This window comes from Thalassospira sp. GB04J01 (assembly GCF_000751115.1).
Lineage (GTDB): Bacteria > Pseudomonadota > Alphaproteobacteria > Rhodospirillales > Thalassospiraceae > Thalassospira > Thalassospira lucentensis.
The window spans coordinates 1-57,671 of record NZ_CCDX020000010.1 but is presented as its reverse complement, the minus strand read 5'-3'; the positions used below and the strand labels follow the sequence as shown (position 1 = coordinate 57,671).

Sequence of the window (57,671 nt, the reverse complement as noted above, 5' to 3'; positions counted from 1 at the left end):
CCTTGGCATGGGCTGTATTGCCTTTTCGCCGTTAGCACAGGGACTGCTGACCAACAAGTATCTCAATGGTGTGCCCGAAGATTCCCGTGCCGCCCTTGAAGGATCGTTCCAGACCGGAATGCTGACGGAAGAAAACCTCAACCGCGTACGCGCGTTGAACGAGATTGCCAAACGTCGCGGTCAGACACTGGCTCAGATGGCGATTGCATGGGTGCTGCGTCGTCCTGAAATCACATCGGCCCTGATTGGTGCACGTCATGTGCAGCAGCTTGATAACAGCCTTGATGCGCTTGATAATCTTGAATTCAGTGCAGAAGAACTGATCGAGATCGACAAATACGCGACCGATGGCGGGTTGAACCTGTGGCAGAAATCATCTGACTCAGAAGCACCTGTCTGATCGAACGTTCAAACTTTTGGGCGACCCATCGAGAACCCCGGCAGGAACACCTGCCGGGTTTTTTATATTTGCGGCTTAAAGTTCGGCGGCCATTGGCATGGTCCCGGCAAGTTCGCGCAGGGTATCGATAACGGCCTTACCACCCGTACTAAGCGGACGGTCATGCAACCATGACAACATCACCTTGCGCGACAGTTCCGGGCTGACAATGCGCCTTGCCCGCAGGCGTCCGGTCGAAAGTTCCATCACAAGTGAACTTCGCGGCAAAACGGTATGGCCAAGATCGCGATGCACCAGATCGACCAGCACGCGCAGGGCATCTGCCTCGACCACCGGGGTTAAGGGCCGACCGGCACGAAAGGCAGCCTCCTGCATCTTGGCCCGCAGGCCATGTTTGTTGGTTGGCATGATGAGCGGTAAGGATAAAACATCTTCAAACGCGATGTCGGTTTCCTGTTCGCCGACCCGTGATGGATGGGAAATAAGATACAGGTCTTCGCGCCACAATGGTTCCGCATGCAGGCTGCGCGATATCATGCCGTCATGCAGAATGCCGATATCAAGACGCCCCGACAGCAAACCTTCCTGAACATCCCCGGTCAGGTCTTCGGCAATTGAAATGTTCAGATCGGGAAACCGATCACGCAATGCTTCGACCAGCGCACCGGTAATCACAATGCCCGCACTGGGCGGTACACCAACATGAACATGCCCGGTGACCTGGCTGCGCCGGGCTGAAAGGTCGGCTTCAAGCCGTGCGAGATCACCAAGGATGACGCGGGCGCGTTCCGCCAGCATCTGCCCGGCTTCGGTCAATTTGACCCCACGACCCGTGCGTTCAAGAAGCTTGGTATCAAGTGCCTCTTCAAGCAGGTTAAGCTGACGGCTTAAGGCAGGCTGCGACAGGTTAAGCCGTTCTGCCGCCCGCGAAAGACTGCCCAGTTCGGCAATATGAACAAAACTTCGAAGCTGTTTGATATCCATGCCGGTGATCCTTGGATTGCGATGCGTGCGACGATTAAATCCAATCTGCCTTAGATATAGCCAAAACTGATATCTGATAGCAATTAATTCGAATTGAATAATGACCAAATGCCAAGGATAGTGACGCTTGAGAGAGAACCGGAGACCACAATGACCTCAACACCCCAATCACAACCCGTTGTAAAACCAGTCGGTTCGGCCTTGACGCTTGTGCTGCTGTCCACTGCCGCCTTTGCCATGAAGGGCCTTCTGGCAAAATTTGTTTATGCGACGGGGATGACGGTCGATGGGCTGTTGTTGTTACGGTTCATGATCGCGATGCCGTTCTTTTGGGTCGGGGTGTATTTCTTTGGCAAGAACCGCCCGGGCGAACGGCTAATGAAACCGGTCGATCTGGCGTGGGGGGCATTATATGGCGGCTTGTTCTTTGCCGCCGCGCTGTTTGATTTTACCGCTGTCTCACTCATTGAAGTGACCGTATCGCGGATTGTTCTGTTTACCTTCCCGGCAATTGTCCTGATCCTTGAATGTCTGCACAAATGGCGGTTGCCGCCGTTGCGCCAGATATTCTGCTTTGCTGTGACCTATCTTGGCTTGGTGCTGGTTTTAGCCCCGGATGGGTTCGGGGCGGTGTCGGGTACATTGTGGGTTGGCGCGTTTTGGGCGTTTGCCTCGGCATTGACCTATGCGGGCTATCTTTATTTTGGGCAACGCATGATTCAGGTGATCGGCTCAATGCATTTTGCCGCCTTGGTCAACACCATGGCCGGTCTGTCGATGATTCTTTATGAACTGATCGTGCAAAACCCGCTGAACCTGAATGTTGATGGTGTTTTATGGACGGCGGCGATATCGATCTTTTGCACGGTAATCCCGTTCTTCCTGCTCTATGAAGGCATTCGTCGCATTGGGGCGACACAGGCAGCCTTGATTTCGCTGTCGGGACCCGCGATGACATTCTTTGCCGCGTGGCTGCTGTTGGGGGAAGTTTTGACCTTGCCGCAGGTTGCCGGCTTTGCCATCGTCATCATCGGTGTCGCATCAATCAAAAATGGTGTGACGTTGGCAGGTGTTGGACGATTGCTGGCCCGGCCGTTCTTTTCAGCAAACAAATAGTCAACCGGGCAAAACTCTGGTCCAGACTTGGACACTGCATTCTTCGGACAGACGCTACAGAGCCTTGTTCGTCACAATGAGGATGTTATCACTCGTCGCGTTGCCAGCGACGGATTTCGATTTCATGCTCAGGAAGCCGTTCTCCGCGGCGCCATTGCAGCGGATCAATGAATTCACCTGCCCATGCGCCAGCGCGTGATTGCTTGGCACTGTCTTCTGTCGCGCCGTATTCGGGCATTTCATCCCGGCGGGCGACGGCCATGCCGCGCGCGATCAGGCTTTGCCCGATATCGACACCATTGGCATTGCGACAAACTGCCATGTTGCGGTGATAGCGGTTTTTACCGCGCACCTCACAGGTGATCGGGGTTGCGACCAAAAGGTTGGTTGTAACTTGCCATGCTTCGGCACCGCAGGCCGTACTTTGCCCGTTCACCAAACATTTCTGAAACCGTTCAAGCGCGTCAGCCCCCCACAGATCAATGCGGCGAAAGCCAAACTCCAGCGTGTCGGGATCAACCGCACGGGAGGTTCCCGAAAGGGTGTCAAAATCGGGGTCTGCATGGGCAGGGCCGTTAGGCAGGGTGCAGCCAAGTGCCAACACCAATACCGCAGGCAGGAAAGCCAGATGGGGGTATATGTGGGGGCGTTGCTCCACCACGTGCCTCAATACAGATCGCTGTAACGAATTTCGTCAAGCTGGGCGAAAACGATCTGCCATTGATCTTCCTGCTTAAGCAGGGCAAAGGCATAGTCGCAATCAAAGATCAGATTGTTTTCCGAATTGCCAAAGCGGAAAGAGACAATCGCACGTGCCCCGCCGGGAAGGGCTGAGTGCTGCTCGACCAAAATCGATTTTGCCTTGGCCAAATCGGCGGTTTTCAATTCTTCAAAGAAAGACTGATGATAGGTGTGCAGGTCCTCAACCGATGAAATCGCATGCACCCCGGAAAGATCATTGATCAGGCTGGGGTAATGATAAAATTCATCAAGTGCGGTTTGTTCAAGCTTCAGATGCGCGTCGACATAACGGCGAAAAAAACTCCCCAAGTCTTCCATCGGCTATCTACCCTTTCCGCTATGGCACGGTTTTATGTGTTGGCAATCAGATCAAGCCAGCCCTGTTCATCAAGAACTGTAACACCTAATTCTTCTGCTTTCTTTAATTTGGAACCCGCACCCGGTCCTGCAACCAGATAGTCGGTTTTTGCTGAAACCGATCCGGCGACTTTGGCCCCAAGGCTTTCGGCTTTGACCTTGGCCTCGTTGCGCGAAAACAGCTCAAGCTTGCCGGTAAAGACAACCGTTTTGCCATTGACCGGGCTGTCGGAAACCTGCGGGGCCTCGACGTCCTGAATGGTTAAAACACTTTCAAGGTCATCAAGCACATCCTTGTTGTGACTTTCTGCCATGAACTCAATCAGGTCCTTGGCAACCCCCGGACCAATCTGATCAATATTGATCAGTTCGCGCAGCGCTTCGCTGTCGGCCTGATTGGCATCGACAATTGCCGCGCGCCATTGGCCGATTGATGTGTAATGCCGTGCCAGAAGCTTTGCCGTGGCCTGACCAATCTGTCGGATGCCAAGCGCATAGATGAACCGGTCAAGGCCGATGGTGCGCCGTTCGTTGATCCCGTCAAACAGCTTGGTCGCGGATTTTTCACCCCAACCTTCCAGTTTTCGAATTTCGTCAGCGTGGTTGTCTTCGAGGCGGAAAATATCGGCGGGTGACTGGACCCAGCCCTTGTCAAAGAACGCCTCGACATTCTTGGCCCCCATGCCATCAATGTCGAACGCATTGCGTGACACGAAATGCTTAAGACGCTCAACCGCCTGTGCCGGGCAAATCAGCCCGCCGGTGCAGCGCGTCACCGCTTCGCCTTCTTCGCGCATGGCGTGGCTGTTACATTTCGGGCAATGATCGGGGAAGGCGTAGTCCACCGTGTCTTCCGGGCGTTCATCAAGGATCACCTCAACCACCTGCGGGATGACATCCCCAGCGCGCTGAATGATCACCATATCGCCAACCCGCACCCCAAGTCGTTCGATTTCATCACGGTTGTGCAAGGTGGCGTTTGACACCACAACACCGCCCACCGTCACCGGTTCAAGACGGGCAACCGGGGTCAGTGCACCGGTGCGCCCGACCTGTACTTCGATGGCATTGATGCGGGTCCGGGCCTGTTCGGCCGGGAATTTATGGGCAATTGCCCAACGCGGTGACCGGCTGACAAAACCAAGGCGCAGCTGAAGCTCAAAGTCATTGACCTTATAGACAATGCCATCAATGTCGTAGTCAAGATCGGGCCGCTGTTTGCCCAGATCCTCGTAAAACGCCATGATCTCGTCAGCATCGTTCAAAAGACGCGTCAGCGGATTGGTGACAAATCCCCAACCCTCAACCTTGTGCAGGAATTCCCACTGGGTCTGCGCCAGGCTTTCCGACAGCTCGCCAAAGCTATAGGCAAAAAACCGAAGCGGGCGTTTGGCACTGATGGTCGGGTCAAGCTGGCGGAGCGATCCCGCGGCCGCATTGCGCGGGTTGGCAAATGTCTTGGCGTTGGCCGCGGCCTGCACCTCATTAAGCTTCTGAAAGGCCGAGCGCGCCATATAAACTTCGCCGCGAATTTCGACCACATCAGGCGCGTCATCGGGAAGGGTTTGGGGAATGTCGCCGATATGAGCAACATTGGCGGTGACGTCTTCGCCCTCCGAACCATCGCCACGGGTGGCCGCCGTCACCAGTTGGCGGTTTTCATAACGCAGCGATAAGGACAGGCCATCGATCTTGGGTTCGCCAACCACTTCAATCGGGCTGTGGGCAGTCAGGCTGAGGAACCGGCGAATACGGGCCAGAAAATCAACAATGTCTTCGCGCGAAAATGCATTGCCCAGCGACAGCATCGGGCGGGAATGTTTGACCTTGGCAAAGCCATCGGCCGGGGCCGCACCAACTTCCTGTGTCGGACTGTTTTTCTTCAATGTTGGGTAATGGGTTTCAAGTTCGATCAGGCGGTTAAACAGCGCGTCATATTCTGCATCGGGAACCAGCGGTTCATCATTGATGTAATAGGCTTCGTTGAAACTGCGAATGCGCTCGGAAATTTCCGCATGCTGTTTGCGTGCCTCGGTGCTGGTTTCGGGCAACTCAGGAAGGTCGGGCAGATTAGGCGTGTCTGACGCGTGTTCGGCGTTCATATTTTTTTTGTTCCGTATGCAGTGTTCGCCAGTTGTCCCCTTGTGTGTTTGGGGTGCTGGCTTAACGAGGTTGTTCTAACAGGCTGTCGGCAGCAGCACGGGCTTCTGCGGTGACGGAATGACCGGCCAGCATGCGGGCAATTTCTTCGCGCCGGGCACCATCGACCAAGGCATCCACACGGGTGACCATGGTGCCCTCTGTTTCGCGCTTGGCAATATAAAAATGCGTGCGACCGCGCGCAGCAACCTGCGGGCTGTGGGTGATGACAAGGATCTGACGTTCCTTGGCCAGCAAATGCAACCGTTCGCCAATGGCGGCCGCTGTGGCCCCACCAACACCACTGTCAACTTCATCAAAGACAAGGCTGGGCACAGCCGACACACGGGCCAGCACCACTTTCAACGCCAGCAGAAACCGCGAAAGTTCCCCGCCCGATGCGATTTTATTCAGCGCGCCGGGCGGGCTGCCGGGGTTGGTGGAAACGGTAAACTGGATACGGTCAATACCCTCGCTGCCCCATTCGCCTTCGTCGGTTTTGGCAATGTCGGTGACAAAGCTTGCCTTTTCCATGCGAAGCGGTGGCAGTTCGGCGTTGATGGCCGTATCAAGCTTGGCCGCAGCCTCTTTACGCGCAGCATGTAGCTTTTCGGCGGCCTCAACGAACGCGGAACGGTACTGGGCAACGGCGGCGGTTAAGCGCGACAGTTCCTTTTCGCCAAATTCAAGCTGATCGATCTGGGATCGGAAATCTTTCATCAACGCGTTTAAGCCATCGACCGGCACATTATATTTGCGCGCAGCCGCACGCAGCGCAAACAACCGTTCTTCGACATTTTCCTGATGACCGGTATCGACATTCAGATCGGCAAGCGTTGCTGAAATCGACCGGTTGGCTTCTTCGAGCTCAATCGCCGCACGATCCAAGGCCTCGATAATCGGTTCAAACCGGCCATCGGCCTTTTCAAGTTCGCGCTCAAGACACCGCTGTGCGCTGCGAAGCGCGCTTTCCGCCCCTTTGCCACGTGAAAGCTCCCCGCTGGCGTCATTTAACGCCGCCACCAGCTTTTCGCCGTGCATCAAAAACTGGCGTTCTTCGGCAAGGCGTTCTTCTTCGCCTTCTTCGGGGCCAAGCTTTTCAAGTTCATCGACCGCATGACGCAGCCATTCTTCCTCTTCGCGCGCCTTATCAATGCGCGCACGTGCGGTATTGAGTTCTTTTTGCGTTTCGCGCCAGGCCCGCCAATGATCACGCACGGCAAGGGCCATGCTGCCAAGGTTGCCATGGGCATCAAGGGTGGACCGGTGCGTGGTCGGATCAAGCAATCCGTGTTGATCAAACTGGCCCTGAATTTCGACACAGTAATCGCCAACATCACGCAGAAGGCCAACCGAAACCGCCTGATCGTTGACATAGGCGCGCGATCGTCCATCGGCCGTGACAACACGCCGGACAACAAGTTCTTCGCCTTCAAGATCAATGTCCTGCCCAGACAGCAGCCCATAAACAGGATGACCTTGCGGCAGGACAAAGGTTGCGGAAACACTGCATTTGTCACAGCCATGGCGGACAAGCCCACTGTCGGCACGTGCGCCAAGGGCCAGACCCAATGAGTCAAGCAGGATCGATTTACCCGCACCTGTTTCCCCGGTCAGGACGCTAAGCCCATCGTGAAAATCAAGATCCAGTTTGTCGATAAGGACTACGTTCCGAATGCTGAGGCGTCGAAGCATCGCTGGGTACTGATGTTGTTAACGGGGCAGCAGACAAGTCTGGCACGGATGATCGGGCAAAACGTCGCTGTAACTTGCACAGTGCCCAATACTGAAGACGCTTGCAAGTCTTGCGCATGCCGGTATTCGGGCAAAAACACCCAATCCGCAGTCTTCTGCGAAAAATGTTTTAAAACAGCATGCAAGAACAGTTTGTTCTTGTTGTGTTCTGGTTCGATTTCATCTGTGATATGACACGATTAACGCCGGAGTCTTGAAGGGCTTTTATGTCGGCTGCGGACAATCAGAACAGGTCACTAACCGACTGGGTTGCAGAATCCCACCAGCTTTTATCATCCTGTGCGGCCTTGATCGTATCGTCATCGACCAGAAGCGCATAAGAATCGCTGTAATATTCGCTACCCGGGAAGTTATGGCCAAGAACCGATGCGGTGCGTTTTGCCTCACCCTCAAGCCCAAGGGCGAGATAGCATTCGGTCAGGCGCGCCAGTGCTTCGGGAACGTGCGTCGTGGTCTGGTACTTATCAAGAACCGATTTAAACCGGTTGATCGCCGCCAGAAATTCCTGACGATCCTGATAATACCGGCCAACACTCATTTCCTTGCCGGCAAGGTGGTCAACCGTCAGGTCTTTTTTCAGTTTGGCGTCGCGGGCATATTTGCTGTCGGGGAAGCGGCGGATGATGTCATCAAGTGCCTGCATCGCGTCCTGTGTCATTTGCTGATCACGGCCGACGTCGGAAATCTGTTCGTAGTAGGAAAGTGCCTTGAGGTAATAGGCATACGGCACATCCGGGTTGGCCGGATGGAGCGAGATAAAGCGGTCAATCGCGCTGATCGCATCATCGTATTTGTTATCCTGATAATAGGCATATGCCGACATCAGGGTCGCCTTGGTCGCCCAGACCGAATAGGGGTGCTGGCGTTCGACTTCATCAAACGCCTCGGCCGCCTTTTGGTATTCCTTGGCATCAAGCAGATCTTGCGCGCTGTTATACAGCTCGGAAACCGGACGTTCGACATATTCCGGTGCCTCATTGCTTGAGCAGGCAGCAAGCAGAATGGCCATGCCACAAATTGCAATGATGTTTTTGGCGCGAACGGTACTCAGCACTGTGACCTATCCTTGAACTTCGTGAGGCACGTTTTAAAAAATCCGCCGGACTATATCATGGGGAGGGCGGGATTGGGCAAGTAGTTGTATGCCCATTTGGCACTTTTATCGGCCATCAGGTTTTATCGGGCAAGAAGACATTGCAAAATTCACCGTTCAGAGACGAAAAAAGGCGACCACGACGGTCGCCTTAATCACATGATCGCAACACATTTGCCTGCCGTAATGCTTAGGCCGTCGCCAGAACCGGTGCGTCGTTAACGGCATACAGGGCTGATTTGCGCATTGGCACAACCTGATAGGCGCTTTCATCAGAAAGCAGCGCTTTCAGCAGCAGGTTGTTGACGTGATGGCCTGATTTATAGGCAGTCACTTTGCCCTGAAGCTGCATCCCGGCGGTATAAAGATCACCCAGCGCATCAAGGATTTTGTGGCGCACGAATTCGTCTTCGTAGCGCAGACCTTCTTCGTTCATCACTTCGTCGCCCGACAGTACAACCGCGTTATCAAGCGACCCACCGCGCGCCAGACCGGCGGAGCGCATGGCCTCAACTTCATGAAGGAAACCAAAAGTACGGGCACGTGAAATGTTGGCTACGAAAACGCCGTCATCAAATTTGACGGACATACGCTGATTGGCAATCGCCTTACTGGCGAAATCAATTTCGAAATCAACTTCAAAACCGTTGCCCGGCTCAATGCGTGCCGTGCAGCCGTTGTAATCAACTTCGACGGATTTCAAAACTTCGATCACCTGACGCGGTGCGTCCTGTTCTTCGATCCCGACACAGTCAATCAGGAAGTTGAACGGGGCTGAACTGCCATCCATGACCGGCACTTCGTCGGCATCAATGTCAATCAGGACATTATCAATGCGCGCACCGGCAAGGGCGGCCATCAAATGTTCGATGGTGCCAATTTTGATGCCCTTTGAGGCATCGCCAAGACAGGTGCAAAGACGGGTATCAATCACACCATCATAGCGCGCCGGATACAGTGGCTGATCCGCCAGATCCGTGCGACGGAAGACGATGCCGTGATCAATTTCTGCCGGATGGAGGGTAATGCGGATTTTCTGACCAGAATGCAGCCCGACACCGGCACAGCCGATGGACGCTTTGAGCGTACGCTGACAAACGATATCGTTATCCGATACGCCTGTTTGCGCGAATGCGGCGCTTAGGTCAGTAATCTTGTTCAAGGTAACCCCCAAATCAGGTCCGTCAGTTTCGAGCAAAAATTGTATGAAGCGTTATGAATGGTCGTAACCGTTGCTTCGTTAGCTTCAGACATTACCGATGGAATGACAATCAAACAAATCACTCTTTGTTACGCTTTGTAACCGATTTAAGTATTTGAAAATAAATGTATTTGCATCGATGTGATGGACTGGAATGTATGTGTTTTCGCAAATGCAGGGCATCCAGTTCGCGGCTTTTTCGTCACAAGTTCGTCACAGGACGTTTCGGTCCGCGTCATGCCATGAAGGTCACTCATAAAAAAAGGGAAGGCATTTTGCCTTCCCTTTTTCGCGCGGAGAAACGTCGTTAGTTGGCCTGACGACGTAGGAAGGCCGGGATCTCAAGAAGGTCATCAGACGCACCAGGCGCCTTGCCCCGGGAAGAGGGCTCCTTGTTCATGACCTGCGATCCATCATCGTGCAGGGGCATTTCGGTCTGACGCGGCGCAGGTGCCTGCGGTTGCGCGACCTTAGGGGCAGCATGCTGTTGCGGCTGTCCCTGCTGTTCCCTGGCGGTTTTGTTTTTACCAAACAGGCTGCTTAGGACCGAACGCGGCGATGTTGCGTTCTGGGCATCTGCGGCCTCAAAGACGTCCGGGCTGTGTTTGCTGACCGGTGCGGCTTCGCTTGGTGAAACAGCGCGCGGCGGAATGAATGCCATGTCGCCGTTGCTGTTTGGTTTTTCGGTTGCACGCAGGACCGGTTTCGGTTTCAGGACCGTCTGGCCCATTTCAATCGAACCGGTTTGCTGTGCTTCAGTCTGATGGTTCAGTTCTGGCTGATGCGCGCTGCCGGTGGCAGCAAAGCGATCTGCTGGAATCTGATCAATCGAAGCACCGCCTGCATAGTCATCCTGTGCCATACCGGCTGCTGGTGCGCTGGCGGCGGCATTGCCGGCACCATGCTGACCAAATGACGGGGCAGCTGCGACTTTTTCTGCCGGTTCAGCCGCCTTGGGCTGTGCGACGGAAACAGTGGTTGGCTGCGGACGGCGGACGTCTTCGGCATCAATACCGGTTGCGACCACAGAAACACGCAATGCGCCTTCGATGGTCGGATCAAAGGTCGACCCAAAGATGATGTTGGCTTCGGAGGCGACTTCTTCGCGAATACGATTCGCAGCTTCGTCGACTTCGTAAAGCGCCATGTCCATGCCGCCGGTGATGTTGATCAGGACAGCACGTGCGCCCTTCATCGATGCATCTTCCAGAAGCGGATTTGCGATGGCAGCTTCGGCGGCCTCAAGGGCACGTTTTTCGCCAGATGCTTCGCCGGTGCCCATCATGGCTTTGCCCATCTCGCTCATCACAGTGCGGATATCGGCAAAGTCAAGGTTCACAAGACCGGGAACCATCATAAGGTCGGTAATCGAACGCACGCCATTGCGCAGAACATCATCTGCCATCTGGAAGGCATCTGCGAACGTGGTTTTTTCATTCGCAACCCGGAACAGGTTCTGGTTCGGAATGATAATCAGGGTATCAACATACTGCTGAAGCTGCTCGATCCCCTGTTCGGCAGTGCGCATACGGCGCGTGCCTTCAAAATGGAATGGCTTGGTCACAACGCCGACGGTCAGAATGCCTGCCTCTTTGGCAGCACGTGCGATGACCGGCGCTGCACCGGTACCCGTACCACCGCCCATACCGGCGGTGATGAATACCATGTGGCAGCCTTCAAGCTGTGCCTGAATTTCTTCAATGGATTCTTCTGCTGCGGCACCCCCGGCATCGGGACGTGCGCCTGCACCCAGGCCTTGGGTGATTTTGCGGCCAAGCTGCATTTTGCGCGTGGCTTTGCTTTGGCTCAGGGCCTGAGAATCGGTATTGGCAACCACAAAGTCACACCCTTCAAGTTCGGATGTGATCATGTTGTTCACGGCGTTTCCGCCAGCACCGCCGACACCGATAACGGTGATCTTCGGTTTTAGGTTTTCTTCCGTTTCAGGTACGGAAAAACTGATTGTACTCATTGTTTGCTCTTCCTCTCCGCGCTTTAGAGCTTAAAGATCTACGCGACCTTCCCTTTGCCACGTATGTCAGAACACGTCCTGACACAAAGACCTCCAAGATGGTTTTAGCTGGCAAAGAGTTATTGGCGTGTTAATGCGCGCAAAAGTTTTCGAAAAAATGCAAAAAAAATCTGCATTCATTCCGATTTGCTCAGCAAACCTGCGGATTGCTTGGTTTTTGATGTTGGGAAACTAGAAATTTTCTTTAAACCACGCGCCAAGACGGCCCCAGCGACCGCCCGATTGGCGGATATTGGCCATGGCTTCGCTTAAAGGGTCGTTTTGTTGTTCGACGGCGCGCAGCAACAAACCGGCACAGGCCGAAAACGCCGGACCTGCGGTTGCTTCGGCAAGGCCGGTCACACCATGCGGATGTGCAATGCTCGCCGGACGTTCAAACATCTGGTTGGCCAGATCGGAAATGGCATTGAGCTGACTGGCACCGCCGGTTAAAACAATGCTGCGTCCGCCGATCTGTGACAGACCGTGTTCTTCAAGCTGGTCACGGATCAGTTCAAACGTTTCTTCAAGGCGCGGTTTGATGATGTTGATCAACATCGACCGCGGCACATGATTGAAATTGTTTTCGTCTTCATCGCCAATGACCGGAACCGCAAGGATTTCCTGATCATCGGACGGGGACGTCAGCGCACTGCCATGCAGGGTTTTCATCCGTTCCGCATGGTTAAGCGACGTGTTCAGCCCATAGGCGATATCGCGCGTCACATGCGCCCCACCGACGGGAACCGAGGCGGTATAAATCACCTGTCCACCGTGGAAAACCGCAACACTGGTTGTTCCGGCCCCCATATCAATCACGGTGGCACCAAGGTCACGCTGATCGGGTGTTAAGGCCGAAAGACCCGATGCCAACGGGGTGACAACGGTTTCCCTGATCGCCAGATGACAGCGGCGCAAAAGCGTATCAAGATTGCGAAGCGGGGCTGTCTGGGTGCGCACAAAATGAAGATCAAGACCAAGGGTCGATCCATACATTCCGCGCGGATCATTCATGCTGTTGGTGCCATCGACCCGGAAGCCAAGTGGAACTGCGTGGATCAGTTCGTCACCGGCCTGACGCAACAGGGCTTCTTTCTGATCATTGAGTTTTCTGATCTCAAGATTGCCAATCGGTCGGGACCCAAGGGGTAATTCAACCGTATGTGTTTCCGATTCGGGCTGGCCCCCCGACAAGTTTACGATCACGGATTCGATCGTGTGCCCTGCCATTTTTTCGGCGGCGTTGACCGCCGCCAAGACAACTTCCTGTGCGGCATCAAGATTGGAAATTGCGCCGCTTTGCAGCCCCTTGGACATGTTGTGACCGATGCCGATGATTTTCGGCGGCAGGTCTTTTTCACGTCGGGCAATAAAACAGCAGACCTTGGACGTTCCAATGTCCAAAGCCGCAATCAATCCTGATTTGGTTTTGCTGCGTGCCAATTGAGTGCTCGAAATCTTTTTTTAGGGTCTGAACCCAATTAAATGCTTGAAATGGTCGCGAGGAATTTGTGCGGATATCAGGAGCATTACCGTAGCAAGGCTCGCTGCCTTGCTACGGTAATGCGACGTAATAGCCCGTGCAAATTCCTCCGATCCGAAGGACATCAGGACACTCTGCGACCTGCTGCGTCAATCCCCTTGCCCGGGGCAATACCCCGCGCGGCGGAGATTTCCTTGCATGTCTTGTTTGTTCTGATGCCATTTTAAACATTCAATTGGGTTCAGACCCTAATAGTTATTGGTTCAACTTTTATATGACGAACCTTACGCCCGTTTTCCACTAAAAGCCGTTGCAAATTGGTTAAGGCTGACCGGAGTCTTTTGCAATACGTCAATCTGATCACGGGAATTGGCATTTTGCGGTGCGAAATGACAGGGATGATCAACCGCAGGTTTTCTCTGGTTAAGGCTTTGTTGTACTGCAACGTTACAGGTCCAGCTTGACAGTCAACTGTAACGTTGCAGTAATTAACCGCCAAATCATAAAACCAACAGGGAGGAAACAGCATGTTTCTTGGCAAAATGACACGTGCCGGGATCGGAATGATCGCGGCACTCGGACTTTCGACCAGCATTGCATCGGCACAGGAAAGTGTAGAAGTCCTGCACTGGTGGACAGCCGGTGGTGAGGCCAAGGCGCTTCAGGTTCTGAAAAAGGATCTCGAAGATCAGGGCGTTTCATGGAACGACATGCCGGTCGCGGGTGGTGGCGGTGAACAGGCAATGACCGTTCTGCGCGCACGCGTGACATCGGGCAACGCCCCAACCGCTGTTCAGATGCTGGGCTTTGATATCAAGGACTGGGCGGGCGAAGATGTTTTGGCCAACCTTGATGCGCTGGCGGAAAAGGAAGGCTGGGAAGAGGTTGTTCCCGATGCTCTGAAAGACTTTTCAAAGCATGACGGTCACTGGATTGCCGCCCCGGTCAATGTCCATTCCACCAACTGGGTCTGGGCCAACAAGGCAATTTTTGAAGAACTTGATCTGAAGCAACCAACCAACTGGGATGAGCTGATCGCCGCCCTTGATAAGATCAAGGACGCTGGTTACACCGCCGTCGCCCATGGCGGGCAGGCGTGGCAGGATGCCACCATCTTTGATGCGGTTGTGATGGCAACAGGTGGTCCTGAATTCTATCAGGCATCGATGATCGATACCGATCCGGATGCATTGGGATCAGATACGATGAAAACCGTGTTTGATCGCATGGCGAAATTGCGCACCTATGTTGATGACAACTTCTCGGGCCGCGACTGGAACTTGGCAACCGCGATGGTGATCAACAAGGAAGCCGGTGTGCAGTTCATGGGCGACTGGGCCAAGGGTGAATTCCTCAATGCGGGTAAAGTCCCGGATACCGATTTTATGTGCTTCCGCTTCCCCGGAACGCAGGATGCGGTAACGTTCAACTCTGACCAGTTCGTCATGTTCAAGGTTGGTGAGGACCGTCAGGACGCACAGATGAAACTGGCATCTGCGGTCATGTCGCCAAGCTTCCAGTCGGCTTTTAACGTGGTCAAGGGATCGGTCCCGGCCCGTACGGATGTTTCAAACGACGCCTTTGATGCGTGCGGTAAAAAAGGCATGGCCGAACTGGCTGCGGCCAATAAAAAAGGCACGCTGTTTGGCTCCATGGCGCATGGCCACTCGGTCCCGGCCGGGGTCAAAAATGCCATGTATGACGTGATCACCGCCCATTTCAATGGCGAGTACGACAGCGCGACGGCTGCTGAAGAACTCGTCAATGCGGTGGCATCCGCCCAATAAACCAAAACGATAAACCGGCGGCCGGTGCGAACATCGGCCGTCGGATAACGTGCGGAGCATGACCCATGCAACCATCCTTGCCCGGCAAGGCACAAGCAACCCTGCGGGAAGTTCTGCCCCGTCTGGTGCTGAGCCCAAGCCTGTTTCTGATCCTTTTATTCGTTTACGGATTTATCATTTACACCGGTTATCTGTCGCTGACCGACAGCCGGATGCTGCCATCTTATGATCTCGAAGGGTTTGGCAACTATGCCAACCTGTGGGGGCAACGCAACTGGCTGATTGCCCTTCAGAATCTCGCGATTTTTGGCATTCTTTACATCGCCATTTGCTCGGTGCTTGGCTTGGTACTGGCGATTTTGCTGGATCAAAAAATACGCGGGGAAGGCATCCTGCGCCCGATCTATCTTTATCCGATGGCGCTGTCGTTCATCGTCACCGGGACGGCGTGGAAATGGTTTCTGGATCCGGGTCTTGGTCTTGAAAACACCATGCATCTGTGGGGCTGGGAAAGTTTCACCTTTAACTGGATCAAGGATCGCGACATGGCGATCTATACCGTGGTGATTGCCGCTGTCTGGCAATCATCGGGGTTTGTCATGGCAATGTTTCTGGCCGGGCTGCGTGGCATCGATAGCGAAATCATGAAAGCCGCCCAGATGGATGGGGCCAGCCGCTGGAGCCTCTATACCCGGATCGTGATCCCGCAATTGCGCCCGGTATTCCTGTCGGCCTTTGTGGTTTTGGCCCATCTGGCGATCAAGGCCTATGACCTTGTCATTGCCTTGACCAATGGCGGACCGGGGCGCGCGACCGAACTTCCAGCGACCTTCATGTATTCCTATACCTTTACCCGCAATCAGATGGGGGTTGGGGCATCATCTGCTGTGATCATGCTCGCCATGATTGCATCGATCATTGTGCCTTACCTTTATTCCGAACTCAGGGAGCGTCGCTGATGGCCCGTTCAACGCAACCTTCGTTTGGCACCGGCAAGCTTATGCGTGCTGCCCTGTATGCGGTTTTGATCCTGTTTGCGGTTTATTATCTGCTGCCGCTGTTTGTCATGCTGGTCAACTCGGTCAAGACACTCGATGAAATCCGCGGTGGCAACATGATGTCACTGCCCGAGGTCTTTACGATTGAGCCCTGGCTGAACGCGTGGTCCAGGGCCCAGATCGGGGTCGAACCTACCGGGCTTAGCCCCTATTTCATCAACAGCATCATGATGGTCGTGCCTGCTGTTGCGATCTCGACCGCCCTTGGGGCGATGAACGGGTATGTCCTGACCAAATGGCGGTTTCCCGGCGATAAGATCATTTTTGGTTTGATGCTGTTTGCCTGTTTCATCCCGTTTCAGATTGTCCTGATCCCGATGGCCCGTGTTTTGGGCATGATCGGCATTGCGGGCACGACAAGCGGTCTGGTGCTGGTGCATGTGGTCTATGGGCTTGGCTTTACCACCTTGTTTTTCCGCAACTATTACGCGGCATTTCCTGATGAACTGATCAAGGCGGCCAAGATGGACGGGGCCGGGTTCTGGCGAACCTTTACCCGTATTTTATTGCCCAGTTCTGGGCCGATCATTGTCGTGACCGTAATCTGGCAGTTCACCAATATCTGGAATGATTTCCTGTTTGGCGCGTCCTTTGCCGATTTTGATTCGATGCCAATGACCGTGGCACTCAACAACCTCGTTTCATCCTCGACCGGGGTTAAGGAATACAACGTGCATTTTGCCGGTGCGGTGCTTGCGGCCCTTCCGACACTGATCGTTTACGTCGTTTCCGGGCGCTATTTCGTGCGTGGATTGATGGCCGGTGCGGTCAAGGGCTAAGCCAAGCGAAGCAAAGCCAAAAGCACCCATAAAAAGAATTACAGGGAAGTTATCATGTCCTTTCTACAAATCGACAAGGTTTGCAAAAGTTTCGGTCCGATCAACGTGTTGCGCGATATCTCGCTTGATGTTGAGGAAGGCGGGTTTCTTGTGCTGGTCGGCCCGTCGGGCTGTGGCAAGTCAACACTTCTGAATACGATTGCCGGGCTTGAAAAGCTGACAACCGGTGAAATCCGCATTGATGGCAATGTGATTGATGATTTGCCGCCTGCCGAACGCAACATCGCGATGGTGTTTCAGAGCTACGCGCTTTATCCCAATATGAATGTCGGGCAAAACATTGCCTTTGGCCTTGAAATGCGCGGCATGCCAAAGGCCGAACGTGATGCCAAGGTGGCAGAGGCGGCAAAGACGCTTCAGATCGAACATCTGCTGGATCGTAAACCCGGTCAGCTTTCCGGTGGGCAACGCCAACGTGTGGCGATGGGGCGTGCGCTGGTGCGCAATCCGCAACTGTTCCTGTTTGATGAACCGCTTTCAAACCTTGATGCCAAGTTGCGCGTGGATATGCGCACTGAAATCAAACGCATGCATCAGACATTCGGCACCACGATTGTCTATGTCACCCATGACCAGATCGAAGCCATGACACTGGGCACACGCATCGCCGTTCTCAAAGACGGGGTAGTGCAGCAATATGGCACCCCTGCCGAGATTTATAACGATCCGACCAATCTGTTTGTCGCTGATTTCATGGGGTCGCCTGCAATGAACCTGATCCCGGCCACCGTGCGCGGTAATGGGGTTGAAATGGCGCGTGCGGGCGAAGACCCGCTGGTGCTGGGGTTCGATCAATTGCCCGGCGATGTGGCCGCATATGAGGGGCAGGAAGTCATTGTTGGTATCCGGCCCGAAGCCATCACCGATGCCGACAGCCGGGCGGCGATGCGGGCCGGGCAGCAGGTGACCGCATCGTGCAAGATTGATGTGATTGAACCCGCCGGGGCGGACATCTATGCGATTACTGCGCTGGGCGGTAAGGAAGTGGTGACGCGCTTGCATCAGGACTGGTTCGGGCAGGCCAACCAGCATACGGAATTGGTCTTCAACCTTGAAAAAGTTGTGTTTTTTGATCCCCAAAGCGGCGTAAGACTGCGTTAGAAAATGCACATCGGAATGCCTTGCACGGAGGGACAGCGCGCTGTCTGAACATGATCCTGTTGGCAATTTGGGCCCGTCGCGTGCTCAAAGCCGACCGACGCTTAAAACCATTGCGGAAATGACCGGCCTTGGGGTGACCACGGTGTCGCGCGCGTTAAAAGACGCGCATGACATCAGTGCCAAAACCAAACTGCGGGTGCGCAAGGTGGCCGATGCCATTGGCTATCACCCTGATCGGGCCGGGGTGCGGTTGCGTACGGGTAAAACCAATGTCATCAGTCTGGTGCTGGATCAAACCGACAAGGTGCCGGAATTTGCCCGGCGTTTGATTGTCGGCATCTCCGATGTCATGCGCGGCACGCCGTACCATCTTGTTGTGACACCACAATCACGCACCGATGATCCGATGGACCCGGTACGCTATATCCTGAATACACGGGCAGCCGACGGGGTGATCATTACCCATGTGCGCCCCGATGATGAACGCATTGAGGTGCTGCGCCAAAGCGGATTGCCCTTTGTCGCGCATGGCCGCAGCCTGACGGGGGCGGAGCATGCCTATCACGATTTTGACAATCGGGCCTTTTGCGAAATGGCGGCAAACCGCCTGATTTCGCGCGGACGCAAACGGTTGGCATTGTTATCGCCACCATCGGAATTTTCATATTATCAGGAAACGCTGGCCGGGCTGGCAGCAACGGCCAAGGCCGCCGGGGTGCCGTTCCAAGTCCTTGGTGGCATTGACCTTGATAGCAGCAGCGAAGTTCTGCGTCAGGCCGGTATGGCGTTGCGCCATCAAGATTATGTGCCCGACGGGATCATTTGCGGCAGCGAGCTTTGCGCCATGGCGCTGATTGACGGCATGATCCAGTCAGGGTTGAATGTCGGGCAAGATATTGATGTGATTGCCAAGGAAACGTCGGATTTACTGAACTTTACCCGACCACGCATCGACAGCCTGCGCGAGGACCTGATTGTCGCAGGACAGCAATTGGCGACCCACCTTTTGGATGTCATAGAAGGGCGCGATACCACCAACCTGCAATCGCTTAGTCAGCCGGTCCCGGTTTGGCGAAATGAGGGGTAAGGTGGTCGCGTTTAAGGGGCCTAAATCCCACCCGCAAATGGCGCATCAGGCATGTCTCAATTATTCATAAAAAATGAAGAGTTATTGCGATTGATCATTTTTAGTGAATAACGTGAAGTTTGGTCGCAGCAGGGTGCATGATCGTCGAAAACACCGATAAGTAATATTGTATGATGAATTAATGTTGTGGTTTTGACGACGGAGCAGGAGGCCAGAGCGGGGTCGGCCGCGCCCTCTTTTTTTCCAGGTTGTGACGTCACGCTGCATCGCTTTTTTTGATGGGGTGCAAACCTCATACTGACGTATCTTTTTGGGTGGGATTCGAGTTCGGGGGGCTGCAACTTTTTTGATGGGTGCTGCGTTATATCGAGGCGTCTTTTTGAGCGGATTGTGGCGTCACGCTGCGTCACCATTTTTGGGCGGGTTGCGGTGTCAGGCGGCGACATCTTCTTGGGTGGGGTGTGGCATTATGTCGCATCACCTTTTTTAGGGTGTTGTGGCGTCGCGCTAGATTATCTTTTGGGCTGAGTTGCAGCGTCATGCAGCATCACTCTTCTTGATGGGCGACGGCGATCTGCTGGGGCACCTTGTGTATGAATGCGGCGTTATGCCGTGTCCCCCTTTTTGGGTGAGGGGCGGCATGACTTGCATCATCTTTTTGGTGAGTTGCGAGGCTACGCTGCATCATCTTTCTTGGTACGTTCCGCCGTCACGTCGCATCGTCTTTTTGGGGGATTGCGGCGTCATGCAGCACATCACGCTTCTTGATGGGCTACGGCATGATGCGGCATCGTTCTTCTTTATGCGTTGTGGCATTCCGCTGGGGCAGCTTGTTGGATGAATGCGGTGTTATGCCGCGTCACCTTTTTTTGGCGGGTTGCGGCGTAGTTCGGCGGCGCCGGGGGTGAGGCGGACGAAGGTGCGGTCGGGCAGGCGCAGATCGACGATCAGGACATCGCGTTCGAGCAGGTCATGTTCGGTATCAAGCACCGCAAGGCGTTGCCATGCCTTGTCCATGTCCTTTTCGGGCAGGCGGACATACATGCCGTTGGCAAGCTGAATGTTCCAGCGGCGGTGGCCGATGCGCTGCGCACCGGTGACTTGATCATAAAGATGGGGTACTGATTTGATGATGCTGAGCATCTCGGCGGCATGTTCGGGGGCGTCATCACCGACCAGAACCGGCAGATCAAGATAATCGCCCAGTTCATAGTTCTGAAGCTGCGCGCCATCGCCATCAATCAGCACATGGTTGCCTTGATCTGTTTGCCAAAGGGCAAGCGGGCGGCGTTCAACGATCGAAACAATCAGGGTATCGGGCAACTGGCGTTCAACAGCAGCCGTGCGCACCCATGACAGCTGCTCGATCCGTTCGCGCGCACTGTCGACGTCAAAGGTAATGATCGGGGTGCCGGGCTTTTTGCCGATGGCTGCCAAAAGCGCATTCGGATCGGTTTTTTCGCGGCCTGATACTTCGATGTTTCTGACCGTCATGCCAAAATCAGCCGACAGGCGAATGGCTTCGTTCTGGGCGATGGTTAACCACGCATCGGCACGCCCGGTTTGCCAAAGCGCAATCGGGCCAAGGGTAAAGACACCAATGAAACCGGTCCACCAGACAACACGCGCGATCCGTTTGACGTTCGAGGCAACGCTGTGTTGTTTATCAAGCTTTTCGCGGCGTTCGCGCGCCTGTTCTTCGAGCGTGCTTGATGTTCCTAACGCTCGCATGAGGCGTCCTCCACCATCCATGCGACGATGTCGGCAAAGCTAAAGCCGTCATGGCGTGCGGCATCGGGGACAAGCGATGTCGGGGTCATGCCGGGCTGGGTGTTGATTTCAAGAATGGCCAGACGGTCGTGTTTGGGGTCATAGCGAAAATCGGCGCGCGCAATTCCCCGGCATCCCAGCGCGCGATAGGCGGCTTCGGCATTCTGGCGCAGCTTGGTGCGCAAATCATCCGAGATATCGGCCGGAACGACATGTTCGGAGCCGCCTTGGGCGTATTTCGATTCAAAATCGTAAAAGGCATGGTTGCCGGTCAGGATTTCAATGACCTCCATCGCCTCGCCATCTTTGACCGCGACGGTCATTTCACGGCCCGGCACGAATTCTTCCTGCATGACGCCAGCCCCATGCACCCAGTCACGGGAAAGCATGTTTTGTTCTTCCTCAGCCGTCAGGATGATTTCAACCCCGACAGAGGATCCTTCGTTATTGGGTTTGAGAACATAGGGTGGGGGCAGGGCCGCACCCTTGGCAATTTCATCGCGCGTGACCCAGACATGGCGGGCGCAGGGAATGTCATATTCCATGAACATCGCCTTGGCCGACATTTTATCCATGGCAATGGCGGACGCGCGCACACCGGAATGGGTATAGGGAATGTCCATGATTTCAAGCAAACCCTGAACCGCACCGTCTTCGCCCCAGCGGCCATGCAGGGCATTGAAAATCACATCGGGTTTGGGATCAATGGCAGAAAGCTGTGCGGCCAGATCGCGGGTCGCGTCAATTTCAGTAACCTGATAGCCCTTTTCACGCAGCGCCTTGATGCATTCGCGCCCCGATGACAATGAGACTTCGCGTTCGGCCGACCAACCGCCATAAATGACTGCGACATGTTTGCTCATGCGTCTTTTCCTATGATTGAGTGGCCAAGGCGTTCGCCAATGCGCCGGATTTCCCAGCGCAAATCAACGCCACTGTGGTCTTTGACCCGTTTTTTGACTTCATCGCCCAACTGTTCAAGATCAAAGGCGGTGGCAGTGCCGAGATTGATCATGAAGTTGCAATGGTGCGGCGACATTTGCGCGCCACCAATGGTCAACCCACGACACCCGGCGGCATCAATGAGCTCCCACGCGCGGTCCGGTGTCGGATTGGCAAAGGTCGACCCACCAGTACGCGACTTGATCGGTTGTGATCCGGCGCGCGCATTCTGAATTTCGGCCATGCGGTTGGCGATTTCACCGGGGTCACCGGATGTGCCACGCAGGATGGCGGATGTGAAAATCCAGTCATCGGGCACGCCGCAATGCCGGTATGTCATGTCCATGTCATCGGGGGTGACGGTATGGAGCAATCCGTTGCCATCAATGGCCGTGGCCGAGACCAGCACATCCTTGATTTCGGTGCCATAGGCCCCGGCATTCATGCGCAGTGCCCCGCCAATGGTGCCCGGAATGCCCGAAAGGAACTCAAGGCCAGCAAGACCGTTCATTTGGGCCGTTTGCGCAACATTGAGATCAAGTGCCCCCCCACCGGCATGAACGGCACCATCTTCGATCACAGTGTCAGTAAATGGACGGCCCAAACGAATGACAACCCCGCGAATGCCGCCATCTCGGACCAGAAGGTTCGATCCCACCCCAATCACCGTTACAGGCATATCGGCGGGCTTGTTTTTCAGAAAACCGGCAAGATCGGCCTCGTCAGCCGGGCGGAACAACACATCAGCCGGACCGCCGACCTGAAACCAGGTGACCTTTGACAATTGCGCGCCTTCGCGCAGCTTGCCACGGACCTTGGGCAGGCGGTCAATCAGGGGTGTGTGGTGTCCCGGCGTGCTCATGGTAACCTCAGTTTTTCAGGGCTTCGAGTTGGGCGGGCAGGGCGTTGGCCCATGCACTGATCGAACCGGCACCAAGGCAGACAACCAGATCGCCCGGTTTGGCCGCAGCGGCGATAACTTCGGCCAGTTTTTCCGGTCCTTCAAGCGCACTGACATGGCGGTGACCCCGGTTGCGCAATCCTTCGACCAGTGCATCGCGCGATGCGCCTTCGATCGGGGTTTCACCGGCTTCATAGACATCGGCGACAATGACGTTGTCGGCATCGTTAAAGCAGGTGCAGAAATCTTCGAACAGGTCATGCAGGCGTGAATAGCGGTGCGGCTGCACCACGGCGATGACATTGTTCTGGGTGGCCTGACGGGCGGCTTTGAGCACCGCCTTGATTTCGACCGGGTGGTGACCGTAATCGTCAATGATGGTAACACCATCAACCTCGCCGGTTTTGGTAAAGCGGCGTTTGACCCCGGTAAAGCCATCAAAGGCGGAGACGATTTTTTCGTCCGGGATGCCCAGTTCAAGGGCGACCGTGATCGCGGCCAGCGAGTTTGACACGTTATGGTCGCCAACCATCGGCAGGCGGACATCCTTGATGATGCGTTCTTCGCTATCGACCCGTTCGCGGATGACGACGTCAAAGACGCTGTCGGAGATGTTGGTGCGCACATTGGTTGCGCGGACATCGGCCTGTGGCGAGAAACCGAATGTGAAAATACGGCGATCGGTGACCCGGCCAATCAGGGCCTGAACTTCGGGATGGTCGATGCACAGAACGGCAAAGCCGTAAAACGGGATGTTTTGAACAAAGTTTTTAAAGGCTTCGCGCAGTTGGTCGAAGTCCTTCCAGTGATCAAGATGTTCCGGGTCGATGTTGGTGACAACCGAAATGGTCGAGGGGACCTTAACAAAGGTGCCATCCGACTCATCGGCCTCAACCACCATCCAGTCGCCATCGCCAAGGCGCGCATTGGTGCCGTATGAATTGATGATGCCGCCATTGATCACGGTCGGATCAAGGCCCGCCGCATCGAGCATGGTGGCAACAAGCGACGTGGTGGTGGTTTTGCCGTGCGTGCCGCCAACCGCAATCGCGGCCTTAAGGCGCATCAGTTCGGCCAGCATTTCAGACCGGCGGACAACCGGGATCATATCAGCACGTGCGGCGATGACTTCGGGGTTGTCAGATTTAACCGCGGTTGAAATCACAACCACGTTGGCATCGGTGATGTTGCCAGCTTCGTGGCCGACAAAGACCTTAATGCCAAGACCGCGCAGGCGCTGAACATTGGCATTGTCAGAGATGTCAGACCCTTGGACCGAATAGCCAAGGTTATGGAGAATTTCGGCAATACCGGACATACCGATGCCGCCAATACCGACAAAATGGATGGTGCCGATGTTGAGCGGCAGGGTGTTCATTGCGTGTCTCCTTGGTCTTTTTTACTTATGTTTTCTGCATCCGGGGTGCCTGCCGGGTTGAGACCCAGCATATCAAGCACCATATCGGCCAGCCGTTCGGCAGCATTGGCACGTCCGGCGGTTTTGGCGGCCTTTGCTGCACGGGTCAAGGCCGCCGGATTGCGCAAAAGCTTTGCCAGCCGGTCGGTGACGGTTTCACTGGAAAAGCGGTCCTGGGGCATAAGCCATGCACCACCGGCGTCTTCGACCTGCTGGGCATTGAAACGTTGATGATCATCAATGGCATGGGGGAGTGGCACCAGCAAACCGGGACGCCCGGCGGCGGTCAGTTCGGCGACGGTTGATGCGCCAGAACGGGCAATCACCAGATGGCAATCGCGCAGGCGTTCGGGGATGTCATCGATAAAGGATGCCAATGTCACATCAATGCCCGACCCGTCATAGGTCTTGCGCACCGCATTGATGTCTTCGTCGCGGGCCTGCTGGGTGACGACAAGGCGGGTGCGAATGCCTTCTGGCAGGTTGACCAGTGCGGTCGGCAGGATTTCGGATAGAACACGTGCGCCCTGTGACCCGCCGGTGATCAGAAGTTTGATTGGGCCGTCTTCGGTCGGTACGTCATAGGTGCTGTTGGCAAGGGCGGCGACTTCGGCGCGCACCGGGTTGCCAGTCCAGATGACCTTGTTCTGATCGGTCGGATCGATCAGGGTGACGGTGGGGAATGACGTGGCAATGCGTTTGGCCGCCCCTGCGACCAATCGGTTGGCACGGCCCAAAACCGCGTTTTGTTCATGAATGGCAAACGGAATGCCAAGCCACTTGGCCGACATGGTGGCCGGGATGGAGGCATATCCGCCAAAGCCGATGACGACAGCCGGTTTGGCCTTTTTAATTATCGAGCGGGCTTTGAGCGTGCCAAGGCCAAGACGGGCAGCACCCATCAGGCGGCCTTTAATCCCCTTACCGGCGATCCCGCCCGCGGGCAGGATGATGGTTTGCACCCCATCGACCCCGTCGGTGTAGCGCGCGGCCCGTGCATCGGTGAAAAACAGCACCTTTGCGCCGCGCCGCACCAGCGCCTTTGACAGGGCAACGGCGGGGAACATGTGACCGCCCGTCCCGCCGGATGTCACGGCGATGACCTGCCCGGCAAGCGGGGCCTCATTGGTGGTGGAAATATCAGGTTGTGTGAGTTTCGTCATCTCGTCCACATGTTAAACGACGGCACGCGCCAAGGTTCCCCCATCAAAACCCGATAAAGGTTAATATCCCTTCAAGCGGGGGCGTTTATAGGGCGGGAATTTGTCGTTTTTTTGGGACGGGGGGTGTCGTTGGGATGTTTGAGGGCGGGGAAGGTGGTGACGTGCTGTTTAAGGCTGCGTTCGTGGTGGGATGGACTCCCGCCTTCGCGGGAGTGACGGTGTTTTTGTATTGGGGATGTCGCCGCTTGGGCGTCATTCCCGCGCAGGCGCAAAACTGTCTGGGGTTCGTTATTTACCCGAACGCTTAGCCCTTCAACAAAGTTGCTATCGGATAGAATGCGTACATTGCTGAAAATGCACCGATGATGAATGATAGCAGAGACATTGAAGCGCAAATTATTGCGCGTTGATCCCATTTCCGTTCCTTGGCTTCGTCGAGAGAAGCCGTGTCGGGACGTTTTTCAAAAGTCTGAGCGTCAAATGATTCGTTGCTCCCTTTTCTGTGTGCTCTGTAGGCATCAATGAAATCATTGGTCACAGATTCAAGATGTCGTCCCTTCTTTCTGAGGGAGATATGCATCGAAAACTGTGCAAAAAGGGCAAAGAACAAGCCAAACATAAAAAGTACAATAGCTAAAAATAGTCCGTGAATTTCAGGTGTAGGCGATAAACTTTTTAGTGTGGCTAAAGCGGGAATAGTTCCCCCATTTAGGAGTATCAAACTTTTGAAACTGTCGTTGGCAATAGTATGAGTGTGACTCAATATATCCATTCGCCAGTTTTGCACGGTATCTACACGAGATATCGCATAGTAGTCGACGTCCGTTAGATTTTCGTTTTTGCCAATCATCGAAAACTCTCCCCAACATTTTAAAGCTGCAATTTAAAGTATATTTGCCAAACGCCTGATGTCACGTTGTTTGGTGGGGTTTGCTGTTGTGTGAGATCTAGGCCTTACAGGGTGGTTGAGGGATGCACGATGGACTCCCGCCTTCGCGGGAGTGACGGTGTTTTGGGTGTTGGGGAGATGACGAATAAAAGGGGACAGTCCCCTTTTGGGGCATGAGGGCATATGTGTGGCGGGGTGGCAACCTGCCACTTGCAAGGGCTGGACAATCATGCCCGTTACGGGTATAGTTTGAGGGTGAATGAGTATGGACGTCTTGAAGCGAAAGGACTTTGCACGGTGGCAGGCGGGCGAGAAACTATCTGATGCGGCGCTATGCAAGGCGGTCCAGGAAATGGAAAGCGGACTGATTGATGCCGACTTGGGCGGCCACCTCTATAAAAAACGGGTCGCTCGCCCAGGTGGAGGTAAGAGCGGTGGCTACCGCACATTATTGTCGGCTCGTGTTGGCCACCGTTATGTATTTCTGCATGGGTTCCCGAAAAGCGACAAGGCGAACATCACGCGAGACGAGAAAAAAGCACTGCAATATGCTGGCAAAGTATTTCTGGAGCTATCAGCCAAGGAGTTGGTAAAGGCATTGCAGGCGGGTGTTTTACTGGAGGTGTGTTGTGACGAACAAAATCATTGAATCCCTGCGCGGTGATCTGGCCGCATTGCACGACGCCGGCGCGATCAGCAAAGTGACGATGCGTGAATTCGACGCGATCTGCCCGCCGCCGGTGCGCAAGTTCAGCGCCGACGACATCAAGCGTCTGCGTGAAGCGCTGCACTTCAGTCAGCCAGTGTTCGCCCATCATCTGCACACCACCGCCTCGACGGTACGCAAGTGGGAACAGGGTGAAACGCACCCAGCCGGCCCGGCGCTCAAGCTGCTCAACGTCATCGCTGACAAGGGCTTGCAGGCCATTATCTGATGAGTGTAAGCCGGAGATACAGATAGCGGCGTCAGAAAAAGCCTATAAGATTTGTATTAAGGCTTTGAGGTTCGCGGGCGTAAGCCTTCCCTCATTGTCCAAAGAAATTGAAAAAGCTCATCCTTAGTGGTGGGCTTTTTCTTTTTTCAGTTCGGTATGGTTTCGCGCTTTAGGCGTGTCGAATGATCGCATGGGTTGTTTATGGCTGCAACTGTCGCTAAATGCCACTTCTGAACGGCTGCTTGTGCTGAACAAGGATGTCTTAATTCGCAAGCCTGCAACTTAATTTTTCTGATCGATATGCCTTCTGGTAGACCTCAATCATCTCACGGCAAATAAGCTCGTTATCACCGTAGCCGAATATCAACCCTACTTTGAAGTTCTGATCAGTTAGAAAATCTCCCCCCTTGATAATCCAGTAATCTCCACTGCTACTGATCGGTGTTTTAACTGCGTTTTCAAGTCTTTCCATGCGTTCGTCATAGGACTCATCACATCCGGAAAGTAGCAGAACGGCGGTGAAAATAGCAGTACGGATCATGTCGTTCACTCCCCTAACGACAAAATCATGCCAGTCCCACCGTTGAACGTCTATTTCAATTGTGGATGAAACCTCATACAGCGGCTCAAAGACTTATCTGTTTTCACTCAGGCAGCGGAATTTGCCATCCCATGGACTCCCGCCTTCGCGGGAGTGACGGTGTTTTTGTATTGGGGATGTCGCCGCTTGGGCGTCATTCCCGCGCAGGCGGGAATCCATCTTTGCGGGTGGCACGGTGTCTGAGGTTTAAGCCGTATCGATTTTATAGAGAACTGAATCAACACGGTTGGTCAGGCGGTCATAGAGGCGCTGTGCTCCATGGTTGTCGCCAGCGGTGAGCCAGTAAAGGCGGCCCCAGTCGTTCTTTTTTGCCTGCGCCTGTAATGCCGTCATCATGTGTCCGCCAATGCCCCCGCCCCGGTGATCAGGTGACACCCAGAAATCTTCGAGATAGGCCACATTGCGCAGGGAAAATGTGTGCGGGTGGATGATGAGGTGGGCCAGTCCGACCACCGTGTGGTCATCGTTTGTCCCATCAATCGCCAGCCATGCCTGCATGGCGTGATCGGGATCAAGAATACGTTGCCACAGGCCATCAATCACATCGTCGGGCATGTCGGGTGCGCCAAAATTGACGATGTTTTGGCGCCAAAGTCGTTCCCAGCCATCGCGGTGATGGGGCTCGGCCTGTTGGATACTGATCATGTTGATCCTTTGATGTTCCTAATCACGGGGTTTGTCGTCTGCGGCGTGATGGACTCCCGCCTTCGCGGGAGTGACGGTGTTGGGCTGTTGTTTCGATGAAGTGTCATTCCCGCGAAGGCGGGAATCCATTACGCACCGTTCGCGGACCGTTATTCGCCCGGACGTTTGCGGGTGAGGGCGAGAACAAAGCCCATGCCAATCGCAATGCCGATGGTGGCGGAACCGCCGTAGGAGACAAACGGCAGGGTCATGCCTTTTGGCGGGACCAGTTGCAAGGTGGAGGCCATGTTGATCACGGCCTGCAAGCCGAACTGCACCAGAATGCCGGTTACCGCCAGCACGACGAACAGGTTGCGTTCGCCCATCAGGCGTGAAAGCCCCCGCATGATGATGAAGGCAAAGACGCCGACAACCAGCACACAGAACAGCAAGCCGAATTCTTCGCCCGCCACGGCAAAGATAAAGTCGGAATGGGCATCGGGGATCGAGTTTTTGACCCAGCCTTCGCCCGGTCCACGGCCCATGATGCCGCCGTTCATGAAAGCTTCCATCGAACGTTCGATTTGATAGTTGTCGCCCGAGGCCGGATCAAGGAAGCGGTCCACACGTGATTGCACGTGCGGTAAGATCAAATAGGCACTGACCGCAAGGCCAACCGCGCCCAAGCCCAGACAAAACACCAGAATGATCGGAAGGCCAGCGAGGAAGATTTGTACCGACCAGATGGAGGTCACAACCACGGTTTGGCCAAAGTCAGGCTGGATCATCAGAAGGAAAATACACAGGGCCAGCATCAGGCTGCTGACGATGTAGCCAGGGAAATTCGGGTTGAGGCGACCTTCGGCGAACATCCATGCGACGACAACCGCAAAGGCCGGTTTTAGAAACTCGGACGGTTGGATCGTGATGCCTGCAAGGTGGATCCAGCGCACAGCGCCTTTGATCTCCGACCCGATGAACGGGGTGATGATCAAAAGGAAAATGACGCCAAGGAACATGATCGAGGCCAGCCTTCGGACCCATTTCACCGGCAGCAGCGAAATTGAGAACATGCAGGCGGCAGCCAGCCCCAAGAAGACAAACTGGCGGGTGACGAAGTGGAAGCTATCGACATTGATACGGTCGGCCACCGGCGGGCTTGCCGACATGACCAGAAGTGCGCCAATGCCCATCAGCAAAATGATGGCGGCAAGGAACCAGCGATCAACCGTCCACCACCAGATGCCCAGAACGGAGGTGTCCGCGCGGGAAAAGGCAATATTGGTATTCTGACCAAACAGCGATTTCATGAGCGTTCCTGCGCGTTGGTGGCGAGATGGGCATAAATGTCGCGGAAGGCATCGCCGCGGGCTTCGAAACTTTTGAATTGATCAAACGACGCGCAGGCCGGGGTCAGCATGACCACCGGGGCGTCATCGCCATGTTGACGGGCGTCTTCAAAGGCGGCCCTGGTGGCGACATCGAGGGTTTGGCATTTTTCCCACGGCAGATCGGTACCCAGTGCGTCGGCAAACTCGTTGGTGGCCGCCCCGATCAAATAGGCCTTTTTGATGTTGGGGTAGAATGCCTCAAGCCCGGCGATGCCGCCTTCCTTGGGTTTGCCGCCGACAATCCAGTAGATATTCTGATAGGCCGAGAGTGCCTTGGCGGATGCTTCGGCATTGGTGGCCTTGCTGTCATTGACAAAGACAACGCCGTCAATGGTGCCCAAGCGTTCCTGACGATGGGCAAGACCCGGAAATGACAGGATGCCATCAATGATCCGGGTGGCATCGACACCGCGTGCACGACAGAGCGCATAGGCAAAGGCAATGTTTTGCCAGTTATGTTTGCCGGGCATCTGAGCAACAGTGGTGAGATCGAGAATACGGGTTTGTGCGCCCGACAGATCATCAATCAACCAGCCATCGGAAACATAAATGCCGTGATCAACCGGCTGATTGACCGAAATTTCGATGATGTGGCGGCCGCCTTCGCGGGCCAGTTCGACCGACATTTTGGCACAAGGTTCATCGTCAATTGAAATGATCGCCCATTTCGGGCCCTTGTTGCGCGCAAAGATTTGATGTTTGGCCCCGATATAGCCATCCATCCCGCCGTGACGATCCAGATGGTCGGGCGTGATGTTTAAAAGCGCACAGGCATCAAAGGCGGCCTCGGCCAGAAGGTCAAGCTGATAGGACGACAGTTCAAGCACCAGGCAATCATCAGGCCCGGACGGTTCAAGACCAAGGGCGGCATTGCCAAGATTGCCCCCGGCCTGCGTTTTGATCCCGGCACCGGCCAGAATATGGGCGGTGAGTGCGGTGGTGGTTGATTTGCCGTTGGTGCCGGTGATCGCCAAGGTTGGCACATCGGGCTGTGCGGTACAGAGCAATTCAACGTCACAAATGATCGGGACACCGGCCCGGCGTGCCTTTTCAGCCGCCGGATGCGGGGTCGGGAAGGTGGACGGGATGCCGGGACTTATGACCAGCATGTCGGGTTCGGTCCAGTCACACTCGGTCAGATTGATCGGGGCCAAGCCCAATGGTTCGATCAGATCACGACCCGATGCGTTGTCATCCCACGCCCAGACAATCGCCCCGGCATTGATCAATGCCTTCACACTGGCAAGACCCGATTTGCCGAGCCCCAGAACCGCGATGGTTTTGCCGCGCAAGTGTGAAAGATCAATCAAGGGTGTGTTCCTTAGCGAAGTTTAAGGGTGGCAAGCCCGACAAGGGCAAGGATCACGGCAATGATCCAGAAACGAATGACGATGGTTGCTTCCTGCCAGCCCTTTTTTTCAAAATGGTGATGCAGGGGGGCCATGCGAAACACGCGCTTTCCGGTCAGTTTGAACGAGCCGACCTGAATGATCACCGACAGGGTTTCAAGCACAAACAAGCCACCAATGATGGCCAGAACCAGTTCGTGTTTGGTGACAACCGAAACCGCCCCAAGGGCACCGCCCAAGGCAAGCGACCCGGTATCGCCCATAAACACCATGGCAGGCGGGGCGTTGTACCACAGGAAGCCAAGGCCGGCACCGACCAGCGCGCCAAGGAAGATGGTGAGTTCGCCTGATCCGGCGACGTAATGAACCTGAAGATATTCGGCGAACTGGATGTTACCGATCAAATAGGTGATCAGCGCAAAACTGGCCGCGGCAATCATCACCGGCACAATCGCAAGACCATCCAGCCCATCGGTCAGGTTGACCGAATTTGACGCCCCGACCATGACAAACATGGCAAACGGGATAAAGAACCAGCCGAGATCAAGCAGGTAGTTCTTGAAAAACGGGAAGGCCAGTGCGGTCGAAAGCGGATCGGCGGTGTTGTAGGAAATCCAGAAGGCGGCAAGGGCGGCGATGGAAAACTGACCAAGCAGCTTTATCTTGCCGGGTAAACCCTTGGTATTTTTCTTGGACACCTTGAGGAAGTCATCAAGGAAGCCCAGGAAGCCATAGCCGATGGTGACGAGCAAAACCGCCCAGACATAGGCATTGGTCAGATCGGCCCATAAAAGGGTGGCGATGGATGTTGAAATCAACAGCAAAAGGCCGCCCATGGTGGGGGTGCCTTTTTTGGTCAGAAGGTGACCTTCCGGGCCGTCTTCGCGGATCGGCTGACCTTCGCTTTGTTTGGACCGCAACCAGCGGATCAGGGACGGGCCCAGAACAAAAGCAAGGATAAGCGATGTTATGATCGCGCCGCCTGTGCGGAACGTGATGTACCGAAACAGGTTGAAAACCGGCATCTGATCGGCCAGCGGATAAAGCAGATTATAGAGCATTGCTCTTGTCGTTCCTTCTGCGACGAATTTCTATTGGGGTGCGGGTTTGTCGACCACGCCGCCCGATTTTAACGCCGATACAATTTTCGAAACGTAAATGCCAAGCGATCCTTTGATCAAAACCACGTCGCCGGGCTTAAGATCGGCCTTAATCGGCGCAATTGCGGCCTCCGCAGTTTCGAAATGTCCGGCATTTATGGCGTCTGGCAGGGTTTTATCAAGTTCAGCCATCAAGGGACCGACGCAATAGACCCGGTTAATTTCCATCGCGGTCAGGGGATGATGAAGGTCAGCATGCATTTTAACCGCATCATCGCCCAGTTCGCGCATGTCGCCCAGAACCGCGATCTTGCGACCACCCTCGGCGGGTTTGGTTTGGGCAAGAACCTTGATCCCGGCCATCATGGATGTCGGATTGGCGTTATAGGCATCATCAATCAGGGTAAAGGTGCCGTTACCCGAGGGCAGTTTGACCGTGGATGTTTCGCCCCGGCCAGCGGGCGGGGTGACATCGGCCAGATCGCGCGCGGCGCGTTCGACATCCGCACCAATGGCCGCGACACAGCCCAGAACCGCGAGTGAATTGACCACCCAGTGTTCGCCGGGGCAGCCAATGAAATATTCCAGTTCATGGCCATCAATGCGCGCGCGCACCGCACTGCCATCATTGACGATGTTGGCTTCAAACAGGCGGTAATTGGCAACCGCATCGGTGCCAAATGATTTGATGTCGGTCAGGCCCAGTTCCTTGGCCCGGCGTGCCAGCGCGAAATAATGCAGATTGTCACGGTTGAGGATCACCGCGCCATTTTTGTCCAGACCATCAAAAATCTCGGCCTTGGCCATGGCGATTTCGGCTTCGTCCTTGAAATATTCGGTGTGCGCGCCGACGACAGTGGTGATCATGGCAACCGATGGTTTGACCATCTTGACCAGCGGGCTGATTTCGCCGGGATGGTTCATGCCGATTTCAAGCACGGCGTATTGCGCATCGACCGGAAGGGTCGCCAGACTGATCGGAACACCCCAATGGTTGTTAAAGCTGGCCGGGCTGGCGTGGGTTTTGCCCTGCTGGCTCAGCACATATTTTAGGGCTTCCTTGGTGCCGGTTTTACCGACACTGCCGGTGATGGCGACGATTTTGGCGTTGCTTCGTGCGCGCCCGGCCTCGCCCAGACGGTTCAGGGCGGCCATGGTGTCATCGACCAGAAGGATTTTATCGGGATCGGTAATGCCGGTCGCGTCATCGACCATGACGGCGGACGCACCGGCATCAAGGGCGGCCTGTGCAAATGTGTGACCGTCAAAATTCGGGCCCTTAAGGGCGATGAACAGATCGCCCCTGGTGACCTTGCGGCTGTCGATTGAGATGCCAGATACCGTCCAGTCGCCGGATGTTGTGCCACCGGTTGCGGTTTGGGCATCTTGTGCCGTCCATAAAACAGCCTTGGTCATAGGGTTACTTTCTTTCTCATCAGGCCGTTACGACCAGGGTGCCGTAACGGGAATTTATGGTCAGTTGCCACCGGCAAGGATGCTGCGCGCGACAGATGCATCATCAAACGGCATCACCTGATCGCCGATGATCTGGCCGCGTTCGTGGCCCTTGCCCGCGATGATCAAAACATCGTTGCGTTGCAGGATGCCGATGCCGCGTTTGATCGCATCTGCGCGGTCGCCAATTTCAATGCCGCCGTCACATGCCTTTTTGATGGCAGCGCGAATGGTGGCGGGATTTTCGCTGCGCGGGTTGTCATCGGTGATGATGGCAATATCGGCGAAATCCTGTGCGACCTTGCCCATCAAGGGGCGTTTGCCGGTATCACGGTCGCCACCCGCGCCAAAGACACAGACAATGCGTCCTTTGCAATGCGGACGGACAGCCTTGATCACGGTTTCAAGCGCATCGGGGGTATGGGCGTAATCAACAAACACCGGGGCACCAAAGCTGGTTTTGCCAACCAGTTCCATGCGACCCCGCACACCTTCAAGCTTTTCAAGGGCAAGAACCGCCGGGTCAATATCGGCACCCGAGGCGATAACAATCGCAAGGGCGGCGAGCGCGTTCATCACCTGAAAGCTGCCCATCAGCGGCAGGTGAATTTTGTATTCACCCTTGTTTGCCAGAAGGGTCAGTTTGGTGCCGGTGCTATCCGGGACAGCGGAGACCAGTTTGATGTCATCGGCATTTTCGCCGTAGGACATTACGGTTAAGCCGCGCTTCTCGCACATGGATTTGAGGGTCGCGAACTGTTCGACATCGGCGTTCAGCACCGCGGTGCCATCGGCCACCAGAAGGTCCGAGAACAGGCGGGCCTTGGCCGCGAAGTATTTATCAAAGCTGCCGTGGTAATCAAGATGATCGCGCGACAGGTTGGTAAAGGCGGCCACGGTGACCTTGACCCCGTCAAGGCGATGCTGGTCAAGCCCGTGCGAGCTTGCCTCCATCGCGACATGGGTGACACCGATTTCAGACATTTCATTTAAGGATTGATGCAGGGCAACCGGATCCGGCGTGGTCAGCGAGCCGGGAATTTTTGCCCCCGCAGCGCGAATGCCAAGGGTGCCGATGGAACCCGACATGTTGCCCATGATCGTCCAGAGTTGTTCGGTAAAGATCGCGGTCGATGTTTTACCGTTGGTGCCGGTGATTGCCGCGATGTTGGCAGGTTGCTGCCCATAAAAGCGCGCGGCAAGCTGTGCGTAGCGCTTTCGCGGGTTTTCAACCGGGATCAGGGGAACCGTCGGGGCACTTGGACGGGGCGTTCCGTCCTTGGCCAAAATGGCGGCGGCGCCGAGCTTGATCGCATCGGCGATATATTTCGAGCCGTCGTCTTTGGCACCAGACAGGGCGGCAAAGATATAGCCATCCTTTACGGTGCGTGAGTCTGCTGTCAGGCCCGTAATGTTCGGGTCCTGTCCTTGGGCATGTTTAAGTGCCGCTTGATCACCTGCCATGAGTTCAGAAAGACGCAAGTTTGCGTTCCCCTTTGCGAAGTTCAATCTGCAACGCTTGCTCGATCTCCGGCGCCTTCGCATTCGCCGGTTCAATGCCCAAAAGGGGAGCAATACGTGTCACAACCTTGCCAACCGCAGGGGCGGACACCCATCCTGCTGTGGCAAATCCATAGGTTTTTTTTGTGCCTTTGGGCTCGTCTAGCGTCACCAGAACCACATATTTCGGGTCCTGCATCGGGAAGGCGGCGACAAAGGTCGACATGCGGGCGTTCTTTACGTAGCGCCCGTTCACGAGTTTTTCCGAGGTGCCGGTCTTCCCGCCAAGGAAGTAGCCCGCCACTTCGGCGTTTTTGCCCGATCCTTCGGTCACAACCAGACGCATCAAACGGCGCATCAGGTCAGACGTTTCTCGGGAAAAGACACGTTCGCCTGCCGGGGCACCGTCCTGTCTGAGGATGGTGGACGGGCGGCGAATACCACCGTTTGCAATGGTGGAAATGCCGTTGACGACCTGAAGCGGGGTGACGGCAATGCCGTGACCAAAGGCAATGGTCATGGTGTTGATTTCACGCCATGGATTGGGCACAAGCGGCCCGCCGACTTCAGGAAGTTCGATTTCTGGCTTGTCGAGCATGCCAAGCTTTTTAAGGTATTTTTGCTGGGTCGCGCCGCCAAAGGCCATCGCCATGCGGGCCGAACCGATGTTCGAGCTGTGGACCAGAATTTCCGGCACGGTCAGCCAGCGGTTTTCGCCATGATAATCACGGATCGAGAAACGTGCGACCCGGAGCGGTTCGGTGGCATCATACGCGGAATTCAGGGTGGCCGAGCCTGTCTCAAGCGCAATCGCGGTGTTAAACAGTTTGAACACCGAGCCCATTTCATAGACGCCCAGCGTGCTGCGGTTGAACCGCGCATCCGCAGGCGCCTGACCGGGGCGGTGCGGGTCAAAGTTGGGAAGGGAGGTCATGGCGATGACTTCGCCGGTGTAGACATCCATCACAAGCCCGGCAGCCCCGACCGCACTGTAGGTTTCCATCGCACTTTCGACTTCTTCCTCAAGCGCGTATTGCACCCGGGTATCGACCGACAATTGCAACGGACCGTTATTGATGCGCAGTTCGTTATCGAATTCGCGTTCGGCACCGGCAATGCCGTTGTTATCGATATCGGTAAAGCCGAGCACGTGTGAGAACAGGCGACCATGCGGATAAACGCGGCGCTCTTCACGTTGGAAATTCAGACCGGGAACGCCCAGCGAGTTGACTTCATATTGCTGTTCGGGGGTCAGGTTGCGGCGGATCCAGACGAAAGCCTTGCGCGAGCTTAAATGCCGGATCAGCGTATCGCGGTCCAGATCGGGCAGAGCCGTTAGCAGCATGTCGGCGGATTCAACCGGGTCCTTCACGACACGGGCATCGGCATAAAGCGAATTGGTTGGAAGATCGGTCGCAAGCAAAATGCCGTTGCGATCGACGATGTCAGCGCGTTCGGTTTTAAGTTCGCGCGCATCGGTTCCCGAGGCCACAGCAGGTTCATTGCCCTGACGCAGAACAGAAGCATCGACCAGACCATAGGTGATCCAGGTAAAGCCAACGATGAACATCGCGCCGGTGATGAAAATGCGGTTACGTGCAGTTTCAATCGCCAGACGTTCACGTTGATCAGGTCCGAGTTCCGGACGATCCCCGCGCAGCCAGTATGAGAAACGCATGAAGCTCATCGCGTGCCTCCTGCGGTGGCGGCGACAGAGGGGGCGTCAATGATCATGGCATCGGCGGCCTCGTCAGACATCAGATCGCCCGGACGGGCACGTGGGAGCGGCAGGAAGGCAACCGCCTCGCCAAACTTGTCCAGACGATAAAGATGCTGATCGGCATTTTCGGGCAAATCGTCGATGCTGGCCATCTGCAGAATATCGATCTGCGCCAGGCTGAGATATTGCTGGGATAACCGTTCGATCCGTTCAGGATTGTTCAGGTAGCTCCATTCGGCCTGAAGCACATGGATGGTTTCCTGTTCGGCCAGAATGTCGGACTGAATATCAGCGTAACGTTTTTCAAGGCGTTCGACTTCGTGACTGACCCAATAGGTGCCAGTCCCAATCAGGATGGTCAGAAGCAAGCCGATAATTGTCACTGCGCGGGTCATTCTTTACCCCCTTGCGCAGTCGTCGCGGGCTGATCGTTGCGGGCAACCGCACGCAGTTTGGCCGAACGCGCACGCGGGTTGGCGCGAATTTCGTCCTTCTGGCCGGTGACGGCCTTGCGGGTGATCGTCGTGAAGGTCGGCGTTGCGACTTCGGGTTCGCCCGGAAGACGACGCGACATTTTGTTCGGATCGCCCGAACGTTCCTTCATAAATGTTTTGACCTGACGGTCTTCCAACGAATGGAAGGTAACAACCACCAGACGGCCACCGGGTTTCAGCAAAGTTTCGGCCGCACCCATCGCGCGTTCAAGTTCGCCAAGTTCGTCATTTACAAAAATGCGCAGCGCCTGAAACGTGCGGGTGGCCGGATCAATGCCGTCCTTGGATTTGCGCACGACCGAGCGCACCGCACGGGCAAGCTGGGAAGTCGTGGTAAAGGGTTCTTCGGCGCGCATTTCCATGATTTTACGCGCGACCTTGCGCGAGGCGCGTTCTTCGCCGTAGCGGTAAATGACGTTGGCGATGTCTTCTTCTTCGGCGGTGTTGATGAAATCAGCCGCCGTTGGACCCGCCATCGACATGCGCATATCAAGCGGGCCGTCGGTGCGGAATGAAAAGCCGCGATCCGCCTGATCGATCTGCATCGATGAAACGCCGATATCAAGCACGATGCCGTCAACTTGTGGTGCGCCAGCAGCCGGGATCAGTTTGCCGATCTCGCCAAAGCAGCCTTCGACCATGTGGAAGCGACCGTTGTAGTCGGCTTCCATTTTCTGGCCGCTGGCAACCGCAGTCGGGTCGCGGTCAATGCCGAAAAGTTCACACTGGGCGGAATCAAGAATGGCGCGGGAGTAACCGCCTGCGCCAAACGTACCATCCACCATGATTTCGCCGTCACCGGGTGCAAGAGCGTCAAGCACCTCGCGGAGCAAAACCGGTTTGTGCGGGCGATCTTCTGTCGCAAAGCTGATGTCTTTGTCGCTCATGATGCATCCTCCTCGGTTGGGGCACGCGGGCGTGTGCCGTTCGAGGGTTCAGTCATCGGTTTGAGTTTGAGTGTCGCGCCGCGGTTCAACGTCCGGGTCCGGCTGGCATCTTGCAGGGGTGTAAAGATGTCAGGGTTCCACAGACGGAAGGTGCGACCACGGCCAACAAAGGCGACCTGATCTTCGATGCGGGCATATTCGATGAGTTCGGCGGGCAGAATGATGCGGCCTTCGCCGTCATAGGGCAGCATGTGCGAGGAGCCAAGGATGGTATCGGCCAGATCGTCGGCCTCGTCCGAGAACATGTCGAGTTCATCAAGCGAAGCTGCGATGCGCTCCATATGGCTTTCGCTGCAGCCTTCAAGGGCGCTTTCCTTGTGGGATTGATACAGGTAGATGCCAGCGAATTCTTCACGTTCAAGGGCCGCACGGAACCGCTTGGGGACGGATACGCGTCCCTTCCGGTCCAGCTTGTGAATGTGCGTCCCTGTGAACAGCACTTCGCCATTCCCCTGATCAAAAAAACCAATTCAAAAACAGCTTCCCAAATGGGAGGTCAGATGACCGCTTGCTGTTTGAAATGGATATGCCCCGCATGGCACAGAAATTATGCCTGCTTATGGGGTACCATGGGAAATGATGGGGGTCAATGGGATTTGATGGGTTCAGATGTGACGTTTTAGGGTATTTCCAGTGCTTCCGTTGTATATGCAAAAAGCCTGATTTCCGCCAAAAACGCTTTGAATCACGGTGTTATCCATCTCCTGCCCATGAAATCCCAAAGGTGGTCCATGGGAACCCATGGGGGCGCTAAAAAAACGGGTGTATGGGTTCTTATGGACGCGGCGTGTTTGGTGTAGCTTGCGGGCATGACATATGAAGACAATTTGCGATTTAAGTCCCAATCGGGTTTGATGCGCGGATAAACTCCTGCAAGATGTTAGGATCAGGACGTGTCCTGCGCGGCATGCAGGACGGGACTTAAAGACAGCAACAGATACTGGCGCGGGGCAGCGTCAGTGAGATGAAGGACGCGATTGTTGCGGATAAAAGCTGCCATTTTCTTAATGGGTTGTGCGTTTCTGGCGATATCGATCACGCCAAGCGGCGTGGTCCCCTATGTGCAGGGTGTTCATGCGCAAGGTTTGACGCTGGATCAGGCCGGGGGTGGGTCAACCTCGCCCGAGGTTACATCGCCGCAAATGCGCGAACTTCTGCCGCTGATTATGAAGCAACTGCAAAATAACCCTGAACTGATGTCGCGCTTTGGCATGGGGGGACTGGGTGGGTTATCGGGTCTGTCGGGTCTTGATGGTGCCAGCGATGGTGCCAGCGATGGTAATGGTGCTGGAATGACCGGCATTCCGGGTGCCGGGACCAATGTTCCCGGCCTGAATGAGGCGATTGCCAAGGCACTGGCGGAAAAAAATGGCGGAACCGGGGTGGTACCACAGGGGATCCCCGAACAGGTCAAGCTGTACCGCGAACAATTCCACCCGGTTGATATTGATCAGGATGGTCGCATTGGTGCGGAAGAAGCCGCATCCTATGCCAGCTGGATGTTTCGGCGGCGCGATATCAACGGTGATAGTGTGCTGGTCGTGCGAGAATTTTCGGCTGTTGAGCAACTGCCCGGATCGCCCGAAGCCAACCGGCAGCGGCTGCGCACCGAGAGCCGTCGTCTGGAATTATTGTTCGCGCAATATGATACCGATAAGGACAGTATGATCAGCAAGGATGAATTCCTGGCCCAAGCCAAAAGTGCATTTGACGACAAACGCGGAACCGAACCGGATGTTGATCCGTTTACATTCCAGACGGTGTTGCCGTTCTAGGGGCAGATCATCGGGGCGGCGTCACGGAAGTTTCATGCCCCAACAGGTTGTTTCCCGGTTTTGATGGCCGGGTGTATATCAGACACTCATGACAAAAACTGATCCATAATTTGGCCCATAATCTGGCCGTGATCAAACGACAGGCCAGCACCGACGGAGAGAGGCCATGGACACCAACGAATTTTTCGCACCCGCACGTACGACCTCCGATGAGGGCAGCAGCAGCGAAAATGCGACCGTTACAGAAACGCATGATGGCGCATCTGGCGCGGCTGCGACGGAAGCGGGCGTTGCAAAGGTGCCAGGTGTTTCGAATGTTTCGAGTGTTTCAGGCGATGAAACAACCGCGACACCATCTGGCAAGTCGCCAGTGTCAAAGGCACCACGGACGCCGGTCTGGGTGGATCTTTTATCGCCAAGCAGTGATGAAATCCACGAAATCGAAAAACGATTTGGCATTGAAGTTCCGACCCGCGAAGAAATGCAGGAAATTGAGCTGTCATCGCGGTTGTATGATGAAGATGGCGCGTTGTTCATGACGGTATCGGTGTTGAACCGTGCGGCATCGGACGCACCGCAAACAGCAGTTGTGACGTTCATTCTGGTCAAGAAAACCCTGATCACCCTGCGCTATGCCGACCCGGTGCCGTTCAAAACCTTTATCCGGCGGGTCAACCGCAGCCCGTCGCTTGCCAGCAGTGCGGACGCGGTTCTTTTCGGGTTGCTTGAACAGATTGTGGATCGATTGGCCGATGTGATGGAACAGACGGCAACCGATCTTGAGGGGCTGTCCAATCAGGTTTTTGCCAGTCCCGAAGACCGGAAATCAGATCAGGGGCATCAGGACACCCTGCGTCAGATCGGGCGGGCAGGCAACCTGTCGGGCAAGGCCAAAGACAGTTTGTTGAACCTGCATCGGCTTGGCTTGTTCCTGTCGACACAGACGCGGCTTAAAAAGGATGCCAAGGCGCGGCTTAAGATCATTTCGCGCGATATCGTGTCGATTACCGAGCACGCCAATTTCATCGCCAACAAGGTGACCTTCCTGCTGGATGCGACGCTGGGCATGATCAGTCTGGAACAGAACAACATCATCAAGATTTTCTCGGTCGCGGCGGCGGCCTTTTTGCCGCCAACCCTGATTGCCAGCATTTACGGCATGAATTTCGAGGTCATGCCCGAACTTGACTGGCAATTTGGCTATCCGGTGGCGATTGGTTTGATGGTTTTGTCGGCGGTGTTGCCGCTTTGGTATTTCAAGCGGAAGGGCTGGCTTTAAAGCGTTCGCGATAGTCACTTGGTGCGACGCCCAGATGCTTGATAAAGCAGCGGCGCATGCGTTCATCATCGCCAAAGCCACAGGTGAGGGAGATCTGGCTGATGCGTTTTTCAGTTTGTTCAAGGGCGGTTCGGGCCGCTTCGAGGCGCATCAGTTCGATGCTTCGTGCGGGGCTTTGGCCGGTTGCGGATTTGTAGCTTCGCGAAAAGTTACGCGGGCTCATCCCGGCCTGTTCGGCCAGATCTTCGACCGACAGTCGGGTATGCAGGTTTTGCGTGATCCAGCCATGCAGCCCGTCAAAGCGTCCGGTGCTGTCGCGGGCCTGATGTTCGAGTGGCAGGCTGAATTGCGATTGCCCGCCGGGGCGGCGAATGAAAACAATCAGGCTGCGCGCAACGGCAAGGGCGGCCTCACGGCCCAGATCCTGTTCAATCATTGCAACTGCCATATCGATCCCGGTGGTGACTCCGGCCGATGTCCAGACCGGACCATCGTGGACATAAATCGGATCCGATGCGACGTGGCTTTGCGGGAACATGTCTTGTAAGCGTTGGCACCAGCGCCAGTGGGTGACGCAAGACCGCCCATCAAGCAGGCCAGCCGCCCCCAGAATGAAGGCCCCGATGCAGACCGATCCGATCCGGGAAACCGTGCTGCGGTGTTTTTCAAGCCAGCCGATCAGATGTCTGTCGCGGGTGGCGTTAAGTGTTTCATCTGATCCGGCGGCGATGAGGGTATGGATTTTATCAGGATCAAGATCGGCAATCGCAACGGTATCAAGCGCAATGCCGGTATCGGTCATCATCGGACCCCCATGGCTGGATGCCAGAACGGTGCGATAGGCGCGATCACCCGTTGCCGGATCGGTGGCCTCGTGAAAGGCTTGCAATGGGCCGGTGACATCAAGCATGACGGTTTGAGGTGTCAGAATGAAAACAATCAGACGCGACATGGGTATGGGCCTTGTGAAACGTTCTGGCATAAAATGAGGGGTTATTGTCATTTATGACAAAAGGCATCGCGTTAGTCTAGGTGGCAGGTCATCGCGACCGATGATGATTTTTGATTTAGGAACCAAAAATGACACAGAACGAGAGTGCCGCCCTGATCCTGATTGACTGGCAGAAGGGGTTTTCCGATCTTGCCTATTGGGGCAATCGTAATAATCGCACGGCCGAGGAAAATGGCGCGACACTGTTGGCTCATTGGCGGGCAATGGGATGGCCGGTTATTCATGTACGCCACGACAGCATAACACCGCAGTCACGCCTGCATCCCGATCATCCGGGTCATGCCTTTATCGACTTTGCCAACCCCCGCGATGGTGAGCCGATCTATGGCAAATTGGTCAATTCTGCGTTTATCGGCACGACGCTTGAAACTGATTTGCGTGCGCGTGGTATTCAAAAGATTGTGCTGTGCGGGATTTCGACGGATCACTGTGTGAATACGACAACGCGCATGGGCGGGAATCTTGGGTTTGATGTGACTGTTGCGGCGGATGCCTGCTATGCTTTTGACCGCCAATTGCCTGATGGGCGCGTGTTTCGCGCAGATGTGGTGCATGACGTGGCGCTGGCCAGCCTTAATGGTGAATTTGCCGCGGTTAAAACAGTCGCACAGATCATTGCCGGGTGATCGGCAATTGACTTGCGTTTGCAGCTGACGCAATTTGCCCCCTGATTTCCGCAAAAGGTGCCCCCATGACCAAAATTGATACCCAAGAAAAGCTGCGTGCCATCTATGGTGCCCCCCTTGAAGTTGCCGTTTCAAAATGCCTTTCCGCACTTGATCCGCACTGCAAGCATTTCATCGATCTGGCACCTTTTGCCGTGATTTCATCGGCAGATTCGAGCGGGGATGCGGATGTCAGCCCGCGCGGTGATGGTCCGGGCTTTATCAAGGTTCTCGATGACAACACCATCCTGATGCCTGATCGTCCGGGCAATAACCGGGTTGATACGCTGGCCAATATTGTCGAAAACCCGAAGGTCGGGATGCTGTTTTTTGTGCCGGGCATCAATGAGACATTGCGGGTAAATGGCGTTGCTGAAATCCGTACCGATCCGGAATTGCTGGCACTGTTTGCCGATACACCAAAGCCGCCGGTCACGGTGATCAAGGTGACGGTCGAGGAAGCGTTCCTGCATTGTGCGAAATCGCTGATGCGGTCCAAATTGTGGGATGCCAGTGCCCAGATCGACCGCAAGACGTTGCCGACCCTTGGCAAAATGATCAAGGATCAGACTGCTGCGAATTTCGAGGTCGGGACACAGGAAGAAGCCGATAAGTATTTCGCGGCATCGATTGCCGAGCGCGGATAAGCTGAGCGGTTTTGCGTGGCGTATGAATTTTAATGCAAGGCGATGACGGGATGTCATCGCCTTTGTCGTATTGGCGTTAAAAAATAAGACCAGATGGCCTGTAAGCCGGGTTCTGTCCATGCGGCAAGCCGCACTGTATGGCCATTCATCTGGGACGTCCGTCGCCGAACGCCTCCTGCAACCAACCCGAATGGTGGTGCGAAAACCCACCTGCCGACAATGCCGAAGCATCCGGCCGACCATTCCTATTAGGTTTTGCTCCCGGTGGGGTTTACCATGCGTCCCGCATTGCTGAAGGACCGGTGCGCTCTTACCGCACCCTTTCACCCTTGCCGAATGGCTTGCGCGATTCGGTGGTTTCCTTTCTGTGGCACTTTCCCTAGGGTCGCCCCCGCCAGACGTTATCTGGCACCGTGTTTCCGTGGAGCCCGGACTTTCCTCCCCTGCTGCGAACAGCAAGGGCGACCATCCGGCCATCTGGTTGCGGTGATGTAGGTTAGATGGGGTCGTTCGTCAAGAAAAAGCAGTGATCTCAATCGACTGTCTGTCAGGCGTAAAAATGCCGACAAAAAAGCATTGGAGCCATGCAAAGACAGATTTGCGTTGCTATCCTAAAGAGTGTAAAAAACGTCTTCAAAATCATCCACCCGTATAGTTATAGGCTGGCAAATTCACCCATGCATCGGGCATTCTGGTTCATAGGCGCGGTCGCGCTACTGTTTACGTCTGTCTGCACGCAGGCAAAGGAAATCCGCATTTGTTACGACAAATGGGTTCCCTATGCCTATGAGGGGCGCGGCGGTGCCGAAGGTCTGTCGGTTGATATTGTGCGCACGTTCATGGAGCGGGCCGGGCATGAAGTGACATTTGTGTCGATGCCGACAGCACGGTGCCAGTTTTCACAGCGGTACGGGGCGGTTGATGGCATTTTGCTTGACGACGTTGCGCACGCCAAAAGTGCCAACTTGAAGATATCATCAGACTCGCTGGCCAGCCGGGTAACGGTTGCGGTTGTGCGATCAAGTTTTCTTGCGAGCGAATATCGCGGGCCGGAAAGTTTTGACGGCGCAAGCTGGCTTAAGGTCATCGGGGATCAGTATCCCAAGGCCATCGCAGACAACCCGGATATGCATGCGGTCGAAGTTGGCGAGAATGCCAAGGGGTATGAGATGCTGCGCCGCCATCACGTCGATGTTGTCTTCGCCGATCTGGCGTCGATGCGCTATGACATTGGTGCCCAGCGCGACGCCATGCAGTTCAAGGTTCTGCACCCGGCACTTGATGTTGCCGAATTTTATCTGAGCCTTGGCGCAGAGACAGCCGACATTCTTGGCGACTTTAACCTTGCGATGGCGCACGGTGTTGAAAGCGGCGAGCTGGATAATATTTATTACCGCTACCTTGGTTTTAGCCGGAATGGCTATGCGCGTTATATCGAGCATTCTGACGGGGCGGGCACGGCGGAAAACAACAGCATTGAACAATAGTGTTTTTGGATGCTGCGTCGTCGCATAGGACATTAGGTGTTTGGTCGCCGGCCCTTATGTCGACGTGGCTTTGACCAGTGCCTTGGCGATGGCCATGCATTCGTCATCAACCTTCCCGGAAATATCGGACGGACGCCAGTGGCGCTGAAAGGCGATGCGGCGTTTTTGCCCGTCACCATCGCCATAGCCGATTTGATCGAGCAGGGGGTCAAGGCTGTCGGGGGATGTGTTGGCTTTGGGCGACATTTCGGACGACATCTGGGGCCGTATTTTGGGCCATAATCCGATGCCGTGTTCGGCCAGTTGATCCCATGGAAACAGCTCGCCGGGGTCTTCTTTTCGGTCCGGGGCCATGTCGGAATGGGCGATGATGCGGCTGGCCGGGATGGTGTGGCGGCCCAGAATATCGCGGCAAAGTGCAATCACCGATGCGATTTGATCTTCGGGGAAGGCGCGATAGCCAAATTCATGGCCGGGATTGACGATTTCAATGCCGATGGAACGCGAATTCACATCCACACATTTTTGCCATTCGCCGCGTCCGGCGTGCCATGCGCGTTTGTCTTCATCAACGAGGCGAAAAATCCGCCCGTCTTCTTCGATCAGGTAATGACATGACACCGATGACGCCGGATCGCACAGGCGATCAAGGGCGATTTGCCCAGATTGCATGCCGGTGTAATGCAGGACGAGAATGTCAATCGGGCTGTCGTCCGGACGGTCGCCAAAGTTGGGCGATGGATGGTCGATGATGTGTGTCATTGCGTTGCCTGCCATCGTCGGATCACCCGTTCCTGATCAATCCATGCCCTGCGTTTTGCGCTGTACCGGTTTGCGCAGCATGATAACGCCCACCCCGCACAGCACAACCGCCCCACCAATGATTTTCAGCACGGAAAAGGCTTCGCCAAAGACGATGAACGATCCGAAGACACTGATCACCGGGGCCAGAAGCGACCATGGCACGACAACATTGACGTCCTGAGTTTTTAGCAAGTGATACCAGAAGCCATAGGCGACAATCGAGGACATCACCACGGTGAAGCTGAGGTTGGCCCATGCCACCCAGCTTGCGCTCATGACCGCCTGAAACGCGTGCGGTTCAAAGATCAGGGACAGGAAGAACAATTGCGGCGCGGCCATGAGTGCCATCCAGCCATTAAGCTGGAAAGTATCAATGTCGCCCAGTTTTTTGATCATGACATTGGCAACCGCCCACATGAAGGCGGCAAACACCACCAGCAATAATGGCAATTGCAGGTCGGTCATGGTCGGGTCCCAGAACATGATAATGACCCCGACAAAGGCCAGTGCCATGCCCGAAAGCCGTTTCCAGCCCAGCCGGTCATTAAAGAAATAGGTGGCCAGCATCGATGAAAACGGCACGCCCAAAAGAACGATAATCGCCACCGGTCCCGCATCAATCATCGACAGGGCATAAAACAAAACCCCGAAATGGAAGGTGCCAAAAACCGCCGAAATGATCGCCAGTTTCCCCATGCGGCCACGCGGCATGCGGGCAAACGGGATCAACAGGGCCGCAACAGCGCCAAAGCGAATGGCGGTCAGCATGAAAGGCGGGATTTCACCGACCGCACCCTTGACGGTCAGCATGTTGACGCCCCAGATGATGGCGACGGACAAGGCCATGAGGGTGGCTTTTAACGGCATGACGCGGGCTTTCAACAAGGGTTGGCCCGATCCTTGTTCGGGTGCCGACCGTGTGACACGTGACCACCGCCAACGTTGGCGGCGGGGATTTATCCCTTGATCCACTGTTTTGCATCACAGGACAAATGAGTTGTTTTCAACTGCAGGCTCAAGTGTGGCGCATCTACCGTTGCGGGTAAAGTCCCGCAACGTTTCGCCCACGCCAAAAGATCACTAGGTCCTGACCCCAGATGATCGATCCTAGCCGAGTTCTTCACGCATCATTTCAAGTTCCAGCCAGCGGCCTTCGCACTCTTCGAGTTCGGCGCGCGCGGCATCAAGGCGATCGGCCTTCTTCTGGAAGGCTTCGGGGTCCTTGGTGAACAGGCTGCCATCTGACAGGGCGGCTTCAATCTCGGCCATTTCGGCCTCAATCTTTGCCATTTTGTCGGGCAGGTTGTCGTATTCGCGCTGATCTTTATAGCTCAGCTTGGCCGCAGCTTTGGGCTTTGCCGGGGCAGTGGCCGATGTGAAGGCCTTCTTGCCGGTTTTTGCCGCAGGGCGGTCTTCGGTGGGGGCTTGTCCGGCATTTGAAAGTTTGCGCTGGTTGATGTAATCGGAATAGCCGCCAGCATATTCAACGGCCAATCCATCGCCTTCCATGACGATGGAGGATGTCACGACGCGATCAAGGAAGTCACGGTCGTGGCTGACCAGCAGAAGCGTGCCTTCGTAGTCATCGAGCATTTCCTGCAACAGATCGAGCGTATCCATATCAAGATCGTTGGTCGGCTCATCCATGATCAGAAGGTTGGTCGGCTTGGCCAGTTGCTTGGCCAGAAGCAAACGATTGCGTTCGCCACCCGAAAGGGCGCCGACCGGGCTTCGGGCCTGCTTTTCATCAAACAGGAAATCGCGCAGGTAGCTGACGACATGGCGGGGATTGCCGCGCACCATGACCTGATCACCGCCAACATCGCAGAGCGTATCCCAAAGGGTCATGCTGTCATCAAGGGCGACGCGTTTTTGATCGAAATAGGATGCATTAAGATTGGTGCCGATCTTGACCGTGCCGCTGTCGGGTTCAAGCTGCCCGGTCAGCATTTTAAGCAAAGTGGTTTTACCCGCCCCGTTCGGGCCAATGATCCCGACCTTGTCGCCGCGCAGAATACGGGTTGAGAAACCGGTCAGGATTTCGCGGTCGCCAAATGACTTGGCGATATCGGTGGCCTCGATCACGACCTTGCCCGATGTGCCACCCGTGTCAGCGGCAAGTGAGACATTGCCGATGCGATCAACCTGGGCGGAGCGCTGTTCGCGCATATCATACAGACGGCGCAGACGGCCCTGGTTGCGTTTACGACGTGCTGAAATGCCCTGCACCGACCAGACGGTTTCCTTAGCGATCAGCTTATCAAGCTTGGCGCGTTCCTCGGATTCCTTGCGATAGATTTCCTCGGACCATTCTTCGAACTTGGCAAAGTTAAGCTTGCCCTGATGCATCACGCCGCGATCAAGCCACAGCACCCCGTTTGACACCGCATTGAGGAATGCGCGGTCATGCGAAATCACCACAACTGCACCGCGGAAGTTTTTGATCTCGCCTTCGAGCCATTCAATCGTTGGCAAATCAAGGTGGTTGGTCGGCTCATCAAGCAGCAAGACCTGTGGGTCGGCAATCAGCGCGCGCGCAATTGCCGCACGGCGACCTTCGCCGCCGGAAAGCTGTTTGGGGTCGGCCATCGGATCGATGCTGACAGATGCGAGGAGCATGTCGGAGCGATAGGAATATTCTTCTTCATGGGCATCAAGGGCGGACAGAACAAATTCTTCGACCGTGTCATAGCCGTCAAATTTGGGTTCCTGATTAAGGTAGGCCACCTTGCAACCCGGCTGGACAAAGCGTTCGCCGCCGTCAGCTTCGATTTCACCGGCGATGATTTTAAGCAGGGTGGATTTTCCCCCGCCATTTCGCCCGACAAGGCACAGCCGATCCCGTTCGCCAATGGCAAATGAAACATCGGAAAACAGATCATTCCCGCCAAAGGTCAGGTGAATGTCATTAATATTAATCAGCGGTGGCGCCATGGGAAAACCGATAAGCTTGAGGTCAAAAATAAGTCCGTTGGCCCCCTGCAAACAGCATATAGGGTGCCGTTGCAAGGGAAATCATTTGGGAGGAGCGATACAGGGTGTTTTTATGATCAGCGAATGCCGCGTTCTTTGCGAATTTGATCCCAGGCGGCATTGATCCTGGCCATTTTTTCATTGGCCTGTTCGATGAACTCAGGCGGCATGCCTTTGGCCATCAGGGTGTCGGGATGGTTTTCGCGCGACAGTTTGCGATGGGCCGATTTCAGCTCATCGTCACTGGCGTCGCGGCCCAAGCCCAACTGTTGATAAGGATCGGGTCCGTTCGATGATGTATGGGCCTGATGCACGCGGTCAAAATCGATATCGGCAAAGCCAAAGATGTGGGCGACCTTTTTAAGGTAGGCCTGCTCGGCGGGGTGCAATTGCCCATCGGCCATGGCGATCTGATACAGCGCTTCGAGGATGCCTTCAAGCAGGGCACGTTCGCCGCGGAACATGGTGGCGATTTGCTGCGCATAGGGTTCAAACCCGTCCGGCGATGCCTTTGCCATGTCAAAGATACGCCCGACATTTTTGGCCTCGCCCGGCGGGATGCTGAACACGCGTTTAAAGGCATCGATTTCATCGCGGCTGACATGTCCGTCAACCTTGGCCATTTTCGCAGCAAGGATGATTACACCCGTGGCAAAGGCGATCTGGCGCGGATCCTGCCCGCCCGGAATGCTTTGATAGCCACCGTAATGGGGGCCTGATCCACCAAGTCGCGGGTCGGACGCGCTGTTTTTAATCTTGTCGACAACATGTCCTGCGGTTGCGCCAAGGATCGCGCCAAGCGGTCCGCCCAAGGCAAAACCAGCAGTTCCGCCAATAATTTTTCCCCAGATGCTCATGGGTGATTTCTGTCCTGTTGTTTGCGATGCCTGATGTGAAAGGCGGGTCAGGACAGCAGGCGTTGCCATCCGTATGCGTTCCCCCAACATAGTTTGGAGCGGGCAGAAAGAAATGGTCAAATCGCATTTTCTAATGCGTTTGGCTCAAAAGTATCTGATACGCTATACTTTGGTAGTAATTGATCTACCGTCAGTAGAGTGTTTCTAATGAGTTCTAATAACAAAATTGTAATTTAGTAACTAGGGTCAGGACCTACTAATTTGATTGAAGTGGCAGTCGTTATGTTTGTCAAACCCAAGGAAAATCCCGCAGAACGGGTCTGCATCCCGAACAAGGGGTTTGACGCAGGAGTTGACAAATATAACGACTGTCCTTCGGATCAATCGGATTTGCACGGACTACTTTGTCGCAAAAACTTGAAAGATATATATCTTCCTGCACTTTTGCTTCGCGTATCCGCACAAATCTGATTGACCATTTCAACCAAATTAATAGGTCCTGACCCTAGAACACAGAAAGTCGGGGTGGGAAATGTCTTTATTGTCACGCATGAAGCTGGTGTATCAGATCTCGCTTCTGAGCATTGTCGCGTTGGTCATCTTTGCGATTGTAGGTCTTACGCAATTCATCGCCGATCAGCAGCGCCAGTCCGCACAGCTTATCGCCAAGGCGGCGACAGCCGATCTGTCGATTGTCGATAACACCTCGCGTGCATTTCTGAATGCCCGGCGCCACGAAAAGGACTTTGTCCTGCGCCGCGACGAGCAATATATCACCGCACATGAGCAGTCATCTGGGAATGTGCGCGCCGGGCTTGAAACACTGGCCGCGCGCGAAGAACTTGACGAGCTTCTGGGTGAGGTGGACCAAGCCCGCGCGGCCTTTGAGCAATATGTCGCAGAATTTGCCAATGTTGTCGCCCTGCAGCGTCAGATCGGTCTGGATGGCAGTAGCGGCCTGCTGGGCGAAATGCGCAGTGCCGCATCCGAGGTTGAAGGTGCCTTGGCTGATGTTGCAAAGTTTGAAGCGATGCTGGGCTTAAGCGACAGTAAGGATTTGTCGATTGAGCTGTTGCAAATGCGCGGCAACGAAAAAGACTTTCTGGCAAATATGGACCCTGTACATATCGAGAATGTCGAGGGCCTCGAAAAGAAATTTGACGCATCCCTTAAAAAGGCAGGCAGCATTCAGGACGATAAGAAAGCCCAGCTTGCAAAGCTGATGGCGTCTTATGTTTCCAATTTCAAAACCCTTGCTGATGCGACGCTGGCGCGTGAGGAATCGCTTGGTCGGCTCAGCACTTATTACGCGGCTGTTGAACCCATTCTTGCAACGCTCAGCACTGAAATCGGATCGGTCGCAGCAGACATGCAGGCGCGTTCCGAAAACATCGCGCGAACGGGTGTGATGGTGACCTTTGGCATCTTTATTGCCGGGACGCTTGTGCTGATTGTCATGTCGTTCATCTTGGCGCGTGCGATTGTCAGTGCGATTACCGGGCTGACATCAAAAATGACCCGTTTGGCCAACAGTGACTTCGACCTGCAACTGGGCGAAGCCGACCGTAAGGATGAAATCGGCGAGATGGGCCGTGCGGTTGTTGTGTTTCGTGAAAACGGGCTGGAGCGGCAAAAACTTGAAGCCCGTCAAAAGGAAATTGACGAACAACAACGCCAACGCATCGAAACGCAGGAAAAACATATTCGCGAGTTTGACAATGATGTGGTCGCGATGATGAGCGAAGTGGGCACAGCGGTCGAGCAACTTCATTCCGTGTCAGAAGTCCTGCGGCGCAGTGCGACAACGGCGGATGAGCAATCAACAACAGTGTCGGCAGGGACGGAAGAAGCATCGTCGAATGTGCAATTGGTGGCAACGGCGGCAACTGAACTTTCCGCATCCATTCATGAAATTGCCGGACAGGTCAGTGACACGTCGCAAATGGCCATTTCGGCCAGTGAGCGGGCGCAAACCACCAATGAAGATATTCAGGGGTTGAATACGGCGGCCGTGCGCATTGGCGAAGTCATTGGAATGATCAATGACATTGCCGGGCAAACGAACCTGCTTGCACTTAATGCCACCATCGAAGCGGCGCGCGCAGGCGAGGCTGGCAAGGGGTTTGCTGTCGTCGCAAGTGAAGTCAAGAACCTTGCCAATCAGACCGCAAAGGCGACCGAGGATATCACCGCGCAAATCGGTGATATTCAGCGGGCGACCGGGTCGGCAGTTGAGGCGATTGATGAAATTGTTCGTATGATTTCCGATATCAGCGAACGCGCGTCTTCTGTCGCAGCGGCAGTGGAGCAACAAACCGTCGCCACCAGCGAGATATCGCAAAATGTCGAACAGGCAGCATCGGCAACGCGCGAGATTTCATCGGCCATGCAGGGTGTATCGTCCGCCGTTGCTGATACCACAGAGGCGGCACAGGATGTGCGCGGGTCTGCAGATAATCTTGGCAAGCAAAGCGATGGCTTGAGTGCGCGTATTGATCAGTTCCTTGAACGGATGCGTGCAGGTTAGGCCCTGATGCTTGGTCCTGACGCTAAACATTAAATGGCAGGGAATGCTGTTGGAAAAAGAAGCCCGATTTGATGTCGGGCTTCTTTTTTTGTGGGGACAAGAACGTCCTTGCCCGCAACTGCAGCATTCTGGGCGGTGCGGTTGTGCATCTGAGTGTGCGTTTTGAGCGCGACTGGAATGACGTTCAGACGCGGGGCGTCAAAAAAATCGATATTTTTCGCGTAATTTGATTTCAGAGAACTCATATACCCCCTTATGAGACAAATGTGCTGCGATGGTGCGGTGCAAAACGGAACCAGATAAGACGGTCGGGGGCGCGACATGAAATTTCTATCTCGCATGCGGTTAATCTATCAGATTTCACTTATTGGCCTGTCGGCTTTGACGATTTTCGTGATCGTTGGGAGTGTTCTTTTTGTCGCGGATGCACAGCGACAATCGGCGGAAAATTCAGCTGATAGTGCGCTTCAGGACCGTTTGCTGGTCGATAATATCGCCAAAGAATTCCTTAATGCCCGCCGTCGGGAAAAGGATTTCCTGCTGCGGCTGGATGAAAAATACGTCACAGATCACGCTGAAACAGTCGCAGCAGTTCATGACGGGTTGGAGCAGCTTTCAGCCAACCCCAAATTGGCGCCGTTTGAGGCCGAGATTGGCGCAATCCTGACGTCATTTGATGCATATGCCGATGAGTTCAGCAAAATCGTCAATCTGCAGCGCGATATCGGCTTGACCGAAGAAGGTGGCCTTCTGGGCAGCCTTCGGTCATCGGTGCACGACGTTGAAGAAGCACTGGCAACCTATAACGCCGACAAGCTGACCGTCATCATGTTGATGATGCGCCGCCATGAGAAGGATTTCCTGGCCCGGATTGACCCGAAATATGTTGATCGGATTGATGCCCGACTGGCCGAGTTTGGCCCGGCATTGGCAGCAACAAGCAGCATTCCCGATGATGAAAAGAAAAAGATCACGGGGCTTATGACGTCATACGTCACTGATTTTAAGGCCCTGGCGGAAAAGATCCTGATGCGTGAGCAGGAGCTTGGTTTGCTGAGTGACTATTACGCACAAGCAGAACCGGTTCTTGAGCAGTTGAGCATCGACATCACGGCGATCAACGAGATGTTGACCGCCCAAGCCAACGATATCGCCGAACGTAGTTTGATGGTCACGGTCATTATGTTTGTCGTCGGTGCGATTGCACTGATTGCGATGTCATGGCTTCTTGCGCGCGCAATTGCCGGTGCGATTGGCGGCCTTACCAATAAAATGGCACGTCTTGCGGAAAACGACTTTGACGTCGATATCAACGAGGTGCAGCGCGCCGACGAAATTGGCTCTATGGGGCGTGCCGTTCTGGTTTTCCGTGAAAACGGGATTGAACGCAAAAAGCTTGAAGCCATTCAGGCCGAGGCAGATAGAAAACGCCGCATCCGGATGGAGACCCAGGAAAAATACATCCGCGAATTTGATGAAGCCGTGGTGTCGGTGATGGCCGAAGTCGGTGTTGCAGTTCAACAGTTGCATTCGGCCTCGAACGTATTGCGCAGCAGTGCGGATGTGGCGGCTACCCAGTCAATCGCGGTCTCATCAGGTACCGAAGAAGCATCGTCGAATGTGCAATTGGTGGCAACGGCGGCAACCGAATTGTCGGCCTCGATCAATGAGATTTCCAGTCAGGTGACGGAAACCTCCAACATGGCGCAATCGGCAACCGAACGGGCGCGCCATACCAATGAAAACATTCAAGGGTTAAATGATGCCGCGCTTAAGATTGGCGAGGTCATTGGCCTGATCAGTGACATTGCCGGTCAAACCAACCTTCTGGCACTGAACGCGACAATCGAGGCAGCCCGTGCCGGGGATGCCGGGAAGGGATTTGCGGTTGTGGCAAGCGAGGTCAAGAACCTTGCCAATCAAACCGGCAAGGCTACCGAAGACATTACCAATCAAATCACAGGCATTCAGCAGGCAACCAGTCTTGCGGTTGGTGCCATTGATGAAATCGTGCGGATGATTTCCGACATCAGCGAGCGGGCCGCAGCCGTTGCAGCCGCCGTCGAAGAACAAACCGTTGCGACCGGCGAAATTTCACAGAATGTCGAACAGGCGGCCGCCGGGACCGAGGAAATATCCGCCGCGATGCAGGGGGTTTCGGGGGCGGTTGCTGATACCAATGTTGCGGCGAACGATGTGCATGGATCGGCCACCAACCTGGGCACTCAAAGCGAAAGCCTACGGGGGCAAATTGACGGGTTCCTGAAACGTATGCGATCACTTTAACGATGAATTGTCGATAATAGATGGCGGCTGGGCTTTACCTTGCCGCCATTTTCACGATAAAATCACGACAATATCACGAAATATAAGTGTCAAATCACCCGCGAAACACCTGCGCGTGAGAAAAGGGGAGCGTCGTATGACTGATAAACCACGCATTGTTTCATCATCGCATCTGGTGTCAGAGCGTGCTGCTGAACTTTCCGAACTTGAGTTTGCCCTGATCCTGTCGGGCAATGCGTTTGATCGCTGGATGGTGCGCTGCATGCGTGCGGCTGGCATGCCCGACCTGTCGGTTCTCGATATTCTGGTTCTGCATAATGTCAATTCACGCGAACGCGAAAAAAGCCTGTCGGAGGTTTGCTTTGTGCTTAATGTTGAAGACAGCCATCTGGTGAATTATGCCTTGAAGAAATTGCGCAAGCTTGGCCTTGTTGAAGGCAACAAGCGCGGTAAGGAAGTGCATTACGGCACGACACCCGATGGCCGTGCGATGTGCGAGAAATACCGTGAAGTGCGCGAAGCCTGCCTTGTCGAAACGTTCCAGCGACTTGGCGTAAACAGTCAGGAAGTTGGCGATGTTGCCAAGACGCTGCGTGCGATTTCCGGTGTTTATGATCAGGCGTCGCGTGCGGCAAGTGCGATGTAAATCAGGCCCGTATGATTTGGCCCGTATGATTTAGGGTCAGGAGCCATTGAAACCAAATTAATGGGTCCTGAGCCTAGGGCTGAGGCAACAGCGTTCGATTGTAGGTTGGTGACATCACGATCTCGTTAAAGCAGACCCGCATGGGAGCTGCGACCACGTAGGATACCATTTCGGCCAGATCGTCGGGTTTTAACATAAGAGAGAGTTCTTCATCTGTGACGGGCACCGGACGTTGTTTCAGGATCGGTGTGGCAACTTCCCCCGGACTGATGCAGCAGCAGCGGATGTTATTGTGCATTTCTTCCTGATTTATGCTGTGGGAGAGGTCGACAACGCCACGTTTGGACGCGATATAGGCCGGGCCCGCCGCAGGGAATTCGTGCCGCGCCGACCAGGAAGAAATATTGATGATCAGCCCATCTTTTTGCGCGCGCATGACGGGCAAAGTTGCGCAAACCGTGTTTGCCACGCCATTGAGATTGACGGCCACGATACGGTGCCAGTCGGCAATATCAAGGTCGCGCCAGTGTCGTTTGGGACTGTTCATCCCGGCACAATTGATCAGGACATTGATTTTGCCCATGGACGCCTGAATGTTGCGCGCAGCATCCGCGACCTGATCGCTGTTGCTGATATCAAGCGGGTGGATTTCGACTTTTCCGCCATCTGACTTGATCGCGGTTGCGACCTTGAGAAGTGTTTCTTCGCGCCGTGCAGACAGGGCGACCTGCGCGCCCGCCGCGGCAAGCGACTTTGCGATTGCTTCGCCGATACCGCTGCCAGCACCTGTAATCCAGACAGATTTCCCTGAAAGATCCTGCATCCGATTTTTCCTTTTTGGTGATTGGGCTGGATTCTACCATATGGCAATAAATCCAGAAATATCAGATTGATGGAAGATTTAAGCAGGATGACGCGGGCAAAATGTCCTGCGTAGTTTCCCGGTTTGTGCATGGCTGTTATGAATCCACATTGACAATTTGTCAGTAAAATGTGATTAATGTGTCGGGAGGATGCTTCGGAGTCTCGATACGCGCGATTCTGTATCGACTCCCAGTCACACAGGGAGACTTGAACAATGCTTAAAAAGGCACTTTCGACTGTCGCAATCGCGGCAATGACACTGTCCGCCGGTATGGCGGCTGCTGCTGAAAAATGGGATATGGCAACGCCGTATCCGGATGCGACTTTCCACACCCAGAACATTATTGAATTTGCCAAAGACGTGAATGATGCGTCCGGTGGTGAGCTGACCATTACCGTTCATTCGGGCGGTTCGCTGTTTAAACATGCCGACATTAAACGGTCGGTTCAGCGCGGTCTGATCCCAATCGGTGAGACGCTGATTTCGCTGTTGGCCAATGAAAACCCGATCTATACCGTTGATGCGATCCCGTTCCTGGCGACGTCTTATGACGATGCCAAGAAACTTTGGGAAGTATCGCGTTCGGGCATTGAAGCCGCCCTTGAAAAAGACGGTCTGAAAGTGCTGTATGCTGTTCCGTGGCCAGCACAGGGTCTTTATACCGCGAATCCGGTTGAAAAGGTCGAAGACCTCGAAGGTGTTAAATTCCGCGCTTATAACTCCACCACATCCCAGCTTGCCGATCTGACCGGTATGGTTGCGACACAGGTTGAAGTTCCGGAAATCCCGACCGCCTTTGCCACTGGCATTGTTGAGGCAATGATCACATCGCCATCAACCGGTGCCAATTCCAAGGCATGGGATTTTGTGTCGAACTTCTATGACGTTCAGGCATGGCTTCCGAAAAACATGGTTGTTGTGAATGCCAAGTCGTTTGACGCCCTGCCGGAAGCCGCACAGAAAGCGGTTATGGATGCGGCAGCCAAAGCCGAAACCCGCGGCTGGGAAATGAGCATGGCCGAAGCAGATGCCAAGAAGAAAATCCTGGCAGAAAACGGCATGAACGTTGCGGCACCGAGCGACGAGCTTAAAGCTGGCCTGTCCAAAGCAGGCGAAACCATGGTTGCCGATTGGCTCGAAGAAACCGGTGATGACGGCAAAGCCATCATCGACGCGTTCAAGAACTAAGGTTCTTGTTATTTTACAGGATCGGGCAGGCATAGCGTTCTGTCCGATCCCGACACGCCCCACATTTCAGGGGCAGGACCCTTTAATATGATTGCCATGGCAACCTCAATATTTGCGAAATACAAGGAAAAGCTCGCAGAGCGTGTTGGCATCCCGGCCAAGAGGTTTGACGCGGGAGTTCGCAAATATTGAAGTTGTCCTTCGGATTGATCGGATTTGCACGGGCTACTTTGTCGCAAGGCATTGAAAGATAAATATCTTCCTGCTGCCTTGCTCCGCGTATCCGCACAAATCTGATCAACCATTGCAA

Annotated in this window: 51 protein-coding genes and 1 other RNA gene (1 of these 52 running past the window's edge); 19 read left to right on the top strand and 33 right to left on the bottom strand. The window is 54.9% G+C overall.

Going from position 1 to position 57,671, the window contains the following annotated elements:
- Nucleotides 1-400, top strand: the end of a protein-coding gene (mgrA, locus tag AMM48_RS09745; protein ID WP_102783863.1) for an L-glyceraldehyde 3-phosphate reductase. 656 nt of this gene lie to the left of the window's left edge; only the last 400 of its 1,056 coding nucleotides appear in the window; the start codon falls outside the window, past its left edge; it ends in the stop codon at nt 398-400.
- Nucleotides 401-475: 75 nt separating this feature from the next.
- Here mgrA and AMM48_RS09740 read toward each other — a convergent pair whose 3' ends face one another.
- Nucleotides 476-1,384: a LysR family transcriptional regulator gene (locus AMM48_RS09740; protein WP_101299572.1), complete on the bottom strand. Its 909-nt coding sequence runs from the start codon at nt 1,382-1,384 to the stop codon at nt 476-478.
- A gap of 150 nt (nt 1,385-1,534) precedes the next feature.
- Here AMM48_RS09740 and AMM48_RS09735 point away from each other — a divergent pair, with 150 nt between their 5' ends.
- On the top strand, nt 1,535-2,500 hold the full coding sequence (locus AMM48_RS09735; protein ID WP_102783862.1) for a DMT family transporter: 966 nt from the start codon (nt 1,535-1,537) through the stop codon (nt 2,498-2,500).
- 88 nt (nt 2,501-2,588) lie between these two features.
- Here the strand turns inward: AMM48_RS09735 and AMM48_RS09730 are convergent, their stop codons facing one another.
- The 8 genes from AMM48_RS09730 to ftsA all read right to left on the bottom strand — a co-directional run bounded on the left by AMM48_RS09730 (nt 2,589) and on the right by ftsA (nt 13,240).
- Nucleotides 2,589-3,158: a thermonuclease family protein gene (locus AMM48_RS09730; RefSeq protein WP_244271180.1), complete on the bottom strand. Its 570-nt coding sequence runs from the start codon at nt 3,156-3,158 to the stop codon at nt 2,589-2,591.
- A gap of 8 nt (nt 3,159-3,166) precedes the next feature.
- Nucleotides 3,167-3,559 (bottom strand): hypothetical protein, encoded by a 393-nt coding sequence (locus AMM48_RS09725; RefSeq protein ID WP_022734327.1) that lies wholly within the window; start codon nt 3,557-3,559, stop codon nt 3,167-3,169.
- Nucleotides 3,560-3,591: 32 nt separating this feature from the next.
- On the bottom strand, nt 3,592-5,700 hold the full coding sequence (gene ligA / locus AMM48_RS09720) for an NAD-dependent DNA ligase LigA (RefSeq protein ID WP_102783861.1): 2,109 nt from the start codon (nt 5,698-5,700) through the stop codon (nt 3,592-3,594).
- A gap of 61 nt (nt 5,701-5,761) precedes the next feature.
- Nucleotides 5,762-7,432 (bottom strand): DNA repair protein RecN, encoded by a 1,671-nt coding sequence (gene recN / locus AMM48_RS09715; RefSeq protein ID WP_102783860.1) that lies wholly within the window; start codon nt 7,430-7,432, stop codon nt 5,762-5,764.
- Between the two features lie 283 nt (nt 7,433-7,715).
- Nucleotides 7,716-8,546, bottom strand: coding sequence for an outer membrane protein assembly factor BamD (locus AMM48_RS09710; protein WP_102783859.1), 831 nt, complete (start codon nt 8,544-8,546; stop codon nt 7,716-7,718).
- A 229-nt stretch (nt 8,547-8,775) separates the two neighbouring features.
- The gene (gene lpxC, locus AMM48_RS09705) at nt 8,776-9,747 is read right to left on the bottom strand and encodes a UDP-3-O-acyl-N-acetylglucosamine deacetylase (protein ID WP_102784026.1); all 972 of its coding nucleotides are present in this window, start codon (nt 9,745-9,747) and stop codon (nt 8,776-8,778) included.
- 346 nt (nt 9,748-10,093) lie between these two features.
- Nucleotides 10,094-11,758: a cell division protein FtsZ gene (gene ftsZ / locus AMM48_RS09700; protein WP_102783858.1), complete on the bottom strand. Its 1,665-nt coding sequence runs from the start codon at nt 11,756-11,758 to the stop codon at nt 10,094-10,096.
- 231 nt (nt 11,759-11,989) lie between these two features.
- Nucleotides 11,990-13,240, bottom strand: a complete 1,251-nt coding sequence (gene ftsA / locus AMM48_RS09695; protein ID WP_022732895.1) for a cell division protein FtsA — start codon at nt 13,238-13,240, stop codon at nt 11,990-11,992.
- 567 nt (nt 13,241-13,807) lie between these two features.
- On the opposite strand from ftsA, the gene AMM48_RS09690 reads away from it, so the two are divergent.
- The 5 genes from AMM48_RS09690 to AMM48_RS09670 all read left to right on the top strand — a co-directional run bounded on the left by AMM48_RS09690 (nt 13,808) and on the right by AMM48_RS09670 (nt 19,152).
- Nucleotides 13,808-15,067: an ABC transporter substrate-binding protein gene (locus tag AMM48_RS09690; RefSeq protein WP_101299586.1), complete on the top strand. Its 1,260-nt coding sequence runs from the start codon at nt 13,808-13,810 to the stop codon at nt 15,065-15,067.
- Between the two features lie 65 nt (nt 15,068-15,132).
- Entirely contained in the window at nt 15,133-16,026 is an 894-nt protein-coding gene (locus AMM48_RS09685) for a sugar ABC transporter permease (RefSeq protein WP_101299588.1), read from the top strand.
- On the top strand, nt 16,026-16,904 hold the full coding sequence (locus AMM48_RS09680) for a carbohydrate ABC transporter permease (RefSeq protein WP_022732898.1): 879 nt from the start codon (nt 16,026-16,028) through the stop codon (nt 16,902-16,904). Before AMM48_RS09685 ends, AMM48_RS09680 begins: the two co-directional genes overlap by 1 nt.
- A gap of 54 nt (nt 16,905-16,958) precedes the next feature.
- Nucleotides 16,959-18,065 carry an ABC transporter ATP-binding protein gene (locus tag AMM48_RS09675; protein WP_102783857.1) on the top strand — a complete coding sequence of 369 codons (1,107 nt, stop codon included), beginning with the start codon at nt 16,959-16,961 and terminating at the stop codon, nt 18,063-18,065.
- Between the two features lie 67 nt (nt 18,066-18,132).
- Nucleotides 18,133-19,152, top strand: coding sequence for a LacI family transcriptional regulator (locus AMM48_RS09670; RefSeq protein WP_022732900.1), 1,020 nt, complete (start codon nt 18,133-18,135; stop codon nt 19,150-19,152).
- Nucleotides 19,153-20,001: 849 nt separating this feature from the next.
- Here AMM48_RS09670 and AMM48_RS09665 read toward each other — a convergent pair.
- The 6 genes from AMM48_RS09665 to AMM48_RS09640 form a co-directional block, all read right to left on the bottom strand.
- Nucleotides 20,002-20,883: an FtsQ-type POTRA domain-containing protein gene (locus AMM48_RS09665; RefSeq protein ID WP_102783856.1), complete on the bottom strand. Its 882-nt coding sequence runs from the start codon at nt 20,881-20,883 to the stop codon at nt 20,002-20,004.
- Nucleotides 20,871-21,785 (bottom strand): D-alanine--D-alanine ligase, encoded by a 915-nt coding sequence (locus AMM48_RS09660; protein WP_102783855.1) that lies wholly within the window; start codon nt 21,783-21,785, stop codon nt 20,871-20,873. The genes AMM48_RS09665 and AMM48_RS09660 overlap by 13 nt, the downstream gene beginning before the upstream one ends.
- On the bottom strand, nt 21,782-22,726 hold the full coding sequence (gene murB, locus AMM48_RS09655; protein ID WP_102783854.1) for a UDP-N-acetylmuramate dehydrogenase: 945 nt from the start codon (nt 22,724-22,726) through the stop codon (nt 21,782-21,784). The genes AMM48_RS09660 and murB overlap by 4 nt, the downstream gene beginning before the upstream one ends.
- 7 nt (nt 22,727-22,733) lie before the next feature.
- Nucleotides 22,734-24,143 (bottom strand): UDP-N-acetylmuramate--L-alanine ligase, encoded by a 1,410-nt coding sequence (murC, locus tag AMM48_RS09650; protein WP_022732904.1) that lies wholly within the window; start codon nt 24,141-24,143, stop codon nt 22,734-22,736.
- The gene (gene murG, locus AMM48_RS09645) at nt 24,140-25,345 is read right to left on the bottom strand and encodes an undecaprenyldiphospho-muramoylpentapeptide beta-N-acetylglucosaminyltransferase (protein WP_102783853.1); all 1,206 of its coding nucleotides are present in this window, start codon (nt 25,343-25,345) and stop codon (nt 24,140-24,142) included. The genes murC and murG overlap by 4 nt, the downstream gene beginning before the upstream one ends.
- A 304-nt stretch (nt 25,346-25,649) precedes the next feature.
- Complete coding sequence (locus tag AMM48_RS09640; protein ID WP_102783852.1) at nt 25,650-26,195, bottom strand: hypothetical protein; 546 nt, start codon at nt 26,193-26,195, stop codon at nt 25,650-25,652.
- Nucleotides 26,196-26,499: 304 nt separating this feature from the next.
- Here AMM48_RS09640 and AMM48_RS09635 point away from each other — a divergent pair, with 304 nt between their 5' ends.
- Both AMM48_RS09635 and AMM48_RS09630 read left to right on the top strand, forming a co-directional pair.
- Complete coding sequence (locus tag AMM48_RS09635) at nt 26,500-26,883, top strand: type II toxin-antitoxin system RelE/ParE family toxin (RefSeq protein ID WP_102783851.1); 384 nt, start codon at nt 26,500-26,502, stop codon at nt 26,881-26,883.
- Complete coding sequence (locus AMM48_RS09630) at nt 26,864-27,169, top strand: DNA-binding transcriptional regulator (RefSeq protein WP_102783850.1); 306 nt, start codon at nt 26,864-26,866, stop codon at nt 27,167-27,169. The genes AMM48_RS09635 and AMM48_RS09630 overlap by 20 nt, the downstream gene beginning before the upstream one ends.
- 262 nt (nt 27,170-27,431) lie before the next feature.
- On the opposite strand, the gene AMM48_RS09625 is transcribed toward AMM48_RS09630, so the two are convergent.
- The 11 genes from AMM48_RS09625 to AMM48_RS09575 all read right to left on the bottom strand — a co-directional run bounded on the left by AMM48_RS09625 (nt 27,432) and on the right by AMM48_RS09575 (nt 38,790).
- On the bottom strand, nt 27,432-27,710 hold the full coding sequence (locus AMM48_RS09625; RefSeq protein ID WP_102783849.1) for a hypothetical protein: 279 nt from the start codon (nt 27,708-27,710) through the stop codon (nt 27,432-27,434).
- A gap of 246 nt (nt 27,711-27,956) precedes the next feature.
- On the bottom strand, nt 27,957-28,415 hold the full coding sequence (locus tag AMM48_RS09620; RefSeq protein WP_102783848.1) for a GNAT family N-acetyltransferase: 459 nt from the start codon (nt 28,413-28,415) through the stop codon (nt 27,957-27,959).
- Nucleotides 28,416-28,564: 149 nt separating this feature from the next.
- Entirely contained in the window at nt 28,565-29,704 is a 1,140-nt protein-coding gene (gene ftsW / locus AMM48_RS09615) for a putative lipid II flippase FtsW (protein ID WP_102783847.1), read from the bottom strand.
- Nucleotides 29,701-31,095 carry a UDP-N-acetylmuramoyl-L-alanine--D-glutamate ligase gene (murD, locus tag AMM48_RS09610; RefSeq protein WP_102783846.1) on the bottom strand — a complete coding sequence of 465 codons (1,395 nt, stop codon included), beginning with the start codon at nt 31,093-31,095 and terminating at the stop codon, nt 29,701-29,703. The genes ftsW and murD overlap by 4 nt, the downstream gene beginning before the upstream one ends.
- Before the next feature lie 11 nt (nt 31,096-31,106).
- Nucleotides 31,107-32,195: a phospho-N-acetylmuramoyl-pentapeptide-transferase gene (mraY, locus tag AMM48_RS09605; RefSeq protein ID WP_022732911.1), complete on the bottom strand. Its 1,089-nt coding sequence runs from the start codon at nt 32,193-32,195 to the stop codon at nt 31,107-31,109.
- A 30-nt stretch (nt 32,196-32,225) separates the two neighbouring features.
- Nucleotides 32,226-33,650, bottom strand: a complete 1,425-nt coding sequence (gene murF / locus AMM48_RS09600) for a UDP-N-acetylmuramoyl-tripeptide--D-alanyl-D-alanine ligase (RefSeq protein ID WP_102783845.1) — start codon at nt 33,648-33,650, stop codon at nt 32,226-32,228.
- 60 nt (nt 33,651-33,710) lie between these two features.
- Nucleotides 33,711-35,171 carry a UDP-N-acetylmuramoyl-L-alanyl-D-glutamate--2,6-diaminopimelate ligase gene (locus AMM48_RS09595; RefSeq protein ID WP_102783844.1) on the bottom strand — a complete coding sequence of 487 codons (1,461 nt, stop codon included), beginning with the start codon at nt 35,169-35,171 and terminating at the stop codon, nt 33,711-33,713.
- The gene (locus tag AMM48_RS09590) at nt 35,158-36,876 is read right to left on the bottom strand and encodes a penicillin-binding protein 2 (RefSeq protein WP_102783843.1); all 1,719 of its coding nucleotides are present in this window, start codon (nt 36,874-36,876) and stop codon (nt 35,158-35,160) included. Before AMM48_RS09590 ends, AMM48_RS09595 begins: the two co-directional genes overlap by 14 nt.
- Nucleotides 36,873-37,304, bottom strand: a complete 432-nt coding sequence (locus tag AMM48_RS09585) for a hypothetical protein (protein WP_022732915.1) — start codon at nt 37,302-37,304, stop codon at nt 36,873-36,875. Before AMM48_RS09585 ends, AMM48_RS09590 begins: the two co-directional genes overlap by 4 nt.
- Nucleotides 37,301-38,290, bottom strand: coding sequence for a 16S rRNA (cytosine(1402)-N(4))-methyltransferase RsmH (gene rsmH, locus AMM48_RS09580; RefSeq protein WP_102783842.1), 990 nt, complete (start codon nt 38,288-38,290; stop codon nt 37,301-37,303). Before rsmH ends, AMM48_RS09585 begins: the two co-directional genes overlap by 4 nt.
- Nucleotides 38,287-38,790, bottom strand: a complete 504-nt coding sequence (locus tag AMM48_RS09575; RefSeq protein WP_022732917.1) for a division/cell wall cluster transcriptional repressor MraZ — start codon at nt 38,788-38,790, stop codon at nt 38,287-38,289. The genes rsmH and AMM48_RS09575 overlap by 4 nt, the downstream gene beginning before the upstream one ends.
- A 540-nt stretch (nt 38,791-39,330) precedes the next feature.
- Here AMM48_RS09575 and AMM48_RS09570 point away from each other — a divergent pair.
- Nucleotides 39,331-40,125, top strand: coding sequence for a hypothetical protein (locus tag AMM48_RS09570; protein ID WP_244271179.1), 795 nt, complete (start codon nt 39,331-39,333; stop codon nt 40,123-40,125).
- Between the two features lie 166 nt (nt 40,126-40,291).
- Entirely contained in the window at nt 40,292-41,404 is a 1,113-nt protein-coding gene (gene corA, locus AMM48_RS09565; RefSeq protein ID WP_102783840.1) for a magnesium/cobalt transporter CorA, read from the top strand.
- Here corA and AMM48_RS09560 read toward each other — a convergent pair.
- Nucleotides 41,382-42,356: a helix-turn-helix domain-containing protein gene (locus tag AMM48_RS09560; protein ID WP_244271178.1), complete on the bottom strand. Its 975-nt coding sequence runs from the start codon at nt 42,354-42,356 to the stop codon at nt 41,382-41,384. The two genes, corA and AMM48_RS09560, sit on opposite strands and share 23 nt — an antisense overlap.
- A 128-nt stretch (nt 42,357-42,484) precedes the next feature.
- Here AMM48_RS09560 and AMM48_RS09555 point away from each other — a divergent pair, with 128 nt between their 5' ends.
- Together AMM48_RS09555 and AMM48_RS09550 are read left to right on the top strand one after the other, a co-directional pair.
- Nucleotides 42,485-43,042 (top strand): cysteine hydrolase family protein, encoded by a 558-nt coding sequence (locus tag AMM48_RS09555; RefSeq protein ID WP_102783839.1) that lies wholly within the window; start codon nt 42,485-42,487, stop codon nt 43,040-43,042.
- A 65-nt stretch (nt 43,043-43,107) separates the two neighbouring features.
- Nucleotides 43,108-43,728 carry a pyridoxamine 5'-phosphate oxidase family protein gene (locus AMM48_RS09550; RefSeq protein WP_102783838.1) on the top strand — a complete coding sequence of 207 codons (621 nt, stop codon included), beginning with the start codon at nt 43,108-43,110 and terminating at the stop codon, nt 43,726-43,728.
- Nucleotides 43,729-43,813: 85 nt separating this feature from the next.
- On the opposite strand, the gene rnpB is transcribed toward AMM48_RS09550, so the two are convergent.
- Nucleotides 43,814-44,209, bottom strand: an RNA gene (gene rnpB, locus AMM48_RS09545) — RNase P RNA component class A.
- Between the two features lie 196 nt (nt 44,210-44,405).
- Between rnpB and AMM48_RS09540 the strand changes: the two genes are divergently transcribed.
- Nucleotides 44,406-45,215, top strand: coding sequence for a transporter substrate-binding domain-containing protein (locus AMM48_RS09540; protein ID WP_158246449.1), 810 nt, complete (start codon nt 44,406-44,408; stop codon nt 45,213-45,215).
- A gap of 54 nt (nt 45,216-45,269) precedes the next feature.
- Here the strand turns inward: AMM48_RS09540 and AMM48_RS09535 are convergent, their stop codons facing one another.
- The 4 genes from AMM48_RS09535 to AMM48_RS09520 all read right to left on the bottom strand — a co-directional run bounded on the left by AMM48_RS09535 (nt 45,270) and on the right by AMM48_RS09520 (nt 49,849).
- Nucleotides 45,270-45,977, bottom strand: coding sequence for an N-acetylmuramoyl-L-alanine amidase (locus AMM48_RS09535; RefSeq protein ID WP_102784024.1), 708 nt, complete (start codon nt 45,975-45,977; stop codon nt 45,270-45,272).
- 36 nt (nt 45,978-46,013) lie between these two features.
- Nucleotides 46,014-46,904, bottom strand: coding sequence for an EamA family transporter (locus tag AMM48_RS09530; RefSeq protein WP_240626289.1), 891 nt, complete (start codon nt 46,902-46,904; stop codon nt 46,014-46,016).
- A 222-nt stretch (nt 46,905-47,126) separates the two neighbouring features.
- Nucleotides 47,127-48,953, bottom strand: coding sequence for an ATP-binding cassette domain-containing protein (locus AMM48_RS09525; RefSeq protein WP_102784023.1), 1,827 nt, complete (start codon nt 48,951-48,953; stop codon nt 47,127-47,129).
- 116 nt (nt 48,954-49,069) lie between these two features.
- Entirely contained in the window at nt 49,070-49,849 is a 780-nt protein-coding gene (locus tag AMM48_RS09520) for a TerB family tellurite resistance protein (protein WP_102784022.1), read from the bottom strand.
- Nucleotides 49,850-50,381: 532 nt separating this feature from the next.
- Between AMM48_RS09520 and AMM48_RS09510 the strand changes: the two genes are divergently transcribed.
- The 4 genes from AMM48_RS09510 to AMM48_RS09500 all read left to right on the top strand — a co-directional run bounded on the left by AMM48_RS09510 (nt 50,382) and on the right by AMM48_RS09500 (nt 55,308).
- Nucleotides 50,382-52,376: a methyl-accepting chemotaxis protein gene (locus AMM48_RS09510; RefSeq protein ID WP_102783835.1), complete on the top strand. Its 1,995-nt coding sequence runs from the start codon at nt 50,382-50,384 to the stop codon at nt 52,374-52,376.
- A 71-nt stretch (nt 52,377-52,447) separates the two neighbouring features.
- On the top strand, nt 52,448-52,606 hold the full coding sequence (locus tag AMM48_RS22180) for a hypothetical protein (RefSeq protein WP_158246448.1): 159 nt from the start codon (nt 52,448-52,450) through the stop codon (nt 52,604-52,606).
- A 91-nt stretch (nt 52,607-52,697) separates the two neighbouring features.
- The gene (locus AMM48_RS09505) at nt 52,698-54,662 is read left to right on the top strand and encodes a HAMP domain-containing methyl-accepting chemotaxis protein (RefSeq protein WP_102783834.1); all 1,965 of its coding nucleotides are present in this window, start codon (nt 52,698-52,700) and stop codon (nt 54,660-54,662) included.
- A 136-nt stretch (nt 54,663-54,798) separates the two neighbouring features.
- Nucleotides 54,799-55,308 carry a winged helix DNA-binding protein gene (locus tag AMM48_RS09500; RefSeq protein WP_101299631.1) on the top strand — a complete coding sequence of 170 codons (510 nt, stop codon included), beginning with the start codon at nt 54,799-54,801 and terminating at the stop codon, nt 55,306-55,308.
- 73 nt (nt 55,309-55,381) lie between these two features.
- On the opposite strand, the gene AMM48_RS09495 is transcribed toward AMM48_RS09500, so the two are convergent.
- Nucleotides 55,382-56,131: an SDR family oxidoreductase gene (locus AMM48_RS09495; RefSeq protein WP_102783833.1), complete on the bottom strand. Its 750-nt coding sequence runs from the start codon at nt 56,129-56,131 to the stop codon at nt 55,382-55,384.
- Between the two features lie 255 nt (nt 56,132-56,386).
- Between AMM48_RS09495 and AMM48_RS09490 the strand changes: the two genes are divergently transcribed.
- The gene (locus tag AMM48_RS09490; protein ID WP_102783832.1) at nt 56,387-57,361 is read left to right on the top strand and encodes a TRAP transporter substrate-binding protein; all 975 of its coding nucleotides are present in this window, start codon (nt 56,387-56,389) and stop codon (nt 57,359-57,361) included.
- Nucleotides 57,362-57,671 lie beyond the last annotated feature (310 nt).

Bases quoted from the DNA above. Each gene is read 5' to 3' on its own strand.
- AMM48_RS09740 (WP_101299572.1), bottom strand. From the start codon at position 1,384: ATGGATATCAAACAGCTTCGAAGTTTTGTTCATATTGCCGAACTGGGC.
- AMM48_RS09735 (WP_102783862.1), top strand. From the start codon at position 1,535: ATGACCTCAACACCCCAATCACAACCCGTTGTAAAACCAGTCGGTTCG.
- AMM48_RS09725 (WP_022734327.1), bottom strand. From the start codon at position 3,559: ATGGAAGACTTGGGGAGTTTTTTTCGCCGTTATGTCGACGCGCATCTG.
- ligA (WP_102783861.1), bottom strand. From the start codon at position 5,700: ATGAACGCCGAACACGCGTCAGACACGCCTAATCTGCCCGACCTTCCT.
- recN (WP_102783860.1), bottom strand. From the start codon at position 7,432: ATGCTTCGACGCCTCAGCATTCGGAACGTAGTCCTTATCGACAAACTG.
- ftsZ (WP_102783858.1), bottom strand. From the start codon at position 11,758: ATGAGTACAATCAGTTTTTCCGTACCTGAAACGGAAGAAAACCTAAAA.
- AMM48_RS09690 (WP_101299586.1), top strand. From the start codon at position 13,808: ATGTTTCTTGGCAAAATGACACGTGCCGGGATCGGAATGATCGCGGCA.
- AMM48_RS09685 (WP_101299588.1), top strand. From the start codon at position 15,133: ATGCAACCATCCTTGCCCGGCAAGGCACAAGCAACCCTGCGGGAAGTT.
- AMM48_RS09680 (WP_022732898.1), top strand. From the start codon at position 16,026: ATGGCCCGTTCAACGCAACCTTCGTTTGGCACCGGCAAGCTTATGCGT.
- AMM48_RS09675 (WP_102783857.1), top strand. From the start codon at position 16,959: ATGTCCTTTCTACAAATCGACAAGGTTTGCAAAAGTTTCGGTCCGATC.
- AMM48_RS09665 (WP_102783856.1), bottom strand. From the start codon at position 20,883: ATGCGAGCGTTAGGAACATCAAGCACGCTCGAAGAACAGGCGCGCGAA.
- AMM48_RS09660 (WP_102783855.1), bottom strand. From the start codon at position 21,785: ATGAGCAAACATGTCGCAGTCATTTATGGCGGTTGGTCGGCCGAACGC.
- murB (WP_102783854.1), bottom strand. From the start codon at position 22,726: ATGAGCACGCCGGGACACCACACACCCCTGATTGACCGCCTGCCCAAG.
- murC (WP_022732904.1), bottom strand. From the start codon at position 24,143: ATGAACACCCTGCCGCTCAACATCGGCACCATCCATTTTGTCGGTATT.
- murG (WP_102783853.1), bottom strand. From the start codon at position 25,345: ATGACGAAACTCACACAACCTGATATTTCCACCACCAATGAGGCCCCG.
- AMM48_RS09640 (WP_102783852.1), bottom strand. From the start codon at position 26,195: ATGATTGGCAAAAACGAAAATCTAACGGACGTCGACTACTATGCGATA.
- AMM48_RS09635 (WP_102783851.1), top strand. From the start codon at position 26,500: ATGGACGTCTTGAAGCGAAAGGACTTTGCACGGTGGCAGGCGGGCGAG.
- AMM48_RS09625 (WP_102783849.1), bottom strand. From the start codon at position 27,710: ATGATCCGTACTGCTATTTTCACCGCCGTTCTGCTACTTTCCGGATGT.
- AMM48_RS09620 (WP_102783848.1), bottom strand. From the start codon at position 28,415: ATGATCAGTATCCAACAGGCCGAGCCCCATCACCGCGATGGCTGGGAA.
- ftsW (WP_102783847.1), bottom strand. From the start codon at position 29,704: ATGAAATCGCTGTTTGGTCAGAATACCAATATTGCCTTTTCCCGCGCG.
- mraY (WP_022732911.1), bottom strand. From the start codon at position 32,195: ATGCTCTATAATCTGCTTTATCCGCTGGCCGATCAGATGCCGGTTTTC.
- murF (WP_102783845.1), bottom strand. From the start codon at position 33,650: ATGACCAAGGCTGTTTTATGGACGGCACAAGATGCCCAAACCGCAACC.
- AMM48_RS09590 (WP_102783843.1), bottom strand. From the start codon at position 36,876: ATGAGCTTCATGCGTTTCTCATACTGGCTGCGCGGGGATCGTCCGGAA.
- AMM48_RS09585 (WP_022732915.1), bottom strand. From the start codon at position 37,304: ATGACCCGCGCAGTGACAATTATCGGCTTGCTTCTGACCATCCTGATT.
- rsmH (WP_102783842.1), bottom strand. From the start codon at position 38,290: ATGAGCGACAAAGACATCAGCTTTGCGACAGAAGATCGCCCGCACAAA.
- corA (WP_102783840.1), top strand. From the start codon at position 40,292: ATGGACACCAACGAATTTTTCGCACCCGCACGTACGACCTCCGATGAG.
- AMM48_RS09560 (WP_244271178.1), bottom strand. From the start codon at position 42,356: ATGTCGCGTCTGATTGTTTTCATTCTGACACCTCAAACCGTCATGCTT.
- AMM48_RS09555 (WP_102783839.1), top strand. From the start codon at position 42,485: ATGACACAGAACGAGAGTGCCGCCCTGATCCTGATTGACTGGCAGAAG.
- AMM48_RS09550 (WP_102783838.1), top strand. From the start codon at position 43,108: ATGACCAAAATTGATACCCAAGAAAAGCTGCGTGCCATCTATGGTGCC.
- AMM48_RS09540 (WP_158246449.1), top strand. From the start codon at position 44,406: ATGCATCGGGCATTCTGGTTCATAGGCGCGGTCGCGCTACTGTTTACG.
- AMM48_RS09535 (WP_102784024.1), bottom strand. From the start codon at position 45,977: ATGACACACATCATCGACCATCCATCGCCCAACTTTGGCGACCGTCCG.
- AMM48_RS09525 (WP_102784023.1), bottom strand. From the start codon at position 48,953: ATGGCGCCACCGCTGATTAATATTAATGACATTCACCTGACCTTTGGC.
- AMM48_RS09520 (WP_102784022.1), bottom strand. From the start codon at position 49,849: ATGAGCATCTGGGGAAAAATTATTGGCGGAACTGCTGGTTTTGCCTTG.
- AMM48_RS09510 (WP_102783835.1), top strand. From the start codon at position 50,382: ATGTCTTTATTGTCACGCATGAAGCTGGTGTATCAGATCTCGCTTCTG.
- AMM48_RS22180 (WP_158246448.1), top strand. From the start codon at position 52,448: ATGTCGGGCTTCTTTTTTTGTGGGGACAAGAACGTCCTTGCCCGCAAC.
- AMM48_RS09505 (WP_102783834.1), top strand. From the start codon at position 52,698: ATGAAATTTCTATCTCGCATGCGGTTAATCTATCAGATTTCACTTATT.
- AMM48_RS09500 (WP_101299631.1), top strand. From the start codon at position 54,799: ATGACTGATAAACCACGCATTGTTTCATCATCGCATCTGGTGTCAGAG.
- AMM48_RS09495 (WP_102783833.1), bottom strand. From the start codon at position 56,131: ATGCAGGATCTTTCAGGGAAATCTGTCTGGATTACAGGTGCTGGCAGC.
- AMM48_RS09490 (WP_102783832.1), top strand. From the start codon at position 56,387: ATGCTTAAAAAGGCACTTTCGACTGTCGCAATCGCGGCAATGACACTG.